Origin of the sequence: Sphingobium sp. 3R8 (assembly GCF_020166615.1) — a bacterium.
Lineage (GTDB): Bacteria > Pseudomonadota > Alphaproteobacteria > Sphingomonadales > Sphingomonadaceae > Sphingobium > Sphingobium bisphenolicum.
Genome location: NZ_JAIQXR010000006.1, coordinates 1 through 55,798 on the forward strand (window position 1 = coordinate 1; position 55,798 = coordinate 55,798).

Here is a 55,798-nt window from a genome sequence, read left to right on the forward strand (position 1 = left end):
ATTTACCAGCGCGTAGCAACTTGATGCCATCTGCATAAGCCCTATCGACTCGTTGCTGTATGAATCGCAAAATCTCTACTTGCAGCGGCCTCACTTCTTGTCTCATGCGCAGAAAGGCTACGGCCCGATCAAAGCGGAGTGTGTTCAACTGGTTGATCTGGCCTTCCAAGGTCTGCGGGAAACCCAGGCTATCGAAACGATATTCAGGATCGAGAGCCCGGACCTGATTGATCAACTGATTTGACCAGTCCCGCGTCATTTGGGCGGTCAATTCTTGTGCTGGGCCGGTGATATCGAGAAGAGTGTCAGCCAACGCTATGATTGCGCCTCCCGGCCGACCCTCAAGATTGGGAACCGCCTGCTGCAACGTCATGGGATCGTGGAAGGCGCTGGCATTGCTGCCGCGTGAGGCTCTGGGAGCGCGAGATGCTGCTATTATGGAAGCGCTATGCTCGCCCGGCCGATACAGGGCATCCTGCAATGTCGCCTGACGTCCGGCCGCATTGCTGACCGTCAAGCCTTTCCCCGTCGATGCAGTATTCGTCAATGCTGGACGCGCGTTTCGCAGGGCGTGTTGCCGTCCATGCGAGACGATCACCCTATTGAGCGAACGTGGCCCGCCCGGTGCGAAGGTAAATTGTCCGTTCCGTGGATCGTGATAGGGGTTGAACTTCAGTTCAACGTCATCGCGCTGTGCAGCAATCGGCCAGCGGCCCGTTCGCAACCAGGTGGAAAATCCGAGCCGATAGGTCTCCGATTCCATCTCCATTGTCTCACCCCGACTTGTTATCGCGGTGAGAACATATCAGCAACATTTTCCAACAAGTCAAGCATGACCGGCTTTGTCGATGGAGCGACGATTTTGGAAGCCATTTGCATAGCGCCGGACATTGGGCGGCTGTGGGTGAAAAGCACAATCTCGGTCAAGGTGAATATGCTGGGCAAGTCGGCGGTGATCGGTTAGCGAGTCGGCTGGATTAGCGAGGATCGCACAACATGTCGGACGCCAAAAGCATATTGATCGTCGAGGATGAAGCGATGATCGGCATGATGTTGGAGGATTATCTCGACGCTTTGGGTTACCGGCTCCACGCCGTGGCGGCATCGGTCGACGAAGCCTGCGCCCATGCGCGCGAGGGCGGGTTCGACGCGGCGCTGGTCGACTGCAATCTCCAGGGCGAAAAAAGCTGGCCCGTGGCCGATATCCTGGCCGAACGGGGCGTGCCTTTCATCTTCGCGACCGGCGGCATGGCCGACGACCTGCCATCGGGCCATGCCGATCGGCCGACGCTCGCCAAGCCCTTCACCATCGGCGCGGTCGAGCGCGCCCTGGGCAAGATATTGGCCGAGTGAAGGCCTTTCGAGAGCGGGATAGGAAATTTCCGTTCCCCTCTTGTTCTTGAAGAACAAACAGGATACATCATCGTCCAGCGCACGGAACCTTTGCGTTCCGCTTGACAGAGGACTGGCCGATGACCGCAATGCTCTCCCTCATCGATTCCAAGAAGAACGGGACAATGGACAGACAGAAAGCATTGGACGCGGCGCTCGCGCAGATCGACCGCGCCTTCGGCAAGGGCTCGGCCATGAAGCTGGGCAGCCGCGAGAAGCTGGAGATCGAGGCGATTTCGACCGGCTCGCTGGGCCTCGACATCGCGCTCGGTATCGGCGGCCTGCCCAAGGGGCGCATCATCGAGATTTACGGCCCGGAAAGCTCGGGCAAGACCACGCTGGCGCTCCACGCCATCGCCGAAGCGCAGAAGGCGGGCGGCACCGCGGCCTTTGTGGATGCGGAACATGCGCTCGATCCGGGCTATGCCAAGAAACTGGGCGTCGATATCGACGAACTGATCGTGTCGCAGCCGGATACCGGCGAACAGGCGCTGGAAATCGTCGATACGCTGGTGCGCTCCAATGCGATCGACATATTGGTGATCGACTCCGTCGCGGCGCTGGTTCCCCGTGCGGAAATCGAGGGCGAGATGGGCGACAGCCATGTCGGCCTGCAGGCGCGCCTCATGTCCCAGGCGCTGCGCAAGCTCACCGGCTCGATCTCGCGGTCCAAATGCATGGTGATCTTCATCAACCAGGTGCGCATGAAGATCGGCGTGATGTACGGTAACCCGGAAACCACGACCGGCGGCAATGCGCTCAAATTCTATGCGTCGGTCCGCCTCGACATCCGTCGCACCGGCCAGATCAAGGATCGCGACGATATCGTCGGCAACGCGACCCGCGTGAAGGTGGTCAAGAACAAGGTCGCCCCGCCCTTCAAGCAGGTCGAATTCGACATCATGTATGGCGAAGGCATCTCGAAGATCGGCGAAATTCTCGACCTCGGCGTCAAGGCCGGGATCGTCGAGAAGTCGGGCGCTTGGTTTTCCTACGACTCGATCCGCATCGGTCAGGGACGTGAAAATTCCAAGACTTTTCTCAAGGAACATCCCGAACTGGCGGACAAGCTGGAACAGGCGATCCGCGGGAAGACCGAAGAAGTCGCAGAAAAGATGATCACCGGACCCGATGCGGAGGATGATGGCGAATAAGCCCTGAAACAGCCCCCGGCCGGATCAGCCGGGGGGCGGTTCATCGGCTCTCGCCCGCCTTGCGCATCACGCTCTGAAAAGGCCCGTCGCGTCCCCGCGCGACGGGCCTTTTACCGTGTACCGAACGTAGGAAGGGCGGGCGCCGACTTTCCGACAGGATCGGGGTAGCGTAGCGAAAGAACAGGATAAGCGGGAAATATGCGTAGTTGAGCCGGCAAAACGCCCGCGATCGTCCGCCGCGGACCCTCCGATCCCTTCGTGCAGTCGCTGTCTGCATTCTTGCCGTTTCTGATCGCCTGATGTCCTGCCATAGGCCGATCGATATTCGGACGATGACGCGCGGAACATGGTGGTTTTCGTGACCCGGAGTCCTGCATACTAAACTTATCTGGGCAGCGGCGGCGCGGGAAATCGCCTTGCAGGCTGTCCGGGCTGAATATCGATCGGCCTTCGTCCGCGTCACCGCAGACCCGGCGGAACATAAAGCGTGGGCAGGCTTTTCAGCCCATGCCCGCCACCATACAGACCCACCAAGCCCGCCTCCTTCCGGCCATCCATCCGGCCGCCGCCTATGACCCCTTGCTAACCCCTTGCAGCCTCCCGATGCTGGGTCAGGCGCGCCGATTCGACCCGTCCTCTCTCACACTGGAACCCATCCCATGCGCGTCGCCATCGAAGCGATCCTCGACTATGACTTCGCCGAACCGACCGACGTGCTGCTGGCGGTCGAGGCGGCGGCGCTGCCCGACCAGCGGGTCGTCACCCAGTCGCATATCATCGACAATGCCGGGCCGTTGACCAACAAGGTGGGCGGCAGCGGCATCGGCCGCCGCACCTGGACCCGCACCGGCACCGGCCGGATGCTCAGCACCTACCGCGCCACCGTGGACGTCGATCGGGCGCCGGTCGATATCGCCAGCCTCGCGAAAAGCCCGCTGCCCAGCCTGCCCGAAGAGGTGCTGCCGTTCATCTGGCCCAGCCGCTATTGCGAGGCCGATCGGTTCGGCAGCTTCGTCAGCAGCCATTTCCCGGACCTGCAGGGCGGCGCGCTGGTGCAGGCTTTGGTCGACTGGGTGCATGACAATCTCGTCTATGTGCCGGGCAGTTCCGACATCACAACCACCGCGGCCGATACCTTCGTCGCGCAACAGGGCGTCTGCCGCGACTTCGCCCATCTGACCGCTGCGCTGATCCGTTCGCGCGACATTCCAGCGCGGCTGGTGTCGGTCTATGCGCTCGGCCTCGATCCGCCAGACTTCCATGCGGTGGTGGAAGTCTGGCTCGACGGCGCCTGGCACATCGTCGATTCCACCGGCCTTGCCCCAGTCGAAACCATGGTCCGCATCGCCGTCGGCCGCGACGCCACCGACATTGCCTTCATGACGGTCTTCGGCGGCGCGATGATGAACGCGCAGTCGATCACCGTGACGGCAGCATAGACCGTCCGCTCGCCTCGGCTATCGGGGTGAAAGGCGGTTATATATTTGAAAGAGATATGCCTGTTATGGACCGGGCATGAGCAACGAACGCCAATTGACGGGCAACGCCGGCGTCTATCATGTCGCGCGCGAACTGTCGCGACATGGTTGGAACGTGATGCTCACCGTCCGCAACGCCCGTGGGGCCGATCTCTACGCCGTCTCGCAATGTGAGCGGATCGTTCATCCCATTCAGGTGAAGGCCCAGAGCGCCAGACCCAACGATGTGCGCCTGGGGCTTCAGCCCGAAGCGATCGTTACGCCATGGTGGGTCTTCGTTGCGGACGCGCTATCGTCCAGCCCAACCTGCTATCTCCTGTCACTGGACGAAATCCGGCGACATATGGTGCGTGATCCGGGAACCCGCTCCGGCAAGCCGGAAGCGCAGCGCGCCTTCTGGCTTGATCGACGCTTCTGCACGCCCGCCAGCGATCGCGAACTGGTCGACGCGCGTGAAGCATGGACAAGGCTGGGTGTCCCCCGGACGCTGACCTGATCAACGGCGACCGCCGCTCCACCTCGGCGGTCGTCCTTCGCGCTGCGCTCAATAATCCTTCGAATAGCGCAGGTTGGCCGACGATCCGGCATTGGTGCCGGTTTTCGACAACAGGCTCAGCGTCTTGGACAGCGCGATCTCCAACTGGGTGGCGGTGAAGCCCTTGGAGTCGGTGATCACCTCCACATAGATATTGTTGGAGATATGCTGGCCCACGGCGAGCGACGTGCCGCGCCCGGTGGTGTCGTCGCCGCCGACGATGCCGATCCGGTCGATGCCCGACGCGCCCTGCAGCTTGCCCATCGGATTGAGCCCGCCGCTGCCGCCGCGCAGTCCGTTGAGCGCCGCCGCCAGTTGCACCGCCTGCATCGGCGACAGGTTGGCGACATTGTCCCCGAACAGGATCCGCGAGAGGATTTCGTCCTGCGGCAGGGTCGGCGTGGAGATGAAGGCGATATCGGGCTGCTGCGCCGATCCCGTCACCTGGATGCCCGCCGTCACCGTGTCGATCCGGGTCTGCGCCTTGATCGCCAGGATCGGATTCATCATCGGGCCGTTGAAGGTGATGACGCCCTGTTCCAGGTCGAACTGATGGCCCGAGAAGCTGTAGCGGCCGCGGATCACCTCGATCTTGCCAATGATGCGCGGATTGGCGGTCGTGCCGGTGATGCGCATATTGGTCTTCCATTCGGAATCCAGCCCCATGCCGGTGACATAGATTTCATTGTCGGCCTTCACCCGGATATCCAGTTTCCAGTCGGCGGGCTTGGCCGCCGCCGCCTTGCGCGCGGCCAGTCGCTGGTCGAGCGCGTCGCCGCCTTCGCCCTTGCGCCGCACCCCGGCGAGCTGTCGGATTTCAGTCCCGCCCTGCCAGGCCACCTTGTACCGGGTTTCGGGCAGGTTCAGGTCGCCCTTGATCAGGCCGCCGTTAGCCGGGTTGTTGCTGATATTGATGGTGCCGCTGACGACGCTGGTGATCGCTTCGCTGCGCGCCAGCCGCGCGCGGTTCAACTTGACCGCGATATCCATCGGGAAGCCGCTCGCGGCGGCCAGCCCGACATTGCCCGACGCCTGCACCGTGCCGTCGCCCGCGCGGCCGGAGAAATCGCGAATCTCCAGATGGTCGTTGGTGAAACGGCCATCCAGCTTCATCTGGGTGACGCGCGTGCCGAACGTCTCATTCTCATAGGTCAACGCATTGGCGCGCACCACGCCGTTGAGTCGCGGATCGCTCAGCCGCCCGCTAAAGTCGGCCGCCACCGCCAGCCCGCCGGTCAGCTGCTGGTCGGCCAGGCCGGCGAAGGAGAAGAGCACGTCGGCCGGGCCGGCATAGCGGATGCCGCCGCCCAGCGGCGCATTCTGCAACTGCTCGGCCCAGCTTGCACCGGCGCCCGGAGGAGCGAGCGTCGCGGTGAAGCGGCCCAGCGTGCTGCTGCCCTCGCGGATCAGCCCGCGCAGGTCGCCGCCCGCCGACGACAGCTTGCCTTCGACGCTCATCGACACCGGGTCGGACACGGCGGTCAGGCTGGATCGGCGGAAGTCATTGATCGCGAGGCGCGTGGTCGCGGTCGGGAAGGCGCTGCCCTTCTGCGCATAGTCCAGCGTGCCCGTCATCCGCCCGCCGATGCCCAGGCCGGGCGCGGCCATATTGGCGATGGCGAGGTCGAAATCCTTGAACCGCGCCTGCGCCACGGTCGTGTCGCCGAAGCGACCGGCCAGGTCCACCTTGCCCTGCGGCAGCACCAGCGTAGCCGGCTTCAGGCGATAGCCGCCCGGCTCGCTGCGGATGATGGCCGGCTGGGCCAGACGGAAATCGATGTTCGCCGCCTTGCCCTGCAAGGCCACGGCATAGAGGTTCGGGCGCAACGCGGCGTTGGCGGCGATCGAGAAGGGCACGCCGCTGGAGCCGTCGGCGACCAGTTGCGCGCGCCCGCGTCCGCCCTGATAGTCGATCCGCGCCCGCGCCTTGCGCACCACATAGGCGCCATAGGCGGCGTTGGCGATCTGCGCATCGGCCTTGATCTGGGGTTGCTCGGTCAGCAGCATGGAGGCGGTGACGATCGCCCGGCCGATCACGATATCGGCCTCGCCCGGCAGCTTGGCGTTGCTGGCGGTGGCGTTGACGTCCACGCCCTGCACCTTGCCCACGGCGGCCAGCCGGATCGCGCCGGTGATGCCCGAGCCGTTCATGGCGAGCTGCCCGGTGAAGGGGCCGGCGGCGCTTTGCTGGATGCGGCCGTTCATGTCGACCCCGGCGAAGCGCGCCTTGGTGACGTCGATGGTCAGCGGGCCTTTCGCCGTGCGGATCAACACATTGGCGAAGAAAGGCCCATAGGGCGACCCGCCGGTGGCTTCGAGCGGGTATCCTGCCGCCTCGCCATTCAGCTTGGCGACCACGTCGGTCAGTTGCACGCCGACATTGGGCCGCGCCGCGCGCAACACCGCCTGCGGCCGCTCCATCGTGCCTCGCACGGTCAGCGCGAGCGGCCCATATTGTTTGGACGACGCCGTCGCGTCGAACGCGACCTGCCCGTCGGTGTCATAGCTGCCGGAGCCGCTGTGGATGGTGAAGTTGGGCGCCGCGCCTTTCAGACCTGCCAGGGTGAACTTGCCCTCCGGCGTCATGCCGATCTTGCCGCTGGCGACCGCATTGCCGCCCAGGAAATCGCGGACGGAGGCATTCTCCCAGCGCGCGGTGCGCACGCCGAAGCGGCCCGACAGGCCAAAGCCGCCCCTGGGGCCGGGCACCAGTTCGACGTCGGTGTTGAGGTTGACGATGCCGACGCCGTCGATCTTATAGTCGTTGACCCGACCCTTGAGCGCCCCGCGATAGAGCGCATTGTCGAGGTCGGCCAGCACGATGGCGGTGGCGTCCACCCGGTCGCTGTCGATCTTCAGATTGTCGCTGATCAGCTTGCCCGCGGCATAGGCGAAGTCGCCCTTCACGCGCAGATTTTGCAGCAAGCCGCCCGCTGCGGCATTGAGGCCGGTGACGCGGGTGGCGGTGGCGTTGATCGGAATGCGGATGCGATCGCTGTCGATCACCGCCCGGCCGCTGGCCTTCAGATTCTCGATGCCGGTGGCGTCGAACGCCAGGCTCTTGGCGGTAATGTCATAATCGATGAACGGCGTCGCCATCGGCCCGTCGAGGATGATGGAGGCACGTACGTCGCGACCCTTCACCTTCTCCATGATCGCGCCGGGCGTCAGCAGCGCGGCGTTGATCCTGAGCGCGCTGAACTGGCTTTTGCCGAGGTCGATCAGCCCCTGCGCGTCGGCGCTCATGGCGGGCGAGCGCAACGTGCCCTTGATATTGACGCGCCGCTCGTTCAGCCCGGCGAACAGATCGACGTCCAGTTGCGGCGCGGTGAGCCGATCGACGGTGCCGGCGAAGACCAGCCCCGGACGCACCGGGCCTTTGGCGGTGAAATTGCCGTTCCGCGCCGACAAAGCGATATTCGCCAGCTCGCCCTTGGGCGAGGTCGCGACGACCCGCCCTTCCCACGCCTGCCATGTCCCCTTGCCGTCCAGCGTCGCGGTGACGCCGTCGGTCAGGCCGGTCATGGCGGCGATCACGCCGCCCCTGGGCGCGGTCAGCGTGCCGCTCATCGCCAGGCGGTTCTGGTCGGGCACAGCGTCCAGCTTCGCCTGCAGCCGGTCGCCGCTGTCGACGATCGCATCGGCGGACAGGATCGCCCGGCCGTCCGCAATATGGGTGACACCGTCGATCGCGATCTCGCGCTTCTGCCCGATCACCGGCTTGGCCAGGATGAACTTGCCGATCTTCATCCGGTCGACGTCGATGTCCAGGTCGGGCAGGATCGGGGCATTGGGATCGCTGGCGACGACATTGAACTGCGGGCTGCGCGCCAGCACGACCAGCGGCGTTTCCAGCAGGCTGACCGAGATATGATTATTGACGTAGCGGAACGGCCGCCACACGACATGGACCTTCGGGCTGACCGCGAACACGCCCTTGGGGTCGCGCAGCACCAGATCGTGGATCGTCATGTCGCTGTAGATCGACCCGTCAATCCGGCCGACCTCGATCTTCATGCCCGATTCCATCTGGAGCGCGGCGATCTGCTGGATCAGGAATTTCTTGCCCGGCTGGGTATTGAGGCCAAGCAGCAATCCGCCCGCCAGCAGGACCAGCGCGAGGATCAGGCCGATGAGGCCGATCGCGATCTTCTGCCACAGCGGGCGCTTTTCGCGAATGACGATCGTCTGGGTTGCGTCGTCGCCGGCGGGCATGATGTCGTCCTGCGCCATCAGAAAGCCTGCCCGATGCCGATATAGAGCGCGAATTTGGACTCGCCGGGCTGCCGGTTGATCGGCATGGCGATGTCCGCGCGGAACGGACCGAAATTGGTGTAGAAGCGGCCGCCCAGGCCGACGCCGTAGCGCATGTCGGAAAATTGCGGCATGGAGCTTTCATAGACCTGACCGGCGTCCACGAAGGCGACGACGCCATAGTTGCCGAAGCGATAACGGCCCTCGACCGCAAATTCATTGACCGACCGGCCGCCGATCGGATCGTTGTTCGCGTCCTTCGGCCCCAGTTCCTGATAGCCGAACCCGCGTACCGATCCGCCGCCGCCCGCATAGATGCGCCGCGATGGCGCGACATCGCCGCGGCTGACCCCGGTGATGGTGCCGACCTTGGCCCGTCCCGCAATGACCAGGTTGTCCGACACCGGATAATAGCCGGTCAGGTCGAAACTGGCGCGCAGATAGGGCGAGAAATTCCCCTGCAACGACCCTTCCGGTTCGGCGCGCAGATTGGCGCGGAAGCCCTTGGTCGGGTTGAGCAGGTCGTTGGAGCGGTCATAGCCGATCTGCACCGGCAGGCCGCCGATGAAATAGGTGCGCCGCGTCTTGTCAGCGGTGGCCGGGTCGATCACCACCTGCTCGTTGGTCAGCAGGATTTCCGCGCCATAGCTGTAGGTCCAGCGCTTCTGGAAGATCGGGGTGGACTGGCGCGACCAGCCGATGTTGAGGCCCGCGGTAAACGCCTCATAGGCATCGTAATTCTGGTGATTGAGCGTGATGCCGGTCTGGAACGTCCTGTCGCGCTTGCCCGCATTGGACCGGCGGAAGGTCGCCGATGCGCCCTGTTCCTGCGTGCCCGCGATCGCGCCCAGGATCAGCGCGCCTTCCGGCGGGAAGAGGTTGCGATGGGTCCATGTCCCCTCGGCGCGGAAGCCCTGGCCGGTGCCATAGCCCGCTTCGCCCGCCAGCGTGCGGGGTGGCCCGGCTTCCTGCTCGACGGCCAGATCGACATATTCGGTGCCGTCCGGCCCCGCCTCGCCGGTCTGCACCGGCTCCACCGACACGCTGGAAAACAGCGACGTCGCGACCAGCGCCTTGCGCAGATCGTCCACCTTGCGGCTGTCATAGAGTTCGCCCCGCTTGTAGCGTTTGATGACTTCCATATGGTCGGCGCCGAACGCCTGTTTGTCGCCGCTAGTGGTGATCTTGCGGAACGTGCCGCGCGGGCCGGTATCCACCGGCAGCGTATAGTCGCCCGTCACTGTCGCGGGATCGAGCAATATGTCGCGGTCCCCGACCTTTGCGAAGGGATAGCCATTTTCGGGCAGCTTCAACGCGACATTGGCCTCCGCGCCTTCGACCAGGGTCGCGACGATATAATCGCCGGTCTTGAGCGGCAGGCTGTCGCGGACCAGGCCAGGCGGCACCGTCGGCCCGGCATTGATGACGATGTCGCCGATCTTGTAGCGTTTGCCCGGCGTTACGGAGATCACCGCCTTCAGCGTCCCGTCACCGGCCTGGTCCAGGCTGGCGAGCGCCGTCGCGTCATAATAGCCCTGCGAATAAAAGAGGCGCGTCGCGAGCTTCTCATCCTCCTGTGCGCGCGCCTGCACCATGGCCGCGGTTTCCGCCTTGCCCTTGCCGTCGATCAGCGCGGATTCGGCGCGGAACTCGTCCTCCAGCCCGGTCTTGCCGAACCCTTCGATGCTGGTGGCGTAGCGTATGTCGGGCTGCTTCGCGTTGGCATTATTATTGTCCGCGACATTGGTCGGGACGGTCACGCTGTCGAGCGGCGGCAGCGGCTGGGCCAGTTCCTGTTCCTCGGCCGGATCGATCGCTGGCGGCAATTCGGTTGGCGCGTTCGATGACTGCGGCATCTGCTGGTCGATCCAGCTCTCGATCGAGGGCAGGGGCGCGTCGGGATTGGCCTGGTCCGGAGTCGCTGCCTTGGGCAACCGCGCCTCGAACTGGTCGTCGGGCAGGATCGGCTCTTCGCCCTGGGTCGCTTCATGAGGAAGGCTGGGATCGGGTACGGGCGTCGACTGGGCTTGGGCCATCAGCGGCAGGGACGAGGCTGTCATCAGCGCCACGGCCATTATGCGCCGGACATGATATGCCTGTCGTCTCGTCATGAACCTACGATGCCCCCTTTGCACCGTGCATTCCACACGCGCGGTAAAGAGGCAATACGCTCAACAAGTTGCCTCGGTTCCACCTACAACAGGATTTGCCGCGCTTCCCACGGGACTCGCACAAGGCTAGAGGCTTTGCATGACATTTGCGCTCAATATCTCGCGATCGATTTCGGGCCAGCCCTGGCGCTGGCGGGGCGGCAACGCCGACGGGCGCGACGCCACCTATCTGCCCGACGATCTGGTGACGCAATTGCTGCTGGCGCGGGGGTGTCCGCGCGACGCAGTCGATGCCCACCGCAATCCTACCATCCGCCAGTTCATGCCCGACCCCAGCCTGTTCCGCGACATGGATGCGGCCGCCGATCGGCTGGCCGACGCGGTGCAGCGCGGCGAGGATGTCCGTATCTTCGGCGATTATGACGTCGACGGCGCGACCAGCGCGGCGCTGCTGATCCGGTTGCTGCGCGACCTGGGGCTGCACGCGAAACCCTATATCCCCGACCGTCTGATGGAAGGCTATGGCCCGTCGGGCGAGGCGCTGGTGCGGCTGGCGGGGGAGGGCGCGACCCTGATCGTCACCGTCGATTGCGGCGCGCAGGCGTTCGAGGCGCTGTCGATGGCCAGGGCGACCGGCGTCGACGTCGTCGTGGTCGATCATCATAAATGCTCGACCACGCTGCCCGAAGCCTTTGCCCTGGTGAACCCCAACCGGCTGGACGAGAATGACGGCGCGGCGGTGCATGGCCATCTGGCCGCGGTCGGCGTCGCCTTCCTGCTCGGCGCGGCGCTGGTGCGGGTCTTGCGGGCGCGGGGCTGGTTCGCCAGTCGCAGCGAGCCGGCGCTGATGGAGTTGCTCGATATCGTCGCGCTCGGCACGGTGGCGGACGTCGCGCAATTGAAGGGCCTCAACCGCGCCTTCGTGGCGCAGGGGCTGAAGGTGATGGCCAAGCGCCACAATATCGGCCTTGCCGCCCTGATCGACGCCAGCCGCCTGACCCGCGCGCCGCTGTGCCACGATCTGGGCTTCGCGCTCGGCCCGCGCATCAATGCGGGCGGTCGGGTCGGGCAGGCGGATCTGGGCGTGCGGCTGCTGACCACGCAAGACCCGGCCGAAGCCGCCCGCATCGCCGCGCAGCTCGATCACTATAATGAGGAACGCCGCGCCATTGAATCGACGGTGCAGGAACAGGCCGAAGCCTTGCTGGCCGCGCAGGGCAATCGCGCCGTGGCGGTCATATCCGGCCAGGGCTGGCACCCCGGCGTTATCGGCATCGTCGCAGGGAGGATAAAGGAAAAGGCGGGGCGGCCAGCGATCGTCATCGCCGTCGATGAGGACGGGGTGGGCAAGGGATCGGGCCGCTCCATTTCCGGCGTGGACCTGGGCGCTGCGGTGATGGCGGCGAAGGATAGCGGTCTGCTGGTCGCGGGCGGCGGCCATGCCATGGCGGCGGGGCTGACGGTCGCGGCCGACCGGATCGACGCGCTCGCCGACTTTCTGGACGACCGGCTGTCCGCCGCCGTCGCCAAAGCGCGCGACAACCGGGCGCTGCTGATCGACGCGGTGCTGGCGCCCGCTGGCGTGAACCCGGACTTCGTCGCCGCGATCGAGCAGGGTGGCCCCTATGGCGCGGGCTGGCCCGCACCGCTGATCGCCGCTGGGCCGATGCGCGTCATCAAGGCCGATATCGTGGGCAACGGCCATTTGCGCGCGATCATGAGCGGGGAGGATGGCCGGTCGATCAAGACGATCGCCTTCCGCCAGGCCGAAACCGATCTGGGCCAGGCGATATTGGGCGCGCCGCGCGACCGCAAACTGTGGGTCGCGGGCAAGGCCAAGATCGATGACTGGGGCAGCCGCCCGGCCGCCGAACTGCATCTGGAGGACGCCGCCTGGGCGGATTAAGCAGGATTGTCATTTTCTTGCCTTTTGGGGGTTGACCCTTTTGCCGTCCCCGCCTAATTGCGCCCTCGCTTCGCAGCGCTGCCCGGTCAGTCGCTGCATGAGGTCCCATCGTCTAACGGTTAGGACACTGCCCTTTCACGGCAGCGATACGGGTTCGAATCCCGTTGGGATCACCACCTCCGCTCCGGCGGAGGGGCTTTTCAGCTCTTCTCATCGACAAATGCTTGGCCCGGCGGTTGCGGGGTGCCTGCGCCCGCTTTACCGTTGGGCGCCCGCCGTCCTTGCCGAGTAAATGTTGCCCGATGCGTCCTGTTGTCCTGTGTGTCCTTGGTCTGACTCTTGGGCTGTGGTCTGCCCTCTCCATCGCGCTTCCGGCCAATCGGCCCACTCCTGGTTTCACCCGCGTGGCGATCGAAACATCGGTCGGCACGATCGTCGTGGCGGTGGACCAGAAGCGGGCGCCGCGGACCTCGGCCAATTTCCTGACCTATGTCGATGACGGCCGTTTCGATGGCGTCACTTTCTACCGCGCGGCGCGGCGCAAGAGCGACCCCCATCATGGCCTGATCCAGGGTGGCATCGACACCGATGCCCGCCGGTCGCTGCCGCCCGTTACGCATGAGCCGACGAGCCGGACCGGCATCCTTCATCTCGACGCCACGCTGTCCATGGCGCGGCCCAACCGGCCCAATTCGGCGATGGGCAATTTCTTCATCACCATCGGTGCGACGCCCAACATGGACGCGCGCGGCGACTATATCGGCTATGCCGCCTTCGGCCATGTCGTCGGTGGCATGGATGTGGTGCGCAAGATCCTGTCGGTGCCGACCTGCTGCGGGTCGGGGCCGATGCGCGGGCAGATGATCGTCAAGCCGATCCGCATCCTGCGCGCCCGGCGGCTGGACGGCACGCCCAAGCCCACGCGCGGGGTGAAGCCGTGGCTGATCGGCCTCAACAAACGGACGGCGAAATAGACGGCTCTACGCGAACACCGCCCGATCGCGCACCCATCGCTTGCCGCCTTCGCGCGGCGGCCGGGCCTGAACCGTCTTCCAAGCCTGTTCGTGGAAGAAGAAGGCGACGGCGTTGATCACCGGCTCCACCAGCGCGATTCCGCCGGCGAGCGCGATCGAACCGGTCATGGCATAGGCGACGGTGAAGCCGACGGTCAGGTGGATGGACAGATAGGTGCCGGTCTTGATGAGGTCGAGCGACATGGGGCGTCTCCTTGGTTGCAACCCAGTTAAGAGTCGTTTGCAACAACGGCCAATGGCTTTTTCCGCTGGCTCTGATCGCCCCGGACGATCAGGCTGCCGCGATCAGGATGGCGACGGAGGAGAGGGCGCATGGCTGGACGGATCAGGGTGGGCATTGGCGGCTGGGTCTACGAGCCGTGGCGCGGGAATTTCTACCCGGTGGGACTGCGGCAGAAGGACGAGCTGGCCTATGTCGGCGAACATCTGACCGCGACCGAGATCAACGCGACTTATTATAGCAGCCAGAAGCCCGCGACCTTTGCCGGCTGGGCGAAGGCGGTGCCGGACGGCTTCCAGTTTGCGGTCAAGGCGTCGCGCTATTGCACCAATCGCAAGCTGCTGGCGCAGGCGGGTGATTCCATCGCCAAGTTTACCAGCCAGGGGATCGCCGAACTTGGCGACCGGCTGGGGCCGATACTGTGGCAGTTCATGCCGACCAAGCGCTTCGACCCGGACGATTTCGGCGCCTTCCTGCACTTACTGCCGCACAGCGTCGATGGCGTGCCGCTGCGCCATGCGCTGGAGGTGCGGCACGAGAGTTTCGACGACCCGGCCTTTCTGGCGATGGCGCGCGACGCCGGGGCCGCGGTGGTGCTGGCGGACCATGACGACTATCCCGCGATCGCCGGCCATGATGTCGGCTTTGCCTATATGCGGCTGATGCGGGCGCAGGCGGACGAGGCGACCGGCTATCCGCCTGCGGCGATCGCGGACTGGGCCGGGCGGGCCAGGGCGGCCGCAGGGCAGGGCGATGTATTCGCCTTCTTCATCAGCGGCGCCAAGGAGCGCAACCCGGCGGCGGCGCAGGCGATGATCGTGGCTTTGCAGTAACAGGCCTGTTGCATTTAGTGCAATCGGTATGCCGTGCTTTGCGATTGTTACAAGAATATGACGAGCTTATTGGCCCGCTCACACCCAGATGGGTGACAATTCTTGTAAAGATGGAGCAAAATATGCGGCAGGCCTTTCAGGGTGCTGTGCTGGCCATTGCGGTCGGCGTTCAGATGCTGACTTTCTATTCGGTGCTATATGCCTGATTGCGCGTTGCGCGCGCACTGCATCCCGACTCGTCAGGATGCGAAAAGGCCGCTTCCGGTTTGACCGGAGCGGCCTTTTTATTTGCTTTCTATTAGGCGATGTCGTGAACCGATTGTGGGCGAGCATCAACCCTCCGCCAGCCAGCCCGCAAGCAGATAGGCCACGACGCCGATCGGTCCCAATGCGCAGAGCGTCAGCAGGACCAGTCCGACGCGGAGCAGCGTCACGTCCAGTCCGGTGCGGTTGGCGACGCCGGCGCATACGCCCATGATCTTGCCGTTGTTGCGGTCGAGGGTGAAGCTGCTGTTCATCTGTCTGGCCTTCTGCTGAAATGATGGGAAGGGGGGTGCGCGATCAGGCGATCGGCGACACCGGGATCGCCGCGCTGACGAACAGGCTGGCGACGATGAAAGCGCCGACAAGGGCGATAGCGGCGTGCTGGATCTTGGCGATGGACATGGTGGATACTCCCTGATGTGATGGCCGGATCATTCCGACCTTGATGCCCACAGGAATTGCAGATGCCGTGCCAGTTTCGATTTTTGGCGGAAATCCGAGACTCTTTGCCAATAAGGCATCATGCTAGGCTGGCGAATAGGCTCGCTATTGGGAGATTTTCCCGCAGGTTGGTGAAATATGCCTGACCCCGCGGTGGAGCCTGTCCATCTGTTCGTCTATGGCACGCTGCGGGCCACCTTTGACGGGCAGATGGCGCGCTGGTTGCGGCAGGTGGCGCGGCTGGTCGGCCCCGCCACGGTCGGCGGCGCGCTCTGCCGGGTCGCCGACTATCCGGGGCTGGTGACCGGGCCGACGGGCAGGGTGCAGGGTGACCTCTTCGCACTGACCGACGCCGCGGCGATCCTGGCCGTGCTGGACGATTATGAGGAATGCGCGGCCCATCACCCCCAGCCCCATGAATATCGCCGCGAGGCGATGACGGTGCAGGCGGCGGACGGGCCGGTGGAGGCCTGGGCCTATCTCTACACGCGCGACACAGCAGGCCTGCCCCCTATCGCCGATGGCGACTTCCTGTCTTGCGCGCAGACCCCGGACGACTAGTCTGCCGCGTCGGGGGGATGCACAGGAGACAGGCGCCGATGACGACCGATCGCAAACAGGATGACGCGGCCCCCGTGGAGCGGCTGGCCGAAGACCGTAACTGGATCGGCACCACCGGCTTCCAGCGTCGGCACATATTGGCGGGTGGAGCCTTTGCCGCCGGTTTCGCCGTCGCCTGCCGCCCCATCGCCAGCAGCGCGGTGCAGACCTCCGCCGAAGGACTGACGGAAGAGAATGTCTCGATTCCCGCCAGCGACGGCTTTGCCATGCCCGCCTTCGTCGCGCGCCCGGCGGGCGGCAAGGCCGCGCCCGTCATCGTCGTGGTGCATGAGATTTTCGGCGTGCATGAATGGATTCGCGACATCTGCCGCCGCTTCGCCAAGGCGGGCTATTACGCCATCGCGCCCGACCTGTTCGCCCGCCACGGCGACGCGACCAAGGTCGCTGATTTCAAGCAATTGATCGGCACCATCGTGTCCAAAGCACCCGACGCGCAGGTGCTGGCCGATATCGACACCACCTATGGCTGGGCCGGAAAACATGGTGGCGACGCGAAGCGGCGTGGCATCACCGGCTTTTGCTGGGGCGGGCGGGTCGTCTGGCTCTATGCCGCGCATAGCGCCGATCTGGATGCGGGTGTTGCTTATTATGGGCGGCTGGTAACGGACAAGACGCCCTTGCAGCCGCTGAGCGCGATCGAGGAGGTCGGCAAGCTCAAGGCGCCGGTGCTGGGCCAATATGGCGCACTGGACAAGGGCATACCGCTGACGGACGTGGAGGCGATGCGCGCGGCGCTGGTCAAGGCGGGCAAGTCGCCGCCCGACGCCATCACCGTCCATGAGGGCGCGGACCATGGCTTCATGGCCGATTATCGCCCCAGCTATAACGAAGCCGCCGCCAAGGCCGCGTGGGACGCGACGCTCGACTGGTTCGGAACATATGTGAAGCGGTGAGAAAAACCGGGCTCCTGTGTTCGCAGGAGCCCGGCCATGTTATTTCTGCTTCATCGCTTCGACCGCGGCGAGCGTGGTCTTCACATGCTCGGCATAGTTCATTTCGCTATGGACGAAGGCCACCCGGCCCGACGGCGCGATGACATAGGAGGTGCGATCGGTCATGCCCGGCCGCATCTTGAGTGCCACGTCATAGCCGGTCACGATCGCCGGCCCGGCCGACGCCACGGCGAACTTGCCCGCGCATTCCTTGGTCGAAAAGGCGACGAGATCGTCCACGGGGTCGGCCGACATGCCGATGACCGTCGCGCCGGCCGCCTTGAACTTGTCGATATTCTCTGCAAATTCGCGCGCTTCGGCCGAACAGCCCGGCGTGAACGCCTTGGGGAAGAAATAGAGCACCACCGGCCCGCGCTTCAACTGGTGCGACAGGGTCAGGGTGAAGGTCTTGCCCGCCTGCGCGCCGCGGGTGGTGAAGTCGGGCGCCTTGGCGCCGACGGCAAGGGCGGCCATCGCGCCGCTGGAACTCAGGGCGGCGGCGGCGGCGAGGAGAAGAGGCAGGCGCTTCATAGGTCGGTTCCTTGGGTCGGACGGTGATCGGGCTGTTCCCATAATTCGATCGCATTGCCCTCCGGATCATGAATGCGGGCGAAACGGCCGAGGACGGGATCGTCCCATTCGGGCTTGGTGATGATCGCAACGCCTGCGGCGCGCAAGCGGTCCAGAAGGGAATCGAGATCGGACACGCGGAAATTCAGCATGAAGGCCTTGTCGGCGGCGAAATAGTCGCTGTCCGCCTTGAACGGGGCGAACACCATCGGCCCTCCGCGCGGCTGCCAGATCCATTCATTGGGCGTGTCCGCCGGATCGACCACGCAGCCGCCGCCGACATTCAGGTGGGTGCGATACCACGCCCCCAGCGCATCGGGATCGCGCGCGCGAAAGAACAGGCCTCCCATTCCCAGCACCGGCATGGCATCGACTCCCCATTATGTGAACGCCCGGACGCTATCATGCGGGCAGGGCCGAGTCATGCATGGGAACCGGCGGCGCGCTGGCCGGTTCCTCCCTACATGCGGAAATCATGTCCACCCGTGACGCTTCTGTCCCTGTTGCTGGCCGCCGGCTGCAACCAGGCGTCGGACAAGAGCGCCGACCAGCCCGGCGTCGTCGCCAACATATTGGACCAGACGCTGCCCAATGTGGAGGAAGCGCCGCCCGCCGCCAACGCCATCACCCCGGTCGAATCCCCGCCGAAAATCGATACGCCGCCGCCCGAAGCGGCTGTCGCCGGCCTGATCCCCGCGGCCATGCAGGGACGCTGGACCGGCGCGCACGACCGGTGCGGCGACCGCAGCGCCGACCTGGAACTGACCGTCACCCCCGACCGGCTGTTGTTCCACGAAAGCGTCGGTACGGTGCAAAGCGTGACGGCGGGCGAGGATGGCCGCGCCGCTGTGGAAGCGGCCTTCACCGGCGAAGGCCAGAGCTGGACCCGCACCCTGGCGTTGCGCACGTCGCCGGACGGCAAGGCGCTGACCATCGTCAACGATGGCACCGCGGTGACGCGCAAGCGCTGCTGAATGGAGGCTTGGATCGGCCGGTTGGCAGTGGCCTGAATTTGACACGCTCCCACTCCCGCTGACGGGAGGGGTTTAGGGGGTGGACGCAGTGCCGCGACAAATCACTCCTCCAACGACCCGCGCTAACCGCCCCTTCCCCCTCCGCCTTCTGCCCGCTACAGCCACGCGATGATCGGCCGCCTTACCTTGAGCGATTTCCGCAATCATGCGGACGCGCTGATCCTGCCCGACCATAGCTTCATCCTGCTGACCGGCGACAATGGCGCGGGCAAGACCAACATATTGGAAGCGGTGTCGATGCTGGCGCCCGGTCGCGGGCTGCGCGGCGCGCCGCTGTCCGCCATGGCGCGGCAGGAAGGGAGCGGCGGGTTCGGGATCGCGGCGGAAGTGGACGGCGTGGTGCTGGGCACCGGCGTCGCCGCCGCCAGCCCGGAACGGCGACAGGTGCGGATCGGCGGCGTGGCCTCCTCCGCCAACGCGCTGGCCGACCATCTGGCGATCGTCTGGCTCACCCCGGCGATGGACCGGCTGTTCCTCGACAGTCCCGGCGGGCGACGGCGCTTCCTCGACCGGCTGACGCTGGCGCTGCATTCGGGCCATGCGATGCACAGCGCCCGCTATGACGCGGCGATGCGGGCGCGCAACCGGCTGCTCGCCGACCTGCGCCGGGCCGATCCCGCCTGGCTGTCGGCGCTGGAGGCGCAGATGGGCGAACATGGCGCGGCGCTGGCCGGCGCGCGCGCCGATCTGGTGGCGCGGCTGAATGCGATGCTGGCGGACCAGCCCGACGAACCCTTCGCCCGGCCGCGGATCGCGATCGAGGGCGACGAAGCCCCCGACGAATCGCTGCAGGACCGGCTGGGGCGCGAACGGCGGCGCGATGCGGCGGCGGGGCGCACCCTGTCCGGCCCGCATCGCCACGACCTCGCCGTCACCCATATCGCCAAGGGGCAGCCCGCCGCGCTCTGTTCGACCGGCGAGCAGAAGGCGCTGCTGCTCTCGATGCTGCTCGCCCATGCCGCGCTGGTGGCGGCGACACGGGGCCAGCCGCCGGTGCTGCTGCTCGACGAAGTGGCGGCGCATCTCGACCCATCCCGCCGCAGCGCATTATTTCAGCGTTTGCGGGAAAGCGGGGGGCAGGTGTGGATGACGGGGACGGAATCCAGTCTTTTCAACGATCTGGATGATGCGACCCGACTGACTGTAACTGCTGGGCATGTTTTTCGTTCCGCAACATAACGCATCGACGAAACGACTCGTCGCCCCACGCTTGTCCATCCGTCCGGCGTCTGCCCTAAGACCGGCATCGGGGTTCAAGCCTACAAAATAAGTCGGGGTCGCAATCACATGGTCGTTGGTTTTCGCGCGTTTTTCGCGGCGTCTATTCTTGCGCTCTCGACCCTCTTCGCTGTTCCCGCCACCGCCGGCACGCTTCAGTGCGCTCCCTTCGCCAGGCAGGTTTCCGGCATCGACATCCACGGCAATGCCAACACCTGGTGGGGCCAGGCCGAAGGGCGCTACGACCGCGGTCATGAACCCCGCGTCGGTGCCGTCCTGGCCTTCGCCGCCAGCCGTTCGATGCCGGTCGGCCATGTCGCGATGGTCAGCAAGGTGGTCAGCGGCCGCGAAGTGCTGCTGACCCACGCCAACTGGTCCTATCGCGGCGGCATCGAGCGCAACGTCCGCGCCATCGACGTGTCGGCCAATAACGACTGGACCGATGTCCGGGTATGGTACGGCCCGATCGGCGACCTGGGCCTGCGCTCCAACCCGGCGCGCGGCTTCATCTATGCCCAGCCGTCCAAGACCATCGACCAGCCCGTCCAGATCGCATCGGCCGACGCGACCGGTGGCGCTGCGGTGCGCGCCGCCTTCTGATCGCGGCGCGCGATCGACGCGGCCTGCGGCGCGGATCGATCGCTTTTTTCCAAACCCTTACATCGCTGATGCGGGCTTAACCTCTTCTCAAACCATGGCGGCCTAGGGTCATCCTCGGTGGGGCGATTCTTGTTTTGTAGGATCGCATAGATGTTTCGAGCGATACGCTGGGCCGCAGCCTTGCTGTTGTCCGGTCTGGCGACCGCGCCCTGCTGGGGGTCGACGGTGCTGCAATGTGTTCCCTATGCCCGGATCGTATCGGGCGTGGCGATCCGGGGCGATGCGCTGACCTGGTGGGACCAGGCCGACGGCCAGTATAAGCGGGGGACCAGGCCGAAAAAGGGCGCGGTGCTCGCCTTCCGGCCCAACGGCCCGATGGCGCTGGGCCATGTCGCGGTCATCAGCAAGGTGCTGGACGACCGGCGCGTGTTGATCCGTCACGCCAACTGGTCGGTGCCCGGCGCGATCGAGGAAGATGTGCTGGCGATCGACGTGTCGGAGGATGGCGACTGGAGTCAGGTGCGCGTGTGGCACAGCCCGACCGGCCAGATGGGCGCGCGCACCAACCCGACCTATGGCTTCATCTATCCGGCCAAGGCCCGGCTGCATGATTTTACCCCCGACCCGACGCTGGGCGCGAGCGTGCGTTTCGCCAAGGTCGATTCGGATGTCTGGGACGAGCAAAGAGCGCCAACCCTGTTGCGCGAGCCCCGCGTGACGCCGGTCATGGCCAGTCCGCGCATGATCCAGGTTGCGCAGGCCAAGCCAGCGCCCAGGGCGCGCAAGGCCGCGCCGCGGCTGGAGGCCGATCCCTTCGTCGTGGAATATGCCGATGCCGATCCGTCGCAGCGCACGCTGAGCGCGATCATCGCTGACGTCCGGCGCGAAGCGGTGATGAACTGACAGAAAAAGGGCGCCCGCTGCGGCGCCCTCTTTGCTTATTCGGCGTCGGCCGGCTTGTCCGCGGCGGCCGCGTCTTGCGCCCCCTCGGCCAGGTTCTCGAACCAGGCTTCCACTTCGCCGGACAGCTTGATCGTCAGCGGGTTGCCGTGGCGATCGCGGCTCTTGCCGGCGGCAACGCGGATCCAGCCCTCGGAAATCGAATATTCCTCCACATCCTTGCGCTCGCGGCCCTTGAACCGGATGCCGATGCCGCGTTGCAGCACCTCCATGTCGAAATGGGGGCTTTTGGGGTTGGTGGACAGATGATCGGGGGGCGTGTCGCTCATGGTGATATTCCCTGGAAAAGTTGCGCCTCGCCTAGAGCATTTTCGAGGCAAGTGGAATCACTTGCCGACTCGGAAAATGCGAAAAACAATAAACCCGCCTGCGGTCGCCGTCCGTCAACCGCCGCGCTTCTCGTCAACGTCGCAGTAGATGCGGCGGATCACGCCCTGGTCCAGCCAGGCGGTAAAGCGGCTTTCCGCGTCGGCCAGGCCGGCGAAGGGATAGGCAACCGGGCGATCGTCCACCGCGCGGCTCGCCGCCGCCAGCCGGGCGATTGCGTCGGGGGCGGTGGTCAGGATGCGACCGCGCCGGTCGGTCGAGGCGCTGTTGACGCCCACGACATGGCCGTCCTCGGCAAAGACCGGCCCGCCGCTGATGCCCGACAGGGTGCCGTCGCCGGCCGGAATGCGGCCCTTTTCGGCCCAGGCGAGGATCGGCTGGGTCAGGTCGCTGCGCCCGCGCCGCGCGCTCGCCTCGCCGATCAGTTCGGACATGACCAGCGTCGGTTCGCCCGCGGGAAAACCCATATGATAGCCCGGCGTTCCCGGTTGCGGGATGCGGCTGGACAGCGGCAGGGCGGCTTCGCTGGGCAGACTGTCGGCGACCAGCGCCGCATCCGCCTCGCGGCTTTCGATCACCCGCGACACCGGCCGGGCGAAGCGGCCATCCTCCAGCCCGACGCGCGCGCAGCCATGGGTGACATGCTGCGCCGTCAGCCAGGCGCCGTCCCGGTCGACGGCGAAGGCGGTGCCCATCGAATCGGCAGGGCCGCCGGGCGTATCCTCGATCACAAACTGTTCGTCGCTCCAGTCGGGCATCGGCCGGCGCGGCGATCGGGGATCATATTGCTCGACCTTGAGCGGCGGCACGGCCATGTCCTGACCGAGCCAGGCGACCAGCAGCAGGCCACCCAGCGCGAACGGCAGGCAGCCGCAGCCGCGCTTTGCCATCGCCTCAGCCCGCGACCGCGGCGGCGGTGAGGCAGGCGATGGCGGCCTTCATCATCGCCAGGAAGATCGCGGCCGACCGTTCATTGGCCTCGATCCGCGCCGACAGGGTGCCCAGCAGGAAATCGACCAGGCGGAAGGCGACGAGTTGCAGCACCAGGGTTACACTGCCCCAGATGACGATGTCCCAGACATTGACCGACCCGGCGAGGCAGAAGCCCAAGGGGACCGCCAGCCCGATCGCCGCCCCGCCCAGCGAGATCGCCGCGGCCTCGTTGCCGCCGCGGATCAGCGCGAATTCGTCATGCGGGGTGATCCACATATAGAGGCCCAGCGCCGCCAGCCAGACCAGGGTGGCGCTGCCCAGATGTAGCAGCAGGATGGGAAGGCCCGACAACAGGCTTTGAATCACGGGCATGGGATCGGTCATGCCGTCCCCAATGCCGCAACCCGCCCCAAGGTTCAATCGGGGCGGGTCACGGGTACAATATAGCCGCCGGCTTTAGCGGCAGATGCGCACGCGCACGTCGCGGTCGCGATAATAGTCGTAGCGCCATTCGGTCCAGCAGCGCGTGCGATAGCGATAGGCGGTCCGATAATGGCCGCGATACCCGCGCCAATCGCGCCGGTCGCCGCGCCAGTGGCGGCGATCATCCCAGCGCCTGTTGTCCCAGCGGCGATTGTCCCAGCGGCGATTGTCCCAGCGCCCGTCGCGGTCGCCGCGCCAGCCGGAACCACCATAATATTGCGCCTGGGCCGGCGCCGCCGCCGCGCCAAGGCCGGTGATGGCGAGGCTCAACGCGGCCGCGCCCTTCCAGAACAGGTTCATGTCTTTCTCTCCTCACACATCCCGCCCGTCAAGGGGGGAGCATGGACAAGAGAATGCACCGCGCCGACTGAACCGTCCGCGAATGGACATGTCAGCGACGGTTCAGGCTTTTCAGCGCCCCCGCAGCGCCGCTTCGGCTTCCTGCATATAGTCGCGGGTGATCGGCAGCGCGCGGCGGTCGCGGCTATACTGGACCTGGAAATTCACCATGCCGCCATGTTCGAACACGGTCGCCGCCCCGGCCAGGTAGAAGGTCCAGAGGCGGAAGAAGCGCTCGTCATAGAGGGCGACGATGTCTGCCTTATGCGCCATGGTCCGCCGATACCATTCGCGGATGGTGAGGCCATAATGGATGCGCAGCACCTCCACGTCGGTCACCATCAGCCGCGTGCCCTCGCTGCCGGCGATCATTTCCGACAGGGCCGGGATATAGCCGCCGGGGAAGATATATTTCTGGGTGAAGGCGTCGGTCACGCCCGGCCCGCCCATGCGGCCGATCGTGTGGATCAGCATCACGCCCTCGGGCGTCAGCAGGCTGCGGCATGTGTCGAAGAAGGTGCGGAAATGGGCGGTGCCGACATGTTCGAACATGCCCACCGACACGATCCGGTCGAACGGCCCCGTCATGTCGCGATAGTCGATCAGTTCGAACCGGACATGGTCGGCGACGCCGGCATCGGCGGCCCGCTGCCGCGCGACCTTGAGCTGTTCTTCAGACAGGGTGATGCCGGTGACATCGACGCCGCAGGTGCGGTGCAGGTACAGCGCCATTCCGCCCCAGCCGCAGCCTATGTCCAGCACCTTCATGCCCGGCTTCAAGTGCAGCTTGGCGGCGATATGCGCCTTCTTGTCTTCCTGCGCCTGTTCCAGCCCGATCCCGGCCTCATTGTCCGCGTCGGGGTAATAGGCGCAGCTATATTGGCGGTCGCGGTCCAGGAAGAGAGCGTAGAGCGCGCCCGACAGGTCGTAATGATGCGCGACATTAGCCCTGGACCGGGCCTTGTGGTTGGCGCGCCAGAGCTTTTGCCGCACGCTGCCGATGCTGCGCTTGAGCAGGCTCTTGCCCTCGATCGACTTGCCCTGTTCCCAGGGGTTGTTGGCGCGAATCATGGACAGGAATTCCATGATGCCGCCGCCATCGATACCGACCCGCCCGTCGATCCAGGCTTCGGCCATGCCCAGCCGCGGGTCTTTCACGATGTCGAAAGGCACCCGGCCGTCCTTGAAGCGCAACGCGAGGTCGGGAAAGGCTGGGTCGGGCTGACCCACGGTGATTTTTTTGCCGTTGGCGTAGTGAACGGTCAGGCGACCGCGTGTGACCAACCGCTTGAGAACCAATTCAAACAGCTTCATGCCGGGACCTTGTCATGTCGTTACGCAGACGTCAAATGCCCGCATACCAATCATAATCGGCATGGTCCTCCCAAAAACCACCCTTGCCCTTGCCGATCGCGGCCAGGCTGTCGACCGCCTCTATCCCCATTAGATATTTGGCCTGTTTATAGCCCAGTTGGCGTTCGACCCGCAGCCGCAGCGGCGCGCCATTGGCGACCGACAGCGGCCGGTCGTTGAGCGCGAAGGCCAGGATGGTCTGGGGGTGGAAGGCGTCGGCCAGATCGATGCTCTCATAATAGGGCCGCCCGCCGCCCATGTCGTCGGCACAGCGGAAGACGATATAGCGCGCGCTGCTGCGCAGCCCTGCGCCGTCCAGAATGGTCTTGAGGCGGACGCCGCGCCACTTGCCGATCGCGCTCCAGCCTTCGACGCAATCATGACGGGTGATCTGCTCGCGATGGGGCAATGCGCGCAGTTGCGACAGCGACAGCGACAGGTCGCGCGCGACCAGGCCGCCGACCTGCAACCGCCAGTCGGCAAAGCCGTTGCGCCACAACGCCTTGTAGGCGGGCGTATTGGGATTGGCGGTGCCGTTGGCGCGGAAGACGGGAGAAATTTGCTCGGGCCGAAACTCGCGCGCGAGCGCATCGGGGGCCATCAGGCCGCGCTGCGCCCATTTGTGGAAATTCTCGGCGGAAAACAGCGCCTCGCGAAACGTCTCGTTGCGCGCCAGCCGGTCGCAGCCGGCCAGCGTTGCGGTCGCGCCGAGCAGCAGATGGCGGCGGGTCAGGATCATGGCCGATCCTCCGGCACGCGATAGCGGCCGGTGATCATCGAGCGCACCTCGTTCAGCGGCCCGGCGAGCACGACCATCAATATGTGGACCAGGAAGAAGGCGACGAGCGCGAAGGCGGTGATGAAATGGATCGATCGCGCCGACTGCCGTCCCCCGAACAGGTCCAGCAGCCAGGGCCAGGCCGCATTCATGCCTGGCGACATGGTGAGGCCGGTCAGGATCACCAGCGGCAGCGCGACGAAGATCACGCCGATATAGCTCGCCTTCTGCAGCACATTATAACGCAGCGCCGCCTGGCCCGTGGGAAAGCGCAGCCGGGCGTGGTCCCTGATATCCTGCCAGACATGGCGCGGGGCCAGTTCGCCGCGGCGAAAGGCGAGGTCGCGGGCGATGTGCCGGTTGGCGAGGCTCCAGAGCATGTAGGCGAGCAGTGCGAAGGCGAAGAGCGGCGCGGCGGCCAGATGCCAGTGGCGCGACAGGGCCAGGCTGTAATGGCCGGGCAGGGTGATCCAGCCGGGGAAGCGCGCCAGCGTCAGCCAGGCATGGTCCAGGTTTGCGCCATATTGCCCCCAATAAAGCCGGGGATGGGCGTTGAAGATGCCCAGGCCACTGGCGAACAGGGTATAGAGCAGCAGCGCATTGGCCCAGTGCCATAGCCGGGTGGACAGGCGGTGGCGCTTGACATCGCCGGCTACCGTAGGGGTCGGGCTGTCCATGGCGGTGATCCTATCCCATCTGAGGCAATAGTCCACTATTCGGTCCTCGACCTGCTCTGGTTACAGGCCATTGCGAGCGGGCGCGTGGCCGGCGTCCCTTCAGCCCGGCGGGGGCGATGTCACACTTTTGCAACACAAGCCCCGAAATTAATTGAAATAAAGGCAGACCCCCTTTGCAACTCAATCTTGCGATCCTAGATGGCTGCTGCGTGATCATGATGCAGATCATGCTCTTGATCTCCCGATAATGGAGAGAAGAGTCGCAGGGGCTATCGTGAGAATAAGTTCATGGTTGCTTTGCATCAAACCTGAACGCCGGATGAATGTCTAAGTCACGGCGACAAGATAATAAATGAGGACTTTATGAAGACTGTGATTTTCGCAGCTATTGCTGCTGCCACCGTTGTTTCGGCTCCTGCTTTCGCTCAGGACGCTGCGCCCTTCACCGGGCCGCGCGCGGGCGTGACGGCGGGCTATGACAAGATCGGCGGCGAAGAAGGCTTTTCCTACGGCGTCAGCGCCGGCTACGACCTGGCTCTCGCGCCCCGTATCGTCGGCGGCGTGGAAGTTAGCCTGGGCGACAGCACTGTCGACGACAGCGGCCTGGACGTCAGCCGTGACATCGCCGCCTCGCTGCGCGCCGGTTACGTTGTGACGCCGCGCGTCCTCGCCTTCGGCAAGGTCGGCTATGCCTCGACCCGCTTCGAAGTCGACGGCGACGGTGCCGGCTTGGAAGGCGTGCGCTACGGTGGCGGCCTTGAGTTCGCCGCGACCCCGAACACCTATATCTCGGCCGAATATCAGCGCACCGAATATGAGCAGAACATCGGCGGCCGCGACGCCGCGGTGGTCGGCATCGGCTTCCGCTTCTGATCCCTCTCGATCGGAATCAGGGAAGGGGCGGTCCTGCAAGGGGCCGCCCTTTTTCTATATTGTCCGTCCAGGCAGGCAGCGGCTGGAGGTCGGGCGCGACCCAGCCCAGCCGCGCCGTCGTTGCCATCAGCACGTCGCGCGACCAGTAAGTGAAGAGCCAGTCCTTGTCCCCCAGCGGTGAGGCCATCAGCGCGATATAGGCAGTCGTCGGCGTCACATCGGCCGGCAATCCGGCGAGCAGGCGGCGCGCCATGTGCAGCGAGGCCTGGGTGATCGTCTCATGATAGCCGCTCGTCGCGCTGTTCACCCCGCCTACGCTTGCATTATAGCGGCGGATCATGCCGGGCATGTCCCGTTCGGGCTGCACGTCCGGGCGCGTGAGGATCAACCACAGAGCGGTCGCGAAATGCGCGCCGTGGGTCCAGCTTTCCTTGGGCAGCGTACAGGCGCAAAAGCCCGTCGCCAGCGCGTCTATCTCGGCATCGGTCATTATCTTCCCCAACAGAAAAGCCCCGCCGTTGCGGGCGGGGCTGGTCGTCCTGCGCCAATGGCGCAGCCTATCGTCCCGCGATCATCCCAGCGCGGCTTGCTTCTCTTCGGAGAGGCGCTTCATTTCGGCCTTGCTCTTCTTCTCGCTCGCCGACTTTAGCTGGCCGCACGCCGCCATGATGTCACGCCCGCGCGGGGTGCGCACCGGCGCGCTGATGCCGCCTTCGAACACGATGGAACTGAACGCGCGAATCCGCTCCGGCGTCGAACATTCATAGTCTGTGCCCGGCCAGGGGTTGAACGGGATCAGGTTGACCTTGGCCGGCAGCTTATATTTGCGGATCAGCCGGACCAGTTCGCGCGCATCCTCGTCGCTGTCATTCTTGTCGCGGATCATCACATATTCGAAGGTGATGCGCCGGGCATTGTTCGCCTTGGGATAGTCGGCGCAGGCCTGGAGCAGTTCCTCGATCCCATATTTGCGGTTCAATGGCACCAGTTCGTCGCGCACGGCCTTGGTCACGCCATGGAGCGAGACGGCCAGGTTGACGCCGATCTCCTCGGCCGCGCGCGCCATCATCGGCACCACGCCTGACGTAGAAAGGGTGATGCGGCGCTTCGACAGCGCCAGCCCGTCGCCGTCCATGACCAGCTTCAACGCGTCGCGGACATGATCGAAATTATAGAGCGGCTCGCCCATGCCCATCATCACGATGTTGGTCAGCATCCGCCCGTCCGCCGTATATTGCGGCGCGTCGTCATCCTCATCGACGTCATTGGCAACGGCCATATTACCCTTGGGCCATTCGCCCAGCGAATCGCGCGCCAGCATCACCTGCCCCACAATCTCGCCCGGCGTCAGGTTCCGCACCAGCCGCATCGTGCCGGTGTGGCAGAAGCTGCAATTGAGCGTGCAGCCGACCTGGCTGGAGACGCAGAGCGTGCCGCGATCCGCATCGGGGATGAAGACCATTTCATAGTCCTGCCCATCGTCGGACCGCAGCAGCCATTTGCGCGTGCCGTCGCTCGACACCTGCGCTTCGACCACCTGCGGGCGGCCGACGACGAAGCGTTCGGCCATCCAGCCGCGCATCGGCTTGGCAAGGTCGGTCATGGCGTCGAAATCGGTGGTGCCGCGATGATAGAGCCAGTGGAACAATTGCTTGGAGCGCAGCTTGGCGGCCTTCACGTCCAGCCCGGCCTCTTCCAGCACGGCTTTGATCTGCGGGCGCGACAGGCCCATCAGGTCGGTGCGCCCGTCTTCACGCGGCGTCACCGCGCGCGGCACGGGCACAGGGTCGATAAGGCCGGGAATCGGCATGAGCGGGCTGACGGCTGATTGCATGGCGCGCCCTTAGCCGATTTTTGCGGATTTTGGAAGCGCGGCCGCCTAACGCAGTTTGGCGCAGCCCAGCGCCGCCGCGTCCATCGCCGTCGCCGCGCCGCGCAGCGCATAGCTGTCGGCAAAGCCGCGCCCGTCTGCGCCCACGCCTGCCACGCTCATACTGCTGGCCGATCGCATGGCCGCGACGATCTGCGCGTCGCCGCGGGTATCGGGCGCCCAGGCGTCCATCTGCCCGGCGACCAACGCGAAACGGCGCTCGCCCACGGTCAGCGTCACCGGCGCCCTGGCCGCCAGCGCGCGGCTCAGGCGGATATGCAATTGTCCGCGCACCCGCTGGCGCGGCCAGGTGCCGACCGCGACGAACCCCTTGGGCCTCTGTCCTCTCCGCGCGGCGGGCTGGGCGATGGCATAGCAGCGCGGCCCGTTCTGCCCCGCGCCGGGATCGCGAAAAGCGCCCCAACCCTCGAAAATGCCCAGCGAATCGCGCGCCAGGACCGGCGACGCCGCCAGCAGCGACAGGATCAACAGGGCGATGAAGCGAGGCATGATGCGGGCAAAGCCCATGCCGTCCCCTTTTGCAACCCCGGCTCGATCAAAAGCGCGAAGGCGGTGCTTGCCCAAGCCGTCATAGCGGTTATGAAGAAGCATCCATCATTGTCGCCGGGATTCGACCGAATCCCCGGCTATCGGCTTAAAAAGAAACGGACAGAACAGGGACATGAAGGCCACCATCGAACGCGCAACGCTCCTCAAGAGCCTGAGCCACGTCCAGTCGGTGGTCGAGCGGCGCAATACCATCCCCATCCTTTCGAACGTGCTGATCGAGGCGTCGGCCGACGGTGCGATCAAGCTGATGGCGACCGATCTCGACCTCCAGATCGTCGAAAGCGTGTCGGCGCAGGTGGAACAGGCCGGGGCGACCACCATTTCGGCCCACACCCTGTTCGACATCGCGCGCAAGCTGCCCGAAGGCAGCCAGGTGTCGCTGCAGGCGGCCGAAGGCAAGATGCTGATCCAGGCCGGTCGCGCCCGCTTCAACCTGTCGACCCTGCCGCGCGACGATTTCCCCGTAATCGCGGAAGGCGACCTGCCGACCCGTTTCGAGCTGCCGGCGGAGACGTTGAAGCAGATCATCGACAAGACGCGCTTCGCCATTTCGACCGAAGAGACGCGCTATTATCTGAACGGCATCTATTTCCATGTGTCCGACGAGGATCAGCCGGTGCTGAAGGCCGCGGCGACCGACGGCCATCGCCTGGCCCGCGTCACCGTAACCCGCCCGGACGGTGCGGAGGGGATGCCCGGCATCATCATCCCGCGCAAGTGCATCGGCGAACTGCGCAAGCTTCTGGACGAGGTGGAAGGTTCGGTGCAGATCAACCTGTCGGCCAGCAAGATCCGCTTCGGCCTGGGCAGCGCGATCCTGACCAGCAAGCTGATCGACGGCACCTTCCCCGACTATAGCCGCGTCATTCCGACCGCGAACGATAAGCTGCTCAAGATCGATCCGCGCAGCTTCGAGGAAGGCGTCGATCGCGTCGCCACCATCGCCACCGAAAAGACCCGCGCGGTCAAGATGAGCCTGGACAAGGACAAGATCACCCTGTCCGTCACCAGCCCAGAAAACGGCACGGCGGCCGAAGAAGTGCCCGGCGCCTTCCAGGGCGAAGGCTTCGATATCGGCTTCAATGCGCGCTATCTGCTCGACATATTGGGGCAGATCGACAGTGACCTGGTCGAATTGCATCTGGCCGATGCGGCCGCGCCCACGCTGATCCGTGAAAATGACGCCAGTCCAGCGCTTTACGTATTGATGCCGATGCGCGTCTGACCTTCCCTTTGGTGCAGGTTCGACCTGCACCATTATGGATCGTCATGACCCGCCAGCAGTAATTCTCTGGCAAGGAGTTTGCGTTACCAAATGGCGCATGTCCCCGCTCCGCGCATCCCTGACCGATAACCCGTCCCGCCCGATGACGCTGATGGTCGCACTCGGCCTGTCGGAAAGCGGGACCGAAGTGTCGGCGTCCTGGATTTCCGGCGCCTTCATCCATATCGCGCGGCTGTGGCCGCTGATCCTGCTGGCCAAGATCTGCGTCGTCGCGCTGCTCAACCTGCCCTTCTATTCCGGCGATATCGCGCAAGTGGGCCTGATGGTCGCCATGTTGGCCATCGACGGCGCCCTGATGCTCGCGCCGCGCCGGTCCTGGTTCCAGCGCCAGATGCCGCATGTCCAGAACTGGATGATGCTGCCGATGGTGTTCCTGTCGGGCCTGACCTTCAGCCTGTGGCTGGGCTATGAAGCCAAGGCGGCGACCGACGCGCTGTTTCTGGCGGCGGTGCCGGAACTGGCGGTGGCGCTGCTGGCGGTGTGCATCTTCGGCGACCGTCGACTACTGGGGATCAGCTATTTTCTCGGCGCGCTGCTGGTGTCGGTGGTGGAAAAGACCGGCATGGCGCAGGTCGGGCTGCTGTTCAGTTGTGTGCTGGTGATGCTGCTGGCGACGGTGCGTCAAGCGACCGCGGATCGCGACCGGGCGATTGTCCGCCACAGCCAGGATCTGCGCGCGCAACGCTCCGACCGGCTCTTGCAGGAACATGAACGCACCGGGCGCGGCTGGTTCTGGGAAACCGACCGGACGGGTTGCCTCACCTATATCAGCGACGCCCTGGCGCAGACGCTGGATGCGCCCGGCGACGGGCTGATCGGACGGCCGATCACGGAGATCATCCGCCCCGGCGACAAGAAGCAGGGCGATGGCGAACGCACGCTGGGTTTCCACCTGTCCGCTCGCACCGGCTTTTCCGACCTGGCGGTCTGCGCGGCGCTGGCGAAGGAAGAACGGTGGTGGTCGATTTCCGGCCAGCCGGTCTTCAACGAATATGGCCAGTTCCACGGCTTTCGCGGGTCGGGCACCGATCTCACCGAAATGCGCCGCAGCCAGGCGGAAGTGACGCGCCTGGCCCAGTTCGATTCGCTGACCGGCCTCGCCAACCGCATCCAGATGCTCAGTTCGCTGGAGCAGGCGGTGGCCGCCCGCCACGGCAAGCCGGGCGAATGCGCGCTGATGATGCTGGACCTCGACCGGTTCAAGATCGTCAACGACACGCTCGGCCACCCCGCCGGCGACACGCTGCTGCGCCAGGTCAGCCAGCGGTTGCAGCGCGTGGTCGGCGACAAGGGGCTGGTCGGGCGCCAGGGCGGCGACGAATTCAAGCTGCTGCTGCCCGGCCGCCACGATCAGGCCGCGCTGGCCCAGCTGGCGCAGGCGATCATCGCGTCGATCTCGCAGCCCTATATGATCGAAGGGACCGCCGTGGTCATCGGCGTGTCGATCGGCATCAGCTGTTGCCCGCAGGACGGCGTCACCGCCGACGCGCTGATCCGCAATGCCGACCTCGCCCTCTACGCCGCCAAGGGCAATGGCCGCGGCGTCCATCGCTTCTATTCGTCCGACATGCATGCCGATGCGGAGGATCGCCGCGCGCTGGAGGAAGATCTGCGCCGCGCGCTCGCCGCCGACGGCCTGCATCTGGTCTATCAGCCGGTGGTGTCGTCCAAGACCGAGCAGATCACCGGTTACGAAGCGCTGCTGCGCTGGAACCATCCCGTGCGCGGGCCGATTTCTCCCACCCTGTTCATTCCGATCGCCGAGGATAGCGGGCTGATCGGCCAGATCGGCGAATGGGTGATGCACACCGCCTGCCGCGACGCCGCCGACTGGCAGGACGGCATCCGCGTCGCGGTGAACGTCTCGCCCAGCCAGTTCGCCAATCCCGGCTTCCCGTCCACGGTGATGAACGCGCTCGCAGGCGCACAGCTTGCGCCCGAACGGCTGGAGCTGGAAATCACCGAAAGCGTATTCCTGAACGACGACGACGGGACCGACGCGATGTTCACGCGCCTGAAAGCGATCGGCGTGCGGCTGGCGCTCGACGATTTCGGCACCGGCTATAGTTCGCTTGGCTATCTGAAGAAGGCGCCGTTCGACAAGATCAAGATCGACCAGAGCTTCGTGCGCGGCGCCGCGACCAAGGGCAGCCGCAACAGCGCGATCATCAAGGCGATCGTCAGCCTGGCCGAAGCGCTGGGCATGGACACCACGGCCGAAGGCGCGGAAACGCAGGACGAACTGGCGCTGATCCGCCAGCTTGGCTGCAGCCATATCCAGGGCTATATCTACGGCAAGCCGATGCCCGCCGCGGACGTGCTGGCAGGCCAGCGCAGCATGGGCACCGCGGCCAGCGCCAACGGCTTCCAGTCCAGCCGCCCGGAACGCAAGACGATGCTGCGCACGATCGCGATCCATCATGACGGCCATATCTATACCGGCCGCGTCCGCAACATCTCCGCCACCGGCGCGCTGATCGAGGGATTGTGGAACGTGCCCGAAGGCACATTGTTCGCGATCGAGCTGGCCGAAAACCAGTTCGTCAACGCGACCGCGCGCTGGTCGAAGGACGACCGGATGGGCGTGGAGTTCGCCGGATCGGTCGACATCAGCACCCTGCGCAACGCGCCCAGGTCGATGGCGGGGTGAGGTTGGGTGGCGGTGGGAAGCCAGCTGTCTAGTCTTGCGCAGTTGCGCTAAAAAGCGGACGTTCGAGAAGAATTTGACGTCGGGGGCCGCGTGCGAAAAACCTGTCTTGCAATCGCTGTCGCTTGCCTAGCGACACCTGCATTAGCTCAACCTGCTGGATCGTTGGTTAGGGCCACTCTCGCTCACGTTGAAGATGTTTCGGAGATGCCAAATACTCCTCGGATATGTCTCGATGCGGATTGCCAAATCATCATCGATGGATCGTTTCGTATTACCTTCAAGGTAAACCGGTTGCTTGCAGGACCAAAGACCAAATCTACGGTCTATTTGATACAAGCTTCAGCGCGTCCGCGAACAGGCGGGAGATACTATCTCGTCATTGAACCTTTGAAAGGCGAGCCAAAAATCGTGTGGACAGGGTCAGTAACGAATGGAGTGTGCATCGATTTCGCGGATGCCGAACGGCTCGGTCTTCGCGACGAGATTAACAGATTCCCGTGCCGCGCTGACTAATTTTGTGTCCGGTTGTGTGGATCGCGAAAAGCCTTTCTGCCGTCCGAAAATGGGTCGACAGCGGATGTCCCAAACGCAAAAAAGCGAGGCAGTCGCCTGCCTCGTTTTTTTCCGTCCCGCCATTATCCAGCGATCAGGCGGCGATCGCCACCGGCTCCATTGCGGTATCCGCCACGACCAGCCCACGGCCCAGATCGCGGATCAGGCCGATGAAGCGGGTCGCCTCGCGCACGATCATCGCCTTGTTGAAACAGGCCGCCGCGCCCCGGTCCATCGCTTCGGCGACGATCGGCGCGCCGTCGCGCATCAGGCTGGACAGCATGATCACCGGGCATGGCTCCATGTCCATGATCTCGTCCAATATCGCCAGACCATCCTTGCCCGGCATGGCGATGTCCAGCGTCACGACATCGGGCTTTTCCAGCCGGATCATGTCGATCGCTTCTTCGCCATTGCGGGCGATGCCGACCACTTCGATCCGCCGGTCGCGCTCCAGCAGCGTTTCGATCATCGCACGGATGGTGAGCGAATCGTCGACCACCACTATCCTGACGGGCTTCATCACAGGCGTCTCCCCAAACCGTTACACGTCCTCATAACGGCCGGGGAACGAAGGTCTTTAATGTCCCTAATGCGGATTTAACTACGCGGCCGATTACCCGCCGCGAAATTGGGGAAGAACAGCTTGCGGAAGCTGATCGACACGGTGCGGCCCAGCGGGTCGAGATAGCCGGGCTGATAGCGCAGCGGCGTCGCCCCGGTCGCGTCGATGACTTCGCGGCGCTGGTTGAAGATATTGTCGATGTTGAACGATATCCGCGCCCCGCGCAGGAAGGGGATCTTGCGCTCCAGCCCCTGCACCTGCCCCAGATTGGCGAACAGGCGCAGGTTCGCGGTGGCGAGGCTGCCGAAGTTCAGGCGCGAACTGCCGCCCGCCGTACCCGTCAGCGCGCCATCGACATGGGTGCCGCTTTCCCAGTCGATGCCCAGCCGCGCGCCGATGCCATTGTTCATATAGCCGACCCGCGCCTCGATCTCATGCCGGGGCTGGCCGCCCGACGATCCGGTGGCGTCGCCGTCCAGCAGATTCAGTTGCGGCACGCCCGGCGCGATGGCGATGCTCTCGGTCAGGTGCCAGGTGTGATAGAGGCTGAACGTCATGCGCCCGCCGCCCTGGCCGCCGCCCTGGCCGCCGCCACGCCCTCCGCCAAAGCCGCCACCGGGGCCACCGCCCGGCCGTCCGCCGCCGCCCGGCCCGGCATTATTGCCTTCGCCGCGCGGTCGGTCGCCGCCGCCTTCACCGGGCGGTGGACCGCCTTGGCTGCGTTGACCGCGATTGCCGAACAATGCCTGCAATTCGGGCGGTCGGTCCTCCGGCCTGCCGCCCGATGCGCGCCAGGCTTCCACCAGCTTCTGGACATGCGACTTGATCGGGATCGACAGGTCGAAGCCCCAGCGCAACTGCTCGCTCTGCGACGACAGGAAGTTGATCGGCCGCGCGTCGATCTGGAGCAGATTGCCGTCGGCGTCGCGCACGAAGCGCTGCGGATAGGCCGCCTCCAGCGCCGGGGTGGGCGTGGGGAAAGCGGCGATCGGGTTGCTGGTGCGGCTGTTGAGATAAGTGGCGGTCAGCGTCAGATTGGGCTTTTCGAACGGCTTGATCCGGGCGCTCAGGCGAAACTGGTCGCGCACGCTTTCGCGCAGGCTGGCGTTGCCGCCCGACAGTTGGGACACGAACACCGTCTGCCCGGTCGCATAGTCGAACACCGACACGTTGGGCGTCACGATCTGCGGATCGGTGATCTGCGTGCCGGTGGGCGCGGCGCGATCCTGATTGGCGGACAGCAACAATTGCACCGCCTTGACCGGCTCCCAGCGCAGGCCATAGCCCAGCGTCGAGAGCGCGCCGAAGTCCGAATAGCGTTGCGCCGCGGCGTTGAAATTGACGCCGATGTCGCCCACCGCGCCCAGCACGCCCTTCGACCGGCTGGTAAGCGGCAGGTCGACGCTGATCTGCCCGCTGCCGATCTCCCGGCTATAATCATTGCCGCTTGCCACGCCCGACCGGACCGACCGGCTTTCAAAGCCATTGGCCGATGCGCCGAGCCGGATCGATGTCATGACATCGCCCGCCGGCAGGTCGAACAGCGACCCGCTGACCAGCAGGTCGCCCTGCACCGCCCGGCTTTCCGCGCGGGCGCGGTCGGTCAGGCGGGTGGCGGTCAGCGCGGGCGCGAAGCTGCCATAGGGATTGACGCTGGCGTCGCCGGCATCGAGCGCCGTCTGGATCGCGCCGGTGTCTATGCCGCGATCGGTGCGGGTGCGGGTGATCGACAGGTCGCCATTGCCGGTGAAGGACCATTGCCAGCTCCCGCCCAGCCGCCCGCTCAGGGTCAGCCCGATATGGCCGGTCGTGCCTTTGGTCTGCTGCTGCAACGCGCCGCCCTGCGCCAGATAGCGATAGAGGGTGACGTCATTGGCGAAGGGCGAGAAGGGGCTGCCCGCCGCCAGATCGAACGCGCCCTGCGACAGGCCCTGAAGCGAATCGCTGTCCGACAGTTCCAGCCGTCCGTTCAGCGTCGCCGATACCCCGCCCAGCGCGCGGGCAAGGGTGGCGTTGGCGGAAAAACTCTCCGTCTCCGGGCTGAGCGTGCGATAGCGGGTCAGGTCGCTGACGCTGGCGGCATTGGCGCCCGCCACGAAATCATTAAGCGTGGGCGGCGTGGCGGCGGCGCTGCCCGGCACGCTGGCTATCGTCACGGTCTGCCCCGCCAGCGCCGACAGCGCCGGGTCGATCTCGCCATCCGTGCCGGTGCCGACGATATTGCCCGTCAGCGCATAGGGGCGGCGCGGCGCGGTGGCGGTGATGCCCCGCTCGCTTTCCAGCAACGCGGCGGCGCGGCTATATTGCAGGTTCAGGGTGAAGCGATTGTCGCCCCGGATGCGCAGCAGCCCGGCCTCCACCTTGCCATTTTCCCGCCCGCCCTGCGTCGTCGTGCCCGCGCGTCCTTCGGCCGTTTCGGCGCGGAAGCGCTGGCGCAGGACGATGTTCACCACCTTCTGCGTCGGCGCATAGCCATAGGAGAGGGCGACCTGTTCGGGCAGGATGTCGACCCGCGCCACCGCTTCGGACGGGATGTCCTGGATCTCGGAAAAGCTGGAGATGCGCTTGCCGTTCAGCAGGATGACCGGCGATCCGTTGGTCTGCGGCGACAATTCGCTGATCAGTTCGGAAATGGAGGTGACGCCCAGCGCGCGCACGTCGGCGGCGGACAATTGCTGTTCGGGCTGGACGTCGCCGATCACCGATCCGCGTTGCGGCTGGCCGGTGACGACGATTTCTTCGCCCTCGTCCATTTCGACGGGGGGGGCAGCCTTCTCCTCCTCCTGCGCCATCAGCGCGCCGGGCGCGACGCCGGCCATGAGTGCGACACAGACGATGGATGCAGAAAAACGCACGAAAAACCCCCACAGACAAACCCGAAGCTGATCACTGGCCTAGCAGCCGCTTGTCGCAAGATTCTGGCAACGACCAGCGATATTTGTCGCAAGATGTAATCGTGTCGGCTGAACGTGGGCTGAGGCCGGGGTCTTGACCCTGCAATGTCAGGCCGCGTCGTGGAAGATGATGCCCAGCGTATAGCGCACGCCCGACAGCAAGCGGCTGACGCCGTGCCGCATCTGCACCCGATGTACGCCGCGCGCGCCCGTCACCGGCCGGTCGCGCACCGGGAAAATCACCGCGTCGCCCTGGCCCAGCGGCACCACTTCGGGACGCGACTGCATCCGCGGCCGCTGCTCGGTCAGGACGAAGGCGCCGCCGGTAAAGTCGCGCTCCGGCTGCGACAGAAGGATCGCGACCTGCAATGGAAAGATATGCGGGCCATAGACATCCTGGTGCAGTGCATTCCAGTCGCCTGCCTCGTAGCGCAGCAGCAGCGGGGTCGGCTTGTCCTGCCCGGCCAGCGCGCAGCGGTCCAGGAAATCGGCGTGGCGCGCCGGATAGATGTCGCCGGTCCCCAGCATCGCCGCCCAGCGATTGGCCTGCGCCGCCAGTACGGGATAGAGGCTGTCCCGCAGCGCCGCGACCGGATCGGGCAGCGGATAGGCGCAATAGCGATAGCGCCCGCTGCCATAACCATGGCGCGCCATCACCACCTCCTTGCGAAAGGCGCGCGGATCGTCCCACAGGGCGACGATCGCGGCGCACTGGTCGGGGGACAGCAAAGCGGGCAGGCGCGCCGCGCCATGGCGGTCGAGATCGGTGAGGTCCATGGGCGCCAGGGTGGACTTGTCGCGACGCGGCGTCATCCCACCGCTTGCGGTCAAATGCCTTTCCCGTTCGCCCCGGGCGCAGCGAGGTGCCTTCGCCTTATCCCGCCTTGCGAAAGCGGAACAGAAACCGGTCGGTCTTGCCGCGCACCGCCGGGTCGAACACCAGCTTGGCATGATCGTCCGCCGCGTTGGCGAGCAATGGGCTGTCCGCCTCCAGCGTGAATCCGGCGGCGATGAAATCGGCCTTCACCACCGCCGGGTCGATCCGATGCACTTTATCCACGATCGCCCGCGTGTCGCCCGCCGCGCCGACATGATCGACGATGCCCACGATCCCGCCCGGCTTCGTCGCGGCATAGAGCCTCTTCACAAAGGCGGCCGGATCGGTCCGCGGGATGCCATATTTCTCCGACTGCCAGTATAGATCGTGGTAGCTCAGGTTGATGATGGTGAAGTCGAAACTGTCCGCCGGCGCGCTGAACGCCTCGAACGGGTAGCGGACCCATTGCACATCCGGCCGCCGCGCGACCAGCGCCTGCCATTTTTTCTGTTCTTCGGGCTGGGTGTAGAACTGGTTCGGCTCGAACGCGGTGACCTTGCCGGTCGGACCGACCGCATCGGCCATGATCTCCGCCCAATAGCCCGATCCTGTCATAATGTCGGCCGCCTTCATGCCGCGCTTCAGCCCCAGGAAAGCGAGCGTTTCGGCGGGCTTGCGGCTCTCGTCCAGCGCTCTCGCCTCGGCCGGGCGTTTGGCGTCCGCGATCGCGGCGGCATAGTCGGGCGCGGGCGGGTTCGGCGTCCGGGCGGCGAGCGGCGCGGCGAGGCTGGCAAGACAGAGGATTGCGGGGCAGAGGATGACGGGGCTGGCGCGCATGATGATTTTCCCTCCTGATGGCGCGCCATCATGCGCCGTGCTTGTCCGCCGCTCAACCCTGCGGCATGACGGCTGTCGATGCTGCACGTCGCTGGTCGAAACGGCGCGCAATCGCTGTCCTACAGAAGTTTCGGCTGCTATAAGCGGCTGTAAACAGGTAACTTTACATAGATTCCATAGTGCGCACATGTATGAAGTTCGGGAAAGGCAGGCAAAGCATGGCCGATCATGACTCCAGGGACGGCAATATCGCCCGGACCCTCTATCCGCCGATCGCCCCCTTCGCTTCCGGCCATCTCGACGTCGGCGACGGCCATCATATCTATTGGGAGCGGGCCGGCACGCCCGGCGCGAAGCCGGCCGTGTTCCTCCATGGCGGGCCGGGCGGCGGCATATCGTCCGATCATCGCCGCCTGTTCGACCCGGCGCGCTACGATGTGCTGCTGTTCGACCAACGCGGCTGCGGCCGATCGACGCCCCATGCCGATCTGACCGCCAACACGACCTGGGATCTGGTTGCAGATATCGAGCGGCTGCGCGCGATGATGGGCGTGGAGCGATGGCTGGTGTTCGGCGGAAGCTGGGGATCGACGCTGGCGCTGGCCTATGCGCAGGCGCATGTGAATCGCGTCACCGAACTGGTGTTGCGCGGCATCTTCACGATCCGCAAATCCGAGATCGACTGGTATTATCAGGCGGGCGCAAGCCGCATCTATCCCGACAAGTGGGAACGGTTCGTCAGCCCGATCCCGCAGGCGGAGCGCGGCGATCTGGTGGCCGCCTATCGTCGCCGTCTGACCGGCGATGATCGCGCCGCCCAGATCGCGGCGGCGCGCGCCTGGAGCGTGTGGGAAGGCGAAACGATCCGCCTGCTGCCCGACCCGGCGCTGTCGGCGACCCACGACGCCGACGATTTCGCGCTCGCCTTCGCCCGCATCGAAAATCATTATTTTGTTCATGGCGGCTGGCTGGAGGACGGGCAGCTGATCCGCGACGCGGGCAAGCTGGCGGACATTCCCGGCGTCATCGTGCAGGGCCGCTACGACATGGCCTGCCCCGCGGAAACCGCCTGGGCGCTGCATCGCGCCTGGCCGCAGGCGCGCTTTGAAATGATCGAGGGGGCGGGGCACGCCTATAATGAACCGGGCATATTGGACGCGCTGATCCGCGCGACCGACGGCTTTGCGGATATAATAGAGGGATGAGGGGGCAGCCCATGAGCGGAACGGCCATTGTCGGCATCATCATACTGATCTTCGTGACCGGGTTCGGCCTGCTGGCCGGCTGCCCCGCTTATAATGTCTATAGTCAGGAACAGGCCGGGCGGGCGGCGCTCGCCGAAGCGCAATCGTCGCGCCAGATAGCGGTGCTGGAAGCGCGCGCCCGGCTGGAAAGCGCCAAGATGCTGGCGGATGCCGAGGTCGTGCGAGCGGAGGGGGCAGCGCGTGCCAACCGAATATTGCAGGACAGCCTGGGCGGACCCGACGGCTATCTACGCTATCTGCAAATTCAGGCGATCGACGCCAAGGATGCCAATATTATCTACGTGCCAACCGAAGGCGGTCTGCCGCTGCTGGAAAGCAACCGTCTGGCGCCCCGGACCAGCCCGGCGCCATAAAGGCCTCAACGCGTGCCCGGCCCCAAGGCGGGATCGAGGTCGCGGGGGCGGGTGAAGCTGCTCAGCGTCGCGCTATTCTCGCCTGCTTGCCCCCAGCGGTCGATGGCGAGGTCGAGCACGGCGATGCTGGCGGTCGGGAACTTGACCTCCACATCCTCGCGCAGCGGATTGACGCCGTCGTCGGGGACGAGGTCGAGGATCAGCTCCTCCAGCCCCGGATTATGCCCGGCCAACAGCGCGCTGTCGGCGCTGTCGGGCAGGTCGCGCACGACGTCGAACAGGGTGGGCGCGGATGCCAGGTAGATGCGCCGGTCCCAGCGCGCATCGAGCGTCTGGCCATAGCCCGCGAAGAAGGTTTCCAGCGTCTGCATCACCCGCACCGCGGGGGAGGCGACCAGCAGGTCGAACTGCATCTTCCGCTGGGCGGCGAACTGGCCCATCAACATCGCGGCCTTTTCGCCGCGGCGATTCAAGGGCCGGTCGAAATCGCGCGCCACCGGATCGTCCCAGTCCGATTTGGCGTGGCGCAACAGGGTCAGGCGCTTCATTGTCTCTCCTGTTCGGGAGTCCCTGATCGGGGCAGGCCGGATTCGCCCCCCTGATGCCCGAACAGGCCGGTTTCGCCAAGCGTTTCGCGATGCGACGCCCCGCTGACGGCGATGATCGCCTCGTCCAGCGTCAGGCGGCGGATCGGCGTTCCGGGCGGGAAGGCGCTCAGCAAGCGGCTGGGCATGGCGGCGGACAGGATGACGAAATGGCCCTTGTCCTCGGCCCGTCGGATCAGGCGGCCAAAGGCCTGCGCCAGCCGCGCGCGGATCAGCCGGTCGTCATAGGCGCTGCCGCCGCCCGCCAGTCTGCGCGCGGCGTGCAGCACGGTGGGCTTGGACCAGGGCACGCCCTCCATCACCACCAGCCGCAGCGAATGCCCCGGCACGTCAACGCCGTCCCGTAAAGCATCTGTGCCCAGCAGCGAGGCACGCGGATCGTCGCGGAAGATATCGACCAGCGTGCCGGTATCCATCGGGTCGACATGCTGGGCGTAGAGCGGCAGGCCGGTGCGCGCCAGCCGGTCTGCGATGCGGGCATGGACCGCGCGCAGCCGCCGGATCGCGGTGAACAGCCCCAGCGTCCCGCCGCCCGCCGCCTCGATCAGCCGGCCATAGGCGCCGGACAGCGCCGCTATATCGCCGCGCTTGATGTCGGTGACGATCAGCACTTCGGCGCGGCCGGGATAGTCGAACGGGCTGGCCGCCTCGAACCGTTCCGCGCCATAGGGCAGATGCGTTGCGCCGCTGCGCGCCTCCGCATTGGACCAGTCACCGCCGCCCTTGAGTGTGGCGGAGGTCAACAGCACGCCCTGTGCGGGCTTCAGCACGGTTTCGGCGAGCGGGCGGGTGGGATCGAGCCAGTGGCGATGGATGCCGATATCGAACTCGCGCCCTTCGACCCGGTCCACCGTCATCCAGTCGACATAGTCGGGGTCGGCCGGTCCACCAATGCGCGCCAGCAGCGCCAGCCAGGCCGCGATCAGGTCGCGCCGCCAGCCGAGCGAGGCGATGGCGCCCTCGACCCGCGCCCGCGCCGCGCCGTCCAGCCAGTCGGGCGCATCCTCGATCACTGCCTCAAGCCGGCGGGACAGACGCACCAGCGGCTTGATCAGCGCGTCGAGCGCCAGTGCGGCCTCCTGCGCCGCATCGACCAGCGCGCCGTCGGGTTCGGCCAGTTCGGTTTCCAGCCCATAGCCGGCATCCGCCTCGCCCGCCGCTTCCGCGCGGGTATAGACGGTGCCGCGCACCGCGGCGAGCAGCGTTTCCAATGGTCCGAACGGCTCGGCCGCCACCACCCGCTTCAGCCAGTCGTCGGCGGGCAGCGCCTGCGCTGCGTCCACTGCTGCGCGGATCGCCTGTCCGCCTTCCTCGTCATAGCTGGCGAGGTCGGACAGACGCGCCGCCAGCCCGCGCCGCCGTCCGCGCGATCCGCCCTCCGGTCCCATGATCCAGCGGCGCAGCTCGATGGCCTCCTGCCCCGAAAGGGCAACGGAGAAGGTCGAATCGGCCGCATCGAACAGGTGGTGCCCCTCGTCGAAGACGATGCGCTGCGGGCGTTGCCCGGTTTCGCGGCCCCGCGCGGCGTTGATCATCACCAGCGCATGGTTGGCGATGACGATATCGGCGTCGGCCGAGGCGCGCGCCGACCGCTCGATGAAGCATTTGCGGTAGTGCGGGCAGCCGGCATAGATGCACTCGCCGCGCCGGTCGGTGAGGGCCGTGGAGCCGTTGCGCCGGAACAGGGTGGGCAGCCAGCCGGGCAGGTCGCCGCCGGCCATGTCGCCATCCTTGCTGAAAGCGGCCCAGCGCGCGACCAACTGGGCGAGGATGGCGGCGCGACCGGCAAAGCCGCCCTGCAACGCATCTTCCAGATTGAGCAGGCAGAGATAATTTTCCCGCCCCTTGCGCACCACCACCCGCTTCGCCGCGACCGCGGGATCGGGAAAGAGACGGAGCGATTCGCGGTCGAGCTGGCGTTGCAGCGCCTTGGTATAGGTGGACACCCAGACTGTGCCCTGCGCTTGCATTGCCCAGAGGGAGGCGGGGGCGAGATAGCCCAATGTCTTGCCGATGCCGGTGCCAGCTTCGGCCAGCAGCATATTGGGCTGGTCGCGATGCTTGCGGGGCAAGAAAACGGTGCTGGCGGCGGCGGCATAGGCGCGCTGGCCGGGGCGCGGTTCCGCCCCCGCGCCGGTCAGCGCGTCCAGTCGCGCCAATATCTGCTCCTCGTTCAGGCTGACGGTGCGCGGGGCGGGGCGGGGTTGGGCCTCTTCCCATTCGGGCAGTTTGGAAAAGAGCCAGCGCTCCGCTTCCTTGGGCCGGGCGATGCGCGGCGCGACCAGCGGCGACCAGGGCCAGCGCAATCGATGCAGCGCCTGCGCCGCCGTCCAGCCGCCCTCCCGCTCGGTCCAGTCGGCTGCCTCCAGTCGGCCCAGCAGCAACGCCGCCCCCTGCTGCAACAGTGTCGGGATGTCCGACTCGCTGGCCGGCGCGGGCAAGCCGAGCGCGGCGGCCAGCCCCTTGGGCGTGGGCACGAGGAAGCGCGCGGGATGGAGAAAGGCCCAGAGTTCGAGCAGGTCGAGCCCATTGAGTTCGGGATAGCCGAGCCGCTGGCCGGTGAGGGGCGCGTTCAGCAGCAGTACCGGGGTTTCGGCGGTGCGCGCGATCGCCTGTCCTTTGGCCAGCGCCTGGGTGCGGTCGCCCTCGCGCAACCAGATGCCGCCATGGCTGGCGTGAAGCGCGGGCAGGGTGGCGGGATCGATCACCTGTCCGGGCTTAGGCGAACAGGAACAAAAGGAAAACCTGAAAAGTGGCGCGTGTCAGCCCGTGCGCCGTCCGAAACCACCGCCGCCGATGCTGGCGCCGCCGAAGCCGGCCGGGATGCGCGGCTGAAAGGCGGCCGGCGCGCGTTTGGCGGCGCGGGCCATTTCAAGCTGCTCGTAGAGCGGGCCGTCGCTCAACTCATAGGGGAAGCGGATGCCCATCCGGTCCTCTTCGGACCAGCGGACCGTGCCGAAGACGATATAGCCGTCCAGATCGATCTGGCATTGCGACCGTGCAGGCAGGGTGCAGCCCACCACTTGGGCGCCGCCTTCGCTCAGGTCGACGATCACGCCGTCCAGGCTGTCCAGCACCGTCGTAACGACGATGGGGATCTCCACGGCTATGCGCTCGCGGCTGCGCTGAATCTGCATATGGCCTCCTGTGGCGCCATTATCGAGGTCCAGGGTTAATGAAATCTAAATATGAGAACGATTCTTAACGTGGATTTGCCGCCAATACCCGTTTTCTTTCGCCCTTTCCGGGTTTAGGGGGCGTTCCATGACCATGTCCGACATCATCCGCACCGCCGCGACCGCCTCCAAGGCCTGGCCCTATGAAGAAGCCCGCAAGCTTCTGAAGCGCTATGCCAGCGGCGCGCCGGACAAAGGCCATATCCTGTTCGAAACCGGCTATGGCCCGTCGGGCCTGCCGCATATCGGCACCTTCAACGAAGTGCTGCGCACCACCATGGTCCGCAACGCCTTCCATGCCCTGTCGGACATTCCCACCCGGCTGGTGGCGTTCAGCGACGATCTGGACGGGTTCCGCAAGGTGCCCGACAATGTGCCGAACCAGGCGATGCTTGGCGACTATCTGGGCAAGCCGCTGACGCAGGTGCCCGATCCGTTCGAAAAGTTCGAAAGCTTCGCGCATCATAATAATGCGATGCTGCGCGACTTTCTCGACAGTTTCGGCTTCGACTATGAATTCGTCTCCGCGACAGAGCAATATCAGGCTGGCGCTTTCGACGAAGCGCTGCGCCAGGTGCTGCGCCGTTATCAGGCGATCATGGACATCATGCTGCCGACCCTGCGTAAGGAACGGCAGGCGACCTATTCACCGGTCCTGCCGATCAGCCCGAAGAGCGGCATCGTGCTACAGGTGCCGGTCGAGGTGATCGACGCCGAAGCCGGCATCGTCCGCTTCGTCGATGAAGGCGAGACGATCGAACAGTCGATCCTGGGCGGCGCGGCCAAGCTGCAATGGAAGGTCGACTGGGCGATGCGCTGGTATGCACTGGGCGTCGATTATGAAATGGCGGGCAAGGATCTGATCGATTCGGTTACCCAGTCGTCCAAGATTTGCCGTGCGCTGGGCGGCCGCCCGCCCGAAGGCTTCAACTACGAGATGTTCCTTGACGAGAAGGGCGAGAAAATCTCCAAGTCCAAGGGCAATGGCCTCAGCCTCGAACAATGGCTGACCTACGGCCCGCAGGAAAGTCTGGCCTTCTACGCCTATCGCGAGCCGAAGAAGGCGAAGCAGCTCCACATGGGCGTCATCCCGCGCGCCGTGGACGAATATTGGCAGTTCCGCGGCAATTATTCCAAACAGGCGATCGAGCAGCAACTCGGCAATCCGGTCCATCACATCCATGACGGCAAGCTGCCGCAAGGTGAGTTGCCGGTGACCTTCGGCCTGCTGCTGAACCTCGTCGGCGTGATGGGCGACGCCAGCCGGGAGCAGGTCTGGTCCTATCTGCAAAATTACGTTCCGGGGGCGAGCGCGCAAACCTATCCGGAACTGGACGCGCTGATCGGCCATGCGCTGGCCTATCATCGCGATTTCGTCGCGCCGACGCTCAAGCGCCGTGCGCCCGACGCCAATGAGGCGGCTGCGCTGCGCCGGTTGGATGCCGAACTGGCTGCGCTGCCGGAAGGCGCATCGGCCGAGGATATCCAGAATATCGTCTATGCCATCGGCAAGGACGAGGCGTTCGGCTTTGCCGAGCTGCGCGACTGGTTCAAGGCGCTCTACCAGACGCTGCTGGGCGCCGATCAGGGGCCGCGCATGGGCAGCTTCATCGCGCTGTACGGCATCGAGAACAGCCGGACGCTGATTGCGCAGGCGCTCGCCGCCTGACGCGCGCCGGCGCGGAACATTCCGCGATGGTCGGGCGTTCTGCGCATCGGTCCACCCCCCTTTCGGACTGGTGATGCGCCTTGCGTGCGTCATCGGCCGCGTGCGCCCGGAAACGGGCGGCGCGGCCAAGCGGGGGGTACAAAGAAAAGCGGCCCGGACGATCCGTCCGGGGCCGCTTTTCTGTGATGGTATTTACCAGAAGAAGGCGCGATGGGCCGTAATCACCCGGCCGGTGCGAACATTGACCAGCATCACGTCGTTATAATGCCGCACCCAGCGCTGGTTCACGCCCGGGCGGGGCAGGCGATAGCGGTTGGTGTCGGTGATGTAATAGCGCGAGCTATAATAGGCAGGACGAAGTTGCGCCCCCGCATTCCACTGGCTGTAACGGAACGGCGCACGCCAGTTGCCGCCGCGATAGACATCGCGATGGGTGCGACGATAGTCGCGCCAGTCTTCGCGCGCTTCCTGACGGGCGTCACGAACGTCCCGGCGCGCTTCGCGCACGTCGCGGCGGTCGCCATAGCGCTGCGCCTGGCGCAGGTCGCGCTTCTCCTCACGCAGATTGCGTTCGCTGCGGCGCACCTCGCCGTAGGATTGGGCCGACGCGACGCTCGGTGCGACGGTGGCGGCAAGCAGACCCAGGATGATGAGTTTACGCATAGAAATTCTCCCATATTCCGTGGCGGTTGAACCTGTCCGGCAGGATCGGGTTCCCTCGCCTACACAAGGGTTATGGGATTTGGCGGCTGAACGGTGCGAGAATGAAGCTGTCAGATTCCAGTCATTTATGTCGCAAAGTGTAACCGGCGGACGACAGGGTTCAGCCCCAGGGGCGTTCGCGAAACCATTTGGTGACTACATATTTGGCGCCCCGTTCGACGGGCCGCGCCGCATGGAGGCTGAAGCGGTTGGGCGCGCCGTCGCGGTCCATATTGTTCCAGATCAGGATCATGCCCTCGACCGGCGGCACCATGAATTCGCATTGCGGGAAATGGGTTTCGCCGCCAGCCTCGACCGGCGACAGATAGATCATGGCGGTCCATGTCCGCTGCCCGCCGCTGGTGCGCATTTGCGGCCAGTAGCTGGCGGTGACCGGGAAATAGTCGCAATGGACCTTATATTCCTGGCCCGGCGCGTAGCGTTGTCCCTGCAGCGTTTCGCCATGGCGGGCGGGCAGGCCGGTCAGTGCGCAGATGCGGTCGCTCACCGCTAGCACGAGCTTGTCCCAGGGATTGAGGTTGCAGCTATGACTGGTGCGATAATCGGCGTTGGCGCTGCCCGAAAACAGGGTGGACGGTTTGGCGTCGGCGTCGATCATCGCGCGCAGGCCCGCCGTTTCTTCCGCGCTCAGAAAATCCTGGCGTCCGTAGATTTCGAGTTGCGGAGCGTCGATGCGATGCACCATCGGATTGCGGTCCAGCCGTTTGCGCACATCCTCGCCGATACCGGCGCGCAGCGGCGACGCGGTGCCGCCATCATCCCTGTCTTCGCTCATATTTTGGCTCATGGCTGCGTCCTGCCACAGAGGCGACCATCCTGAAAAGACCCCGGCCCTGAAAAGACCCCGGCGCGTTTCCGCTCCGGGGTCAGGGGTTCCTGAAGGCCAGTCCAGGAAGGGGCACTCGTCTGGCATAGGCGCGGCTGCCGCCGCGGCATCACCAGAAGAAATTGTTGATCACGTCGACCACATAGCCGTCGCGAATATCGACCAGCAGGGCATCGTCATAGTAACGGATCCAGCGCAGCGTGCCATAGGCTGGCGGCAAGCGGTAGCTGTAGGGATCGTCCAGCCAGTAGTTGTTGGAATAGAGCAGGCTGTTCAGTACGATACCCACCGAAAAGCGGCGATATCCATAGTCCCAGCCGCGCGGGGCATAATAGCGGCCCATGCGATAACGGTCGCCATAGCGGTTGCGATAGCTGTTCCAGTCGTAACGCCGATCCTGACGCCAGCCATTGTCCCAGCGTCGCTGATTGCTCCAGCGCGTGCGATCGTCATAGCGGCGACCATTATTCCAGTTGGCGCCGGCCTGACCGCGATTGTCGGTCCAGCGGCGATCGTCCCTGCGGTCATTGCGCCAGTCCTGACGGTCCTCCCGCCGATCGTTGCGCCAGTCCTGGCGATCCTCCCGCCGAGCGTTCCGCAAATCCTGCGTGATGTCGCGACGGCCATTGCGCCAGACGGGCGGGCTTTCGCGTTGGTCGTTGCGACGGTCCTGCCAATTTTGCTGGCGATCGTCGCGCCGGTCCTGGCGCGCTTCGCGCTGCGCCGGCGTGCCGGGGCGGTTCTGATCGCCCCGCCATTGCGGATTGGCGCGCTGTTCAGGGCGTTGCTCGACGCGGCGCTCGGGGCGCACTTCCGGTCGCGGCGGCGCCATCTGCGGCGCGGGCCGTTCGGCCATGCGCTGCTGCCAGCGTTGCGCCTGCGCTTCGCCGCGCGGCTGGTCCATGCGGTTGCCGCGGGATATGGCGACGCCGCCTTCGGCGCGGCCAGCCCGCTCGCTACCGCGATTGCCGCGCTGCTCCGGGTTGTTCTGGGCATAGGCCGGTGCGACGCCGCTCAGCAGCGTTGCGGTCATCAGACCTGCCAGCATCATCTTCCTCAACATCGTCGTGACTTTCGTTGGCCGGGGACACTACGCCCCCTCATGATCCCTTTCTACGCAAGGCGCGATGTCGAGATGCTGAACCCGTCCGACAGCTATTTGAAAGAATCGGGGAAAGACGATAGACAGGCGATATTCAGACGACGAGTGTCCGTTGGTACGTGTCGCATTGGCGACGAAACCCCGGAGTGCGCCCAGAAGCTGATCCAGATCAGTGCGCTGCCGTGTAACTGCCTATAGGACTGACGAGTGACGATATCTCCCGATGCTGGCCAGACCCGCCAGGCCTTGCGCGAAGCGACGATGGAAAGCCATCGGCGGGTCGATTCCATCTATGCCAGTTTTGCGCTCGATTCGGTGATCGATTATCGCGCCTTTCTGACGGCCCATGCCAAGGCGCTGGGCGGTCTCGAAGCCGCGGCCCGGCCCGACGCGCTGCGGCTGCCGCTGCTGGCGCAGGATTTGTCGGCGCTCGACCTCCCTTTGCCCGATCCGCTGCCATTGGAGGCGCATCCGGGCGACGGCTTCCATTGGGGGCTGCGTTATGCGCTCGAAGGATCGCGGCTGGGCGGCGCGATGCTGTCGCGCCAGGTCGCGCCGGGCCTGCCCAAGGCCTATCTGTCGGCCGCGCATGGCAAGGGCGAATGGATAGCCTTCCAGCAGGCGCTCGACAGCGCCGCGCGCGAAGGCGGCGAAGGCTGGCTGGACGACGCCGTGCAGGGCGCGCAGGCGGCCTTCGCCCTGTTCGCGCAGGCCGGCCAGGCGGCCGATCGGGCGGTCTGCCATGGCTGACCGGGAAGTGCCCGACACGATCTTTTCGGTCGACCTCGACAATTGCGATCGGGAGCCGATCCATGTGCTGGGGACGGTTCAGCCCTTCGGCTTCCTGATCGCGCTGACCGCCGACTGGCTGGTGTCGCGCGTGTCGGCCAACAGCGCGCAGTTCATCGGCCTCTCGCCCGACGACATGCTCGGCAAGCCGGTCCACACCCTGCTCGACGGGGAAGCGATACATGCGCTGCGCAATCGCATCACCCTGCTGCGCGGCCCCGATTCCGTCGAGCGGCTCTTTTCGATTCCGCTGATGGCGGGCGGCCCGGCCTTCGACGTGGCCGTGCATTTCTCCGGCCCGCTGGTGGTGGTCGAGGCGGAGCCGGCGGCGCATGACGAGATGGAGGCGAGCAGCACCGTCCGTTCCATGGTCGCCAGGCTCGCCCAGGCCGATAGCATGACCGCCTTCCTGCGTGACGGCGCGCGCCAGGTGCGGGCGCTGACCGGGTTCGACCGGGTGATGGTCTATCGCTTCGCCGATGGCGGGGACGGCGAAGTGGTCGCCGAAGCCTTGAAGCCGGGCATCGAGAGCTTCTTCGGTCTCCATTATCCCGCATCCGACATTCCTGCACAGGCGCGGGCGCTCTACCTGCGCAATATCTTCCGTGTGATCGCCGATGTGAAGGCGCAGCCGGTGCCCATCGTGCCGCAGCTCGACCCGACCGGCGCGGCGCTCGACATGTCGCTCTGCCTGACCCGTGCCGTGTCGCCGATCCATATCGAATATCTCGGCAATATGGGGGTGGGCGCCTCGCTCTCCATCTCCATCATCGTGGAGGGGAAGTTGTGGGGGCTGTTCGCCTGCCACCATTATGCTCCGCGCCTGCCGACCTTTGCGCAGCGCAGCGCCGCCGAACTGTTCGGCCAGATTTTCTCGATGATGCTGGAAAGCCGCGAGCGCGGCGACACCGCCACCTATGAAGGCAAGGCGCGGCAGGTGGCCGACCGGCTGATGTCGGCCGTGGCGCAGGATCATGATCTGCTGACCAACGCCCGCTGGCTGGGTGATATCATCTTCGACACCATCCCCGCCGATGGGGTGGGCGTTTATATCGACGGGCAGATGACCTTTTCGGGCCTTGCTCCCGACGAACCCGCCTTTGTCGCGATCGTGTCGATGATGAACCGTGTCGCCGCCAGTCAGGTCTATACCACCGACAATCTGTCGTCGGTCTTGCCGGAGGCCGCCGCCTATGCCGATCGCGTGTCTGGCCTGCTGGCGATCCCGCTGTCGCGCCGTCCGCGCGACTATGTCGTGCTGTTTCGCGCCGAACAATTGCGGTCGGTGCGTTGGGCGGGCAAGCCGGAAAAGGACATCGAATATGGCCCCAACGGGCCGCGCCTGACCCCGCGCAAAAGTTTCGAATCCTGGTCGGAACTGGTGAAGGGCGTGGCGCTGCCGTTCCTGCCCGCCGAGCTGCGCGTGGCCGAAGCGCTGCGTACCGCCCTGCTGGAAGTGATTCTGCGCCTGTCCGATTCCGCCGATGCCGAACGGCAGCGGGCGCATGAGAAGCAGGAATTGCTGATCGCCGAACTCAACCATCGGGTGCGCAACATCCTGTCGCTGATCCGCGGGCTGTTGTCGCAGACGCGGGATAGCGCGCGATCGGTCGACGAATTTATCGGCACGCTGGAAAGTCGCGTGCATGCGCTGGCCCGCGCCCATGACCAGATCACGGCCGATCGCTGGAGCCCGGCGCGCCTCTACGATCTGATCGAGGTCGAATCGGGCGCCTATCTGGGCGAACGCAGCGACCGGGTCCGGCTGTCCGGGCCGAATGTGCTGCTGACGCCGGGCTGCTTCACCGTGCTGGCGCTGGTGATCCACGAAATGCTGACCAATGCCGCCAAATATGGCGCGCTGTCGGACAGCGGCGTGGTCGCGATCGACTGGCGGGTGGACGAGGATGGCAGCCTGCTGATCGACTGGACCGAAAGCGGCGGCCCGGCGGTGATCGCGCCGACGCGGCGCGGCTTCGGATCGACCGTGATCGAGCGATCCATTCCCTATGATCTGGGCGGCCATGCCGAAATCAACTATCGGCTGGCGGGCATCGAGGCGCATTTCTGCATTCCGTCGGCCCATGTCGTGTCCGTGCTGCCCGATGTGACGGGGACCGATCGCGCGAAACCGGTGGCGGTGGTCGAACCCGGCCTGCTGAAGGGGCGCACCGTGCTGCTGGTCGAGGATAATATGATCATCGCCATGGATGGCGAGGATGCGTTGCGCGACCTGGGCGCGGAGGTGATGACCGCGGCCAGCATCGGCCGCGCGCGGGAGGCGATCGCGATCCAGCCGGTCGACCTGGCGGTGCTGGACTTCAACCTGGGGCATGAAACCAGCCTGCCGATCGCGGACCTGCTGGCGGCGCGCGGCATTCCCTTCATCTTTGCCACCGGCTATGGCGATGGGCTGGAATTGCCGGCGCAGTTTGCAGATGTGACCCTGCTCAAAAAGCCCTATTCCAGCGTGACGCTGGCGCAGGCGCTGACGCCGGTGATCGACGCGGCGCCCTGAACCGCGACAGCGAAACGGACAGTTTCCGCATCGTCGATTGCAGGCCGGCCGGCAGGTGGCGATCTATGCGCCATGTCTACCCAGCCAACCCTTTTCATCCCCCATGGCGGCGGTCCCTGCTTCTTCATGGACCCGACCGATCCGGACCATCCGCACAGCGACCCGATGTGGCGGCCGATGCAGGCCTATCTCGCCGGTCTGATCGCGACCCTGCCCGAACGGCCGCGCGCGATCCTGCTGGTGTCGGGCCATTGGGAGGAGGAATCCTTCACTGTCCATGTCGGCGAACGGCCGCCTTTGCTGTTCGACTATTATGGCTTTCCGCCGCACACCTATACGCTGCGCTGGGACGCGCCGGGTGCGCCCGAACTGGCGCGCCGCGCCACCGCGCTGCTGCAGTCGAGCGGCTTCGCCACGGCGGAGGAAGCTGCGCGGGGCTGGGACCATGGCGTCTTCGTGCCGCTGAAGGTCGCCTTGCCCGATGCGGACATTCCCGTCGCCCAACTGTCGCTGCACCATGACCTCGATCCGGCCGCCCATATCGCGGCCGGGCGTGCGCTGGCTCCGCTGCGCGACGAAGGCGTGCTGATCGTCGGGTCGGGCATGAGTTTCCACAATCTGCGGGTGCGCGGGCCGCAGGCGATCGCACCGTCGACCGCCTGGGACTATGCGCTGACCGCCGCCGTGACCGATCCCGATCCGCAGAGCCGGGCGGCGCGCGTCGCTGCCTGGGACCATCTGCCGCAGGCCCGCTTCGCCCATCCGCGCGAGGAGCATCTGTTGCCGCTGATGGTGGCGCTGGGCGCGGGCGGCGACGATGCCGCCACCTGCGACCATCGCAGCTCAGTCATGGGCTGGTCGGTGTCGGGTTACCGCTTCGGCTGAGCAGCCGGCCGGCCCAGCGCCGGCACGGTCCGCGCGGCATCTTCCGGGGTGATGCCCGGCGGTGGCGCGGCGGCGCCCTGATCCCCGCTGCCCTGATCTTCCCCGCGCATGATCCGGCCGGCCCGCTTGATCGCGCCGCGCAGCCGCGGGTAGATGCCACAACGGCAGATATTGGTGATCGCGCCGTCGATTTCTTCGTCGGACGGATCGTTGGTCCGTCGCAGCAGCACCGACGCGGCCATGATCATGCCGGGGATGCAATAGCCGCATTGCGACACATTATCGGCGGCGAACGCCTGTTGCAGCGGATGGCCGCGATCGGGCGACAGCGCCTCGATCGTGGTGACGAAGCGGCCTTCGGTCTTGCCGATCGTCACCTGGCAGGATCGCACCGCCTCGCCATCGATATCCACGGTGCAGGCGCCGCAGTCGCCGGTGCCGCAGCCATATTTGGTGCCGGTCAGGTTCGACGCATCGCGCAGCGCCCAGAGCAGGGGCGTGTCCGGGTCCATGCGATATTGCACCGGCCGGTCGTTGACGGTGAAGCGGGTCACGCCACCCCCTTTTCGGCGGCATCGATCTCTTCCGCTTCCGCCTTGTGGTAAAGCACTTCGTTGCGGATATGGATGGTCCGCGACGCCAGCCGGATTTCCTGGATGAAGGTGGCGAAAGCCCCCGCCTGCAGCAGCATCGCCAGGCTGAACAGGACGGCGATGGGCGTGCCGAGATGGGCGTCGAACAGATTGCCCGCGAACAGCAGGATGACGACCAGGCAGACGGCGCAGGCCGACGCGACCGACAGAAAGATCGCCGCATTGACCACGCTCATGCGCCGGTCCAGCACGCGGATTTCCGCGACCATACGATCATGTTCCTTGCCGCGCGTCGTGAGCACCAGCTTTTCCACGTCGCGCGCCCGGTCGATGATGCGCGCAAGGCGGCTGACGCAGACGTTGAGGAAGGCGCCGATGCCCGCCAGCAGGAACACCGGTGCAAGCGCCAGCTGGATGGTCTGGGCGACCTGGCTGACCTGGGGCAGGGGGATCATCAAGCGGCACCTCTCATCCCGTGAAGCTATCCGCCATTGGGGGACAAGGAGCAAGGGACGGTGTCAGGGATAAATGCGTCGCTAAATGCGACTGTGTTCGGGCATGATGGCGCCCCCGCAACGGCAGGAGCGCCATAGGGGATCAGGCGACGCCCTTGGACGAAGGCGCATTGACGCCCATGGACTTGAGATACTGTTTGATGTTGCGCGCCGCCTGCCGCAGGCGCTGTTCATTCTCGACCATGGCGATGCGGACGAAGCCCTCGCCATCCTCGCCATAGCCCACGCCCGGCGCGACCGCGACCTTGGCATGGGTGAGAAGCTGCTTGGAAAATTCCAGGCTGCCCATCTCCTTGAGCGCGGGCGGCAGCGGCGCCCAGCAGAACATCGACGCGCGCGCCGGCGGAATGTCCCACCCGGCGCGGCCGAAGCTTTCGACCAGCACGTCGCGGCGCTTGTGATAGAGAAGGCGGTTCTTCTCGACGATGTCCTGCGGCCCATTGAGCGCGGCGCAGGCCGCCGCCTGGATCGGCGTGAAGGCGCCATAGTCGAGATAGGATTTCACCCGCGTCATCGCCGCGATCAGCTTGCGGTTGCCAACGGCGAAACCCATGCGCCAGCCGGCCATGGAATAGGTCTTGGACAGCGAGGTGAATTCGATTGCGACATCCTTGGCGCCCGGCACCTGGAGGATGGAGGGCGTCGGATTGCCGTCATAATAGAGTTCGGAATAAGCGAGGTCGCTCAGCACCCAGACCTTGTTCTCCTTCGCCCAGGCGACCAGCCGCTCGTAGAAGGCGAGGTCGACCGTCTCTGCCGTCGGGTTGGACGGATAGTTCACCACCAGGATCGACGGGCGCGGCACGGTGAAGGCCATGGCGCGGTCGAGCGAGCGGAAATAATTCTCGTCCGGGGTGGTCGGCACCGACCGGATCGTCGCGCCGGCGATGATGAAGCCGAACGTATGGATCGGATAGCTGGGATTGGGCGCCAGCACTACGTCGCCCGGCTCGGTGATCGCGGTGGCGAGGCTGGCCAGCCCCTCCTTCGATCCCATGGTCACGACGACCTCGGTTTCCGGGTCCACCTCCACGCCGAAGCGGCGGGCATAATAATTGGCCTGCGCCTTGCGCAGACCGGGGATGCCGCGCGACTGGCTATAGCCGTGGGCGCTCGGCTTCTGCGCCACCTCGATCAGTTTGGCGATGACATGGTCGGGCGGCGGCAGGTCGGGATTGCCCATCCCCAGGTCGATAATATCCTCTCCCGCGGCGCGCGCGGCGGCCCGCATGCCGTTCACTTCGGCGATGACATAGGGCGGCAGGCGCTTCATGCGGTAAAATTCTTCGGACATTATAGGGGCTTTCCTGAAAGCTCTCTGTAAGGAATAGTGGGTGACGCGCCGTTGGCATGTCACAATCTGGCTATAACCCGCCCGATTGCGACGCGCCAGCGAAAGCCGCGCGAAGCGACGATGCC

52 protein-coding genes, 1 tRNA gene and 1 pseudogene are annotated in these 55,798 nt (G+C 65.5%); 24 read left to right on the forward strand and 30 right to left on the reverse strand.

Going from position 1 to position 55,798, the window contains the following annotated elements; all coding sequences use genetic code 11:
- A pseudogene (locus K9B33_RS07330) lies at positions 1–769 on the reverse strand (hypothetical protein); the annotation flags it as partial.
- Positions 770–832: 63 nt separating this feature from the next.
- Between K9B33_RS07330 and K9B33_RS23040 the strand changes: the two are divergent.
- From K9B33_RS23040 to K9B33_RS07350, 5 genes are all read left to right on the forward strand, one after another.
- A complete protein-coding gene (locus tag K9B33_RS23040) occupies positions 833–964 on the forward strand; it encodes a hypothetical protein (protein ID WP_261935697.1) in 132 nt (43 codons plus the stop codon).
- Positions 965–996: 32 nt separating this feature from the next.
- The gene (locus K9B33_RS07335; RefSeq protein ID WP_224547782.1) at positions 997–1,353 is read left to right on the forward strand and encodes a response regulator; all 357 of its coding nucleotides are present in this window, start codon (positions 997–999) and stop codon (positions 1,351–1,353) included.
- A 119-nt stretch (positions 1,354–1,472) separates the two neighbouring features.
- Positions 1,473–2,546 carry a recombinase RecA gene (recA, locus tag K9B33_RS07340; RefSeq protein WP_224547783.1) on the forward strand — a complete coding sequence of 358 codons (1,074 nt, stop codon included), beginning with the start codon at positions 1,473–1,475 and terminating at the stop codon, positions 2,544–2,546.
- 659 nt (positions 2,547–3,205) lie between these two features.
- Positions 3,206–3,985: a transglutaminase-like domain-containing protein gene (locus K9B33_RS07345; protein WP_224547785.1), complete on the forward strand. Its 780-nt coding sequence runs from the start codon at positions 3,206–3,208 to the stop codon at positions 3,983–3,985.
- A gap of 76 nt (positions 3,986–4,061) precedes the next feature.
- Complete coding sequence (locus K9B33_RS07350; protein WP_224547787.1) at positions 4,062–4,520, forward strand: hypothetical protein; 459 nt, start codon at positions 4,062–4,064, stop codon at positions 4,518–4,520.
- Positions 4,521–4,568: 48 nt separating this feature from the next.
- Here K9B33_RS07350 and K9B33_RS07355 read toward each other — a convergent pair whose 3' ends face one another.
- Together K9B33_RS07355 and K9B33_RS07360 are read right to left on the reverse strand one after the other, a co-directional pair.
- Positions 4,569–8,792 carry a translocation/assembly module TamB domain-containing protein gene (locus K9B33_RS07355; RefSeq protein WP_224547789.1) on the reverse strand — a complete coding sequence of 1,408 codons (4,224 nt, stop codon included), beginning with the start codon at positions 8,790–8,792 and terminating at the stop codon, positions 4,569–4,571.
- Positions 8,792–10,924, reverse strand: a complete 2,133-nt coding sequence (locus tag K9B33_RS07360; protein WP_224547791.1) for an autotransporter assembly complex protein TamA — start codon at positions 10,922–10,924, stop codon at positions 8,792–8,794. Before K9B33_RS07360 ends, K9B33_RS07355 begins: the two co-directional genes overlap by 1 nt.
- A gap of 139 nt (positions 10,925–11,063) precedes the next feature.
- Between K9B33_RS07360 and recJ the strand changes: the two genes are divergently transcribed.
- From recJ to K9B33_RS07375, 3 genes are all read left to right on the forward strand, one after another.
- Positions 11,064–12,830, forward strand: coding sequence for a single-stranded-DNA-specific exonuclease RecJ (gene recJ / locus K9B33_RS07365; RefSeq protein ID WP_224547793.1), 1,767 nt, complete (start codon positions 11,064–11,066; stop codon positions 12,828–12,830).
- Positions 12,831–12,931: 101 nt separating this feature from the next.
- Positions 12,932–13,006 (forward strand) — tRNA-Glu (locus K9B33_RS07370).
- A 126-nt stretch (positions 13,007–13,132) separates the two neighbouring features.
- Positions 13,133–13,804, forward strand: a complete 672-nt coding sequence (locus K9B33_RS07375; RefSeq protein WP_224547794.1) for a peptidylprolyl isomerase — start codon at positions 13,133–13,135, stop codon at positions 13,802–13,804.
- Positions 13,805–13,810: 6 nt separating this feature from the next.
- Here K9B33_RS07375 and K9B33_RS07380 read toward each other — a convergent pair whose 3' ends face one another.
- On the reverse strand, positions 13,811–14,047 hold the full coding sequence (locus K9B33_RS07380; protein ID WP_224547796.1) for a DUF2061 domain-containing protein: 237 nt from the start codon (positions 14,045–14,047) through the stop codon (positions 13,811–13,813).
- 129 nt (positions 14,048–14,176) lie between these two features.
- Between K9B33_RS07380 and K9B33_RS07385 the strand changes: the two genes are divergently transcribed.
- Positions 14,177–14,917, forward strand: coding sequence for a DUF72 domain-containing protein (locus K9B33_RS07385; RefSeq protein ID WP_224547798.1), 741 nt, complete (start codon positions 14,177–14,179; stop codon positions 14,915–14,917).
- A 332-nt stretch (positions 14,918–15,249) separates the two neighbouring features.
- On the opposite strand, the gene K9B33_RS07390 is transcribed toward K9B33_RS07385, so the two are convergent.
- Positions 15,250–15,435, reverse strand: a complete 186-nt coding sequence (locus K9B33_RS07390) for a PspC domain-containing protein (protein ID WP_224547800.1) — start codon at positions 15,433–15,435, stop codon at positions 15,250–15,252.
- Between the two features lie 325 nt (positions 15,436–15,760).
- Here K9B33_RS07390 and K9B33_RS07395 point away from each other — a divergent pair, with 325 nt between their 5' ends.
- Positions 15,761–16,183, forward strand: a complete 423-nt coding sequence (locus tag K9B33_RS07395) for a gamma-glutamylcyclotransferase (protein WP_224547802.1) — start codon at positions 15,761–15,763, stop codon at positions 16,181–16,183.
- A gap of 38 nt (positions 16,184–16,221) precedes the next feature.
- A complete protein-coding gene (locus K9B33_RS07400) occupies positions 16,222–17,136 on the forward strand; it encodes a dienelactone hydrolase family protein (protein ID WP_224547804.1) in 915 nt (304 codons plus the stop codon).
- A 39-nt stretch (positions 17,137–17,175) separates the two neighbouring features.
- Here the strand turns inward: K9B33_RS07400 and K9B33_RS07405 are convergent, their stop codons facing one another.
- Together K9B33_RS07405 and K9B33_RS07410 are read right to left on the reverse strand one after the other, a co-directional pair.
- Positions 17,176–17,706 (reverse strand): peroxiredoxin, encoded by a 531-nt coding sequence (locus K9B33_RS07405; RefSeq protein ID WP_224547806.1) that lies wholly within the window; start codon positions 17,704–17,706, stop codon positions 17,176–17,178.
- Positions 17,703–18,110 (reverse strand): VOC family protein, encoded by a 408-nt coding sequence (locus K9B33_RS07410; RefSeq protein ID WP_066599553.1) that lies wholly within the window; start codon positions 18,108–18,110, stop codon positions 17,703–17,705. The genes K9B33_RS07405 and K9B33_RS07410 overlap by 4 nt, the downstream gene beginning before the upstream one ends.
- 120 nt (positions 18,111–18,230) lie before the next feature.
- On the opposite strand from K9B33_RS07410, the gene K9B33_RS07415 reads away from it, so the two are divergent.
- The 4 genes from K9B33_RS07415 (at position 18,231) to K9B33_RS07430 (ending at position 21,500) form a co-directional block, all read left to right on the forward strand.
- Positions 18,231–18,719, forward strand: a complete 489-nt coding sequence (locus tag K9B33_RS07415; protein ID WP_224547808.1) for a hypothetical protein — start codon at positions 18,231–18,233, stop codon at positions 18,717–18,719.
- A gap of 168 nt (positions 18,720–18,887) precedes the next feature.
- Complete coding sequence (gene recF / locus K9B33_RS07420; protein WP_224547810.1) at positions 18,888–19,958, forward strand: DNA replication/repair protein RecF; 1,071 nt, start codon at positions 18,888–18,890, stop codon at positions 19,956–19,958.
- A 108-nt stretch (positions 19,959–20,066) separates the two neighbouring features.
- Positions 20,067–20,597: a CHAP domain-containing protein gene (locus tag K9B33_RS07425; RefSeq protein ID WP_224547812.1), complete on the forward strand. Its 531-nt coding sequence runs from the start codon at positions 20,067–20,069 to the stop codon at positions 20,595–20,597.
- A 150-nt stretch (positions 20,598–20,747) separates the two neighbouring features.
- Positions 20,748–21,500, forward strand: a complete 753-nt coding sequence (locus K9B33_RS07430; RefSeq protein ID WP_224547814.1) for a CHAP domain-containing protein — start codon at positions 20,748–20,750, stop codon at positions 21,498–21,500.
- Positions 21,501–21,535: 35 nt separating this feature from the next.
- On the opposite strand, the gene K9B33_RS07435 is transcribed toward K9B33_RS07430, so the two are convergent.
- The 7 genes from K9B33_RS07435 to K9B33_RS07465 all read right to left on the reverse strand — a co-directional run bounded on the left by K9B33_RS07435 (position 21,536) and on the right by K9B33_RS07465 (position 26,447).
- The gene (locus K9B33_RS07435) at positions 21,536–21,826 is read right to left on the reverse strand and encodes a DUF3297 family protein (RefSeq protein ID WP_224547816.1); all 291 of its coding nucleotides are present in this window, start codon (positions 21,824–21,826) and stop codon (positions 21,536–21,538) included.
- 114 nt (positions 21,827–21,940) lie between these two features.
- Positions 21,941–22,774, reverse strand: a complete 834-nt coding sequence (locus K9B33_RS07440) for a serine protease (RefSeq protein ID WP_224547817.1) — start codon at positions 22,772–22,774, stop codon at positions 21,941–21,943.
- A gap of 4 nt (positions 22,775–22,778) precedes the next feature.
- Positions 22,779–23,201, reverse strand: coding sequence for a DUF350 domain-containing protein (locus tag K9B33_RS07445; protein ID WP_224547819.1), 423 nt, complete (start codon positions 23,199–23,201; stop codon positions 22,779–22,781).
- A 72-nt stretch (positions 23,202–23,273) separates the two neighbouring features.
- A complete protein-coding gene (locus K9B33_RS07450; protein WP_224547821.1) occupies positions 23,274–23,600 on the reverse strand; it encodes a hypothetical protein in 327 nt (108 codons plus the stop codon).
- Positions 23,601–23,711: 111 nt separating this feature from the next.
- Entirely contained in the window at positions 23,712–24,953 is a 1,242-nt protein-coding gene (locus tag K9B33_RS07455; RefSeq protein WP_224547823.1) for an SAM-dependent methyltransferase, read from the reverse strand.
- Between the two features lie 31 nt (positions 24,954–24,984).
- Complete coding sequence (locus tag K9B33_RS07460) at positions 24,985–25,731, reverse strand: molybdopterin-binding protein (protein WP_224547825.1); 747 nt, start codon at positions 25,729–25,731, stop codon at positions 24,985–24,987.
- Positions 25,728–26,447, reverse strand: a complete 720-nt coding sequence (locus tag K9B33_RS07465) for a cytochrome b/b6 domain-containing protein (RefSeq protein WP_224547827.1) — start codon at positions 26,445–26,447, stop codon at positions 25,728–25,730. Before K9B33_RS07465 ends, K9B33_RS07460 begins: the two co-directional genes overlap by 4 nt.
- 363 nt (positions 26,448–26,810) lie before the next feature.
- Between K9B33_RS07465 and K9B33_RS07470 the strand changes: the two genes are divergently transcribed.
- Entirely contained in the window at positions 26,811–27,320 is a 510-nt protein-coding gene (locus K9B33_RS07470) for an outer membrane protein (RefSeq protein WP_224547829.1), read from the forward strand.
- A gap of 16 nt (positions 27,321–27,336) precedes the next feature.
- On the opposite strand, the gene K9B33_RS07475 is transcribed toward K9B33_RS07470, so the two are convergent.
- From K9B33_RS07475 to K9B33_RS07485, 3 genes are all read right to left on the reverse strand, one after another.
- Positions 27,337–27,810, reverse strand: a complete 474-nt coding sequence (locus K9B33_RS07475; RefSeq protein WP_224547831.1) for a hypothetical protein — start codon at positions 27,808–27,810, stop codon at positions 27,337–27,339.
- An 81-nt stretch (positions 27,811–27,891) separates the two neighbouring features.
- Positions 27,892–29,154 (reverse strand): 23S rRNA (adenine(2503)-C(2))-methyltransferase RlmN, encoded by a 1,263-nt coding sequence (gene rlmN, locus K9B33_RS07480; RefSeq protein ID WP_224547833.1) that lies wholly within the window; start codon positions 29,152–29,154, stop codon positions 27,892–27,894.
- A gap of 45 nt (positions 29,155–29,199) precedes the next feature.
- A complete protein-coding gene (locus K9B33_RS07485; RefSeq protein ID WP_224548038.1) occupies positions 29,200–29,700 on the reverse strand; it encodes an invasion associated locus B family protein in 501 nt (166 codons plus the stop codon).
- 172 nt (positions 29,701–29,872) lie between these two features.
- Here K9B33_RS07485 and dnaN point away from each other — a divergent pair, with 172 nt between their 5' ends.
- Both dnaN and K9B33_RS07495 read left to right on the forward strand, forming a co-directional pair.
- Positions 29,873–30,985, forward strand: a complete 1,113-nt coding sequence (dnaN, locus tag K9B33_RS07490) for a DNA polymerase III subunit beta (RefSeq protein ID WP_224547835.1) — start codon at positions 29,873–29,875, stop codon at positions 30,983–30,985.
- Between the two features lie 97 nt (positions 30,986–31,082).
- Positions 31,083–33,695 (forward strand): EAL domain-containing protein, encoded by a 2,613-nt coding sequence (locus tag K9B33_RS07495; protein ID WP_224547836.1) that lies wholly within the window; start codon positions 31,083–31,085, stop codon positions 33,693–33,695.
- Between the two features lie 646 nt (positions 33,696–34,341).
- Here K9B33_RS07495 and K9B33_RS07500 read toward each other — a convergent pair.
- From K9B33_RS07500 to K9B33_RS07515, 4 genes are all read right to left on the reverse strand, one after another.
- A complete protein-coding gene (locus K9B33_RS07500) occupies positions 34,342–34,770 on the reverse strand; it encodes a response regulator (protein ID WP_066599614.1) in 429 nt (142 codons plus the stop codon).
- 77 nt (positions 34,771–34,847) lie between these two features.
- Positions 34,848–37,631: a TonB-dependent receptor gene (locus K9B33_RS07505; RefSeq protein ID WP_263499511.1), complete on the reverse strand. Its 2,784-nt coding sequence runs from the start codon at positions 37,629–37,631 to the stop codon at positions 34,848–34,850.
- A gap of 183 nt (positions 37,632–37,814) precedes the next feature.
- A complete protein-coding gene (locus tag K9B33_RS07510; protein WP_224547838.1) occupies positions 37,815–38,519 on the reverse strand; it encodes a 2OG-Fe(II) oxygenase in 705 nt (234 codons plus the stop codon).
- A 61-nt stretch (positions 38,520–38,580) separates the two neighbouring features.
- Positions 38,581–39,360, reverse strand: a complete 780-nt coding sequence (locus K9B33_RS07515) for a class I SAM-dependent methyltransferase (RefSeq protein WP_224547839.1) — start codon at positions 39,358–39,360, stop codon at positions 38,581–38,583.
- A 218-nt stretch (positions 39,361–39,578) separates the two neighbouring features.
- Between K9B33_RS07515 and pip the strand changes: the two genes are divergently transcribed.
- On the forward strand, positions 39,579–40,565 hold the full coding sequence (pip, locus tag K9B33_RS07520) for a prolyl aminopeptidase (RefSeq protein WP_224547840.1): 987 nt from the start codon (positions 39,579–39,581) through the stop codon (positions 40,563–40,565).
- An 11-nt stretch (positions 40,566–40,576) separates the two neighbouring features.
- A complete protein-coding gene (locus K9B33_RS07525) occupies positions 40,577–40,978 on the forward strand; it encodes a membrane protease subunit (protein WP_224547841.1) in 402 nt (133 codons plus the stop codon).
- Positions 40,979–40,983: 5 nt separating this feature from the next.
- Here K9B33_RS07525 and K9B33_RS07530 read toward each other — a convergent pair whose 3' ends face one another.
- From K9B33_RS07530 to K9B33_RS07540, 3 genes are read right to left on the reverse strand one after another with little or no spacing between them, the layout of a single operon-like run.
- Positions 40,984–41,526: a SixA phosphatase family protein gene (locus tag K9B33_RS07530; protein ID WP_224547842.1), complete on the reverse strand. Its 543-nt coding sequence runs from the start codon at positions 41,524–41,526 to the stop codon at positions 40,984–40,986.
- Positions 41,523–44,291 carry an ATP-dependent DNA helicase gene (locus K9B33_RS07535; protein WP_224547843.1) on the reverse strand — a complete coding sequence of 923 codons (2,769 nt, stop codon included), beginning with the start codon at positions 44,289–44,291 and terminating at the stop codon, positions 41,523–41,525. Before K9B33_RS07535 ends, K9B33_RS07530 begins: the two co-directional genes overlap by 4 nt.
- 54 nt (positions 44,292–44,345) lie before the next feature.
- A complete protein-coding gene (locus tag K9B33_RS07540; RefSeq protein WP_224547844.1) occupies positions 44,346–44,720 on the reverse strand; it encodes a PilZ domain-containing protein in 375 nt (124 codons plus the stop codon).
- Between the two features lie 127 nt (positions 44,721–44,847).
- On the opposite strand from K9B33_RS07540, the gene K9B33_RS07545 reads away from it, so the two are divergent.
- A complete protein-coding gene (locus tag K9B33_RS07545) occupies positions 44,848–46,428 on the forward strand; it encodes a lysine--tRNA ligase (RefSeq protein WP_224547846.1) in 1,581 nt (526 codons plus the stop codon).
- Positions 46,429–46,620: 192 nt separating this feature from the next.
- On the opposite strand, the gene K9B33_RS07550 is transcribed toward K9B33_RS07545, so the two are convergent.
- The 3 genes from K9B33_RS07550 to K9B33_RS07560 form a co-directional block, all read right to left on the reverse strand.
- Entirely contained in the window at positions 46,621–47,091 is a 471-nt protein-coding gene (locus K9B33_RS07550; RefSeq protein ID WP_224547849.1) for an RcnB family protein, read from the reverse strand.
- A gap of 160 nt (positions 47,092–47,251) precedes the next feature.
- Positions 47,252–47,926 carry a prolyl hydroxylase family protein gene (locus tag K9B33_RS07555; protein ID WP_224547851.1) on the reverse strand — a complete coding sequence of 225 codons (675 nt, stop codon included), beginning with the start codon at positions 47,924–47,926 and terminating at the stop codon, positions 47,252–47,254.
- Between the two features lie 160 nt (positions 47,927–48,086).
- Positions 48,087–49,010: an RcnB family protein gene (locus tag K9B33_RS07560; protein WP_411973993.1), complete on the reverse strand. Its 924-nt coding sequence runs from the start codon at positions 49,008–49,010 to the stop codon at positions 48,087–48,089.
- 276 nt (positions 49,011–49,286) lie between these two features.
- On the opposite strand from K9B33_RS07560, the gene K9B33_RS07565 reads away from it, so the two are divergent.
- The 3 genes from K9B33_RS07565 (at position 49,287) to K9B33_RS07575 (ending at position 53,271) form a co-directional block, all read left to right on the forward strand.
- A complete protein-coding gene (locus K9B33_RS07565) occupies positions 49,287–49,829 on the forward strand; it encodes a biliverdin-producing heme oxygenase (protein ID WP_411973994.1) in 543 nt (180 codons plus the stop codon).
- Positions 49,822–52,386, forward strand: coding sequence for an HWE histidine kinase domain-containing protein (locus tag K9B33_RS07570; RefSeq protein WP_224547852.1), 2,565 nt, complete (start codon positions 49,822–49,824; stop codon positions 52,384–52,386). Before K9B33_RS07565 ends, K9B33_RS07570 begins: the two co-directional genes overlap by 8 nt.
- 72 nt (positions 52,387–52,458) lie before the next feature.
- Positions 52,459–53,271 (forward strand): DODA-type extradiol aromatic ring-opening family dioxygenase, encoded by an 813-nt coding sequence (locus K9B33_RS07575; RefSeq protein WP_224547853.1) that lies wholly within the window; start codon positions 52,459–52,461, stop codon positions 53,269–53,271.
- On the opposite strand, the gene K9B33_RS07580 is transcribed toward K9B33_RS07575, so the two are convergent.
- From K9B33_RS07580 to K9B33_RS07590, 3 genes are all read right to left on the reverse strand, one after another.
- Positions 53,256–53,825, reverse strand: coding sequence for a (2Fe-2S)-binding protein (locus K9B33_RS07580; RefSeq protein ID WP_224547854.1), 570 nt, complete (start codon positions 53,823–53,825; stop codon positions 53,256–53,258). The genes K9B33_RS07575 and K9B33_RS07580 overlap by 16 nt on opposite strands.
- Positions 53,822–54,319 (reverse strand): DUF2721 domain-containing protein, encoded by a 498-nt coding sequence (locus K9B33_RS07585; RefSeq protein ID WP_224547855.1) that lies wholly within the window; start codon positions 54,317–54,319, stop codon positions 53,822–53,824. The genes K9B33_RS07580 and K9B33_RS07585 overlap by 4 nt, the downstream gene beginning before the upstream one ends.
- Before the next feature lie 142 nt (positions 54,320–54,461).
- Positions 54,462–55,673: an LL-diaminopimelate aminotransferase gene (locus K9B33_RS07590; RefSeq protein WP_224547856.1), complete on the reverse strand. Its 1,212-nt coding sequence runs from the start codon at positions 55,671–55,673 to the stop codon at positions 54,462–54,464.
- Positions 55,674–55,798: the final 125 nt, after the last annotated feature.

Bases quoted from the DNA above. Each gene is read 5' to 3' on its own strand.
- recA (WP_224547783.1), top strand. From the start codon at position 1,473: ATGACCGCAATGCTCTCCCTCATCGATTCCAAGAAGAACGGGACAATG.
- K9B33_RS07570 (WP_224547852.1), top strand. From the start codon at position 49,822: ATGGCTGACCGGGAAGTGCCCGACACGATCTTTTCGGTCGACCTCGAC.
- K9B33_RS07375 (WP_224547794.1), top strand. From the start codon at position 13,133: ATGCGTCCTGTTGTCCTGTGTGTCCTTGGTCTGACTCTTGGGCTGTGG.
- K9B33_RS07530 (WP_224547842.1), bottom strand. From the start codon at position 41,526: ATGAAGCGCCTGACCCTGTTGCGCCACGCCAAATCGGACTGGGACGAT.
- K9B33_RS07450 (WP_224547821.1), bottom strand. From the start codon at position 23,600: ATGAACCTGTTCTGGAAGGGCGCGGCCGCGTTGAGCCTCGCCATCACC.
- K9B33_RS07545 (WP_224547846.1), top strand. From the start codon at position 44,848: ATGACCATGTCCGACATCATCCGCACCGCCGCGACCGCCTCCAAGGCC.
- K9B33_RS07360 (WP_224547791.1), bottom strand. From the start codon at position 10,924: ATGACGAGACGACAGGCATATCATGTCCGGCGCATAATGGCCGTGGCG.
- K9B33_RS07385 (WP_224547798.1), top strand. From the start codon at position 14,177: ATGGCTGGACGGATCAGGGTGGGCATTGGCGGCTGGGTCTACGAGCCG.
- K9B33_RS07410 (WP_066599553.1), bottom strand. From the start codon at position 18,110: ATGCCGGTGCTGGGAATGGGAGGCCTGTTCTTTCGCGCGCGCGATCCC.
- K9B33_RS07525 (WP_224547841.1), top strand. From the start codon at position 40,577: ATGAGCGGAACGGCCATTGTCGGCATCATCATACTGATCTTCGTGACC.
- K9B33_RS07390 (WP_224547800.1), bottom strand. From the start codon at position 15,435: ATGAACAGCAGCTTCACCCTCGACCGCAACAACGGCAAGATCATGGGC.
- K9B33_RS07395 (WP_224547802.1), top strand. From the start codon at position 15,761: ATGCCTGACCCCGCGGTGGAGCCTGTCCATCTGTTCGTCTATGGCACG.
- K9B33_RS07495 (WP_224547836.1), top strand. From the start codon at position 31,083: ATGTCCCCGCTCCGCGCATCCCTGACCGATAACCCGTCCCGCCCGATG.
- K9B33_RS07400 (WP_224547804.1), top strand. From the start codon at position 16,222: ATGACGACCGATCGCAAACAGGATGACGCGGCCCCCGTGGAGCGGCTG.
- K9B33_RS07485 (WP_224548038.1), bottom strand. From the start codon at position 29,700: ATGCCTCGCTTCATCGCCCTGTTGATCCTGTCGCTGCTGGCGGCGTCG.
- K9B33_RS07555 (WP_224547851.1), bottom strand. From the start codon at position 47,926: ATGAGCGAAGACAGGGATGATGGCGGCACCGCGTCGCCGCTGCGCGCC.
- K9B33_RS07585 (WP_224547855.1), bottom strand. From the start codon at position 54,319: ATGATCCCCCTGCCCCAGGTCAGCCAGGTCGCCCAGACCATCCAGCTG.
- K9B33_RS07460 (WP_224547825.1), bottom strand. From the start codon at position 25,731: ATGATCCTGACCCGCCGCCATCTGCTGCTCGGCGCGACCGCAACGCTG.
- K9B33_RS07470 (WP_224547829.1), top strand. From the start codon at position 26,811: ATGAAGACTGTGATTTTCGCAGCTATTGCTGCTGCCACCGTTGTTTCG.
- K9B33_RS07575 (WP_224547853.1), top strand. From the start codon at position 52,459: ATGTCTACCCAGCCAACCCTTTTCATCCCCCATGGCGGCGGTCCCTGC.
- rlmN (WP_224547833.1), bottom strand. From the start codon at position 29,154: ATGCAATCAGCCGTCAGCCCGCTCATGCCGATTCCCGGCCTTATCGAC.
- K9B33_RS07590 (WP_224547856.1), bottom strand. From the start codon at position 55,673: ATGTCCGAAGAATTTTACCGCATGAAGCGCCTGCCGCCCTATGTCATC.
- K9B33_RS07475 (WP_224547831.1), bottom strand. From the start codon at position 27,810: ATGACCGATGCCGAGATAGACGCGCTGGCGACGGGCTTTTGCGCCTGT.
- K9B33_RS07350 (WP_224547787.1), top strand. From the start codon at position 4,062: ATGAGCAACGAACGCCAATTGACGGGCAACGCCGGCGTCTATCATGTC.
- K9B33_RS07550 (WP_224547849.1), bottom strand. From the start codon at position 47,091: ATGCGTAAACTCATCATCCTGGGTCTGCTTGCCGCCACCGTCGCACCG.
- K9B33_RS07465 (WP_224547827.1), bottom strand. From the start codon at position 26,447: ATGGACAGCCCGACCCCTACGGTAGCCGGCGATGTCAAGCGCCACCGC.
- K9B33_RS07440 (WP_224547817.1), bottom strand. From the start codon at position 22,774: ATGGCAAAGCGCGGCTGCGGCTGCCTGCCGTTCGCGCTGGGTGGCCTG.
- K9B33_RS23040 (WP_261935697.1), top strand. From the start codon at position 833: ATGACCGGCTTTGTCGATGGAGCGACGATTTTGGAAGCCATTTGCATA.
- K9B33_RS07345 (WP_224547785.1), top strand. From the start codon at position 3,206: ATGCGCGTCGCCATCGAAGCGATCCTCGACTATGACTTCGCCGAACCG.
- K9B33_RS07335 (WP_224547782.1), top strand. From the start codon at position 997: ATGTCGGACGCCAAAAGCATATTGATCGTCGAGGATGAAGCGATGATC.
- K9B33_RS07380 (WP_224547796.1), bottom strand. From the start codon at position 14,047: ATGTCGCTCGACCTCATCAAGACCGGCACCTATCTGTCCATCCACCTG.
- K9B33_RS07445 (WP_224547819.1), bottom strand. From the start codon at position 23,201: ATGACCGATCCCATGCCCGTGATTCAAAGCCTGTTGTCGGGCCTTCCC.
- K9B33_RS07355 (WP_224547789.1), bottom strand. From the start codon at position 8,792: ATGGCGCAGGACGACATCATGCCCGCCGGCGACGACGCAACCCAGACG.
- K9B33_RS07405 (WP_224547806.1), bottom strand. From the start codon at position 17,706: ATGAAGCGCCTGCCTCTTCTCCTCGCCGCCGCCGCCGCCCTGAGTTCC.
- K9B33_RS07515 (WP_224547839.1), bottom strand. From the start codon at position 39,360: ATGCGCGCCAGCCCCGTCATCCTCTGCCCCGCAATCCTCTGTCTTGCC.
- recF (WP_224547810.1), top strand. From the start codon at position 18,888: ATGATCGGCCGCCTTACCTTGAGCGATTTCCGCAATCATGCGGACGCG.
- pip (WP_224547840.1), top strand. From the start codon at position 39,579: ATGGCCGATCATGACTCCAGGGACGGCAATATCGCCCGGACCCTCTAT.
- K9B33_RS07560 (WP_411973993.1), bottom strand. From the start codon at position 49,010: ATGACCGCAACGCTGCTGAGCGGCGTCGCACCGGCCTATGCCCAGAAC.
- K9B33_RS07435 (WP_224547816.1), bottom strand. From the start codon at position 21,826: ATGAGCGACACGCCCCCCGATCATCTGTCCACCAACCCCAAAAGCCCC.
- K9B33_RS07540 (WP_224547844.1), bottom strand. From the start codon at position 44,720: ATGCAGATTCAGCGCAGCCGCGAGCGCATAGCCGTGGAGATCCCCATC.
- K9B33_RS07505 (WP_263499511.1), bottom strand. From the start codon at position 37,631: ATGGCCGGCGTCGCGCCCGGCGCGCTGATGGCGCAGGAGGAGGAGAAG.
- dnaN (WP_224547835.1), top strand. From the start codon at position 29,873: ATGAAGGCCACCATCGAACGCGCAACGCTCCTCAAGAGCCTGAGCCAC.
- recJ (WP_224547793.1), top strand. From the start codon at position 11,064: ATGACATTTGCGCTCAATATCTCGCGATCGATTTCGGGCCAGCCCTGG.
- K9B33_RS07455 (WP_224547823.1), bottom strand. From the start codon at position 24,953: ATGAAGCTGTTTGAATTGGTTCTCAAGCGGTTGGTCACACGCGGTCGC.
- K9B33_RS07425 (WP_224547812.1), top strand. From the start codon at position 20,067: ATGGTCGTTGGTTTTCGCGCGTTTTTCGCGGCGTCTATTCTTGCGCTC.
- K9B33_RS07510 (WP_224547838.1), bottom strand. From the start codon at position 38,519: ATGACGCCGCGTCGCGACAAGTCCACCCTGGCGCCCATGGACCTCACC.
- K9B33_RS07500 (WP_066599614.1), bottom strand. From the start codon at position 34,770: ATGAAGCCCGTCAGGATAGTGGTGGTCGACGATTCGCTCACCATCCGT.
- K9B33_RS07430 (WP_224547814.1), top strand. From the start codon at position 20,748: ATGTTTCGAGCGATACGCTGGGCCGCAGCCTTGCTGTTGTCCGGTCTG.